Origin of the sequence: Delftia sp. DT-2 (assembly GCF_028401915.1) — a bacterium.
GTDB classification, from domain to species: domain Bacteria; phylum Pseudomonadota; class Gammaproteobacteria; order Burkholderiales; family Burkholderiaceae_C; genus Comamonas; species Comamonas tsuruhatensis.
In genome coordinates, this window is sequence record NZ_JAQOTI010000019.1 from 1 (window position 1) to 55,144 (window position 55,144).

The 55,144-nt window shown below is 68.0% G+C and carries 58 protein-coding genes and 2 tRNA genes (1 of these 60 cut by a window edge); 40 read left to right on the forward strand and 20 right to left on the reverse strand.

The window, feature by feature from the left end:
• Position 1: 1 nt before the first annotated feature.
• From PO605_RS26495 to tig, 5 genes are all read right to left on the reverse strand, one after another.
• A tRNA-Gly gene (locus PO605_RS26495) sits at positions 2-77 on the reverse strand.
• A gap of 103 nt (positions 78-180) precedes the next feature.
• Positions 181-2,595, reverse strand: a complete 2,415-nt coding sequence (gene lon, locus PO605_RS26500; RefSeq protein ID WP_016445089.1) for an endopeptidase La — start codon at positions 2,593-2,595, stop codon at positions 181-183.
• Positions 2,596-2,715: 120 nt separating this feature from the next.
• Positions 2,716-3,978 (reverse strand): ATP-dependent Clp protease ATP-binding subunit ClpX, encoded by a 1,263-nt coding sequence (clpX, locus tag PO605_RS26505; RefSeq protein ID WP_012204530.1) that lies wholly within the window; start codon positions 3,976-3,978, stop codon positions 2,716-2,718.
• 107 nt (positions 3,979-4,085) lie between these two features.
• Positions 4,086-4,694 (reverse strand): ATP-dependent Clp endopeptidase proteolytic subunit ClpP, encoded by a 609-nt coding sequence (clpP, locus tag PO605_RS26510; protein ID WP_016445088.1) that lies wholly within the window; start codon positions 4,692-4,694, stop codon positions 4,086-4,088.
• 135 nt (positions 4,695-4,829) lie between these two features.
• On the reverse strand, positions 4,830-6,140 hold the full coding sequence (tig, locus tag PO605_RS26515) for a trigger factor (protein WP_016445087.1): 1,311 nt from the start codon (positions 6,138-6,140) through the stop codon (positions 4,830-4,832).
• A 571-nt stretch (positions 6,141-6,711) separates the two neighbouring features.
• On the opposite strand from tig, the gene PO605_RS26520 reads away from it, so the two are divergent.
• From PO605_RS26520 to PO605_RS26630, 23 genes are all read left to right on the forward strand, one after another.
• Positions 6,712-6,930 (forward strand): hypothetical protein, encoded by a 219-nt coding sequence (locus PO605_RS26520; protein WP_016445086.1) that lies wholly within the window; start codon positions 6,712-6,714, stop codon positions 6,928-6,930.
• Between the two features lie 381 nt (positions 6,931-7,311).
• Positions 7,312-7,515: a tail protein X gene (locus PO605_RS26525; RefSeq protein ID WP_209672686.1), complete on the forward strand. Its 204-nt coding sequence runs from the start codon at positions 7,312-7,314 to the stop codon at positions 7,513-7,515.
• A 1-nt stretch (position 7,516) separates the two neighbouring features.
• Positions 7,517-7,783 (forward strand): hypothetical protein, encoded by a 267-nt coding sequence (locus PO605_RS26530; protein WP_074923280.1) that lies wholly within the window; start codon positions 7,517-7,519, stop codon positions 7,781-7,783.
• Positions 7,780-8,361, forward strand: a complete 582-nt coding sequence (locus PO605_RS26535) for a glycoside hydrolase family protein (protein ID WP_272207135.1) — start codon at positions 7,780-7,782, stop codon at positions 8,359-8,361. Before PO605_RS26530 ends, PO605_RS26535 begins: the two co-directional genes overlap by 4 nt.
• The gene (locus PO605_RS26540; protein ID WP_334313826.1) at positions 8,361-8,927 is read left to right on the forward strand and encodes a DUF2514 family protein; all 567 of its coding nucleotides are present in this window, start codon (positions 8,361-8,363) and stop codon (positions 8,925-8,927) included. Before PO605_RS26535 ends, PO605_RS26540 begins: the two co-directional genes overlap by 1 nt.
• Positions 8,911-9,420 carry a phage tail protein gene (locus PO605_RS26545; protein WP_272207137.1) on the forward strand — a complete coding sequence of 170 codons (510 nt, stop codon included), beginning with the start codon at positions 8,911-8,913 and terminating at the stop codon, positions 9,418-9,420. The genes PO605_RS26540 and PO605_RS26545 overlap by 17 nt, the downstream gene beginning before the upstream one ends.
• A gap of 38 nt (positions 9,421-9,458) precedes the next feature.
• On the forward strand, positions 9,459-10,112 hold the full coding sequence (locus tag PO605_RS26550) for a phage baseplate assembly protein V (RefSeq protein WP_272207138.1): 654 nt from the start codon (positions 9,459-9,461) through the stop codon (positions 10,110-10,112).
• Positions 10,109-10,459, forward strand: coding sequence for a GPW/gp25 family protein (locus tag PO605_RS26555; RefSeq protein WP_272207139.1), 351 nt, complete (start codon positions 10,109-10,111; stop codon positions 10,457-10,459). Before PO605_RS26550 ends, PO605_RS26555 begins: the two co-directional genes overlap by 4 nt.
• A gap of 8 nt (positions 10,460-10,467) precedes the next feature.
• Entirely contained in the window at positions 10,468-11,313 is an 846-nt protein-coding gene (locus PO605_RS26560) for a baseplate assembly protein (RefSeq protein WP_227468420.1), read from the forward strand.
• Positions 11,310-12,290 (forward strand): phage tail protein, encoded by a 981-nt coding sequence (locus PO605_RS26565; RefSeq protein WP_141833969.1) that lies wholly within the window; start codon positions 11,310-11,312, stop codon positions 12,288-12,290. The genes PO605_RS26560 and PO605_RS26565 overlap by 4 nt, the downstream gene beginning before the upstream one ends.
• A 2-nt stretch (positions 12,291-12,292) precedes the next feature.
• Complete coding sequence (locus PO605_RS26570; protein ID WP_012204516.1) at positions 12,293-12,778, forward strand: hypothetical protein; 486 nt, start codon at positions 12,293-12,295, stop codon at positions 12,776-12,778.
• Positions 12,779-12,788: 10 nt separating this feature from the next.
• Entirely contained in the window at positions 12,789-15,905 is a 3,117-nt protein-coding gene (locus tag PO605_RS26575) for a DUF4815 domain-containing protein (RefSeq protein WP_272207140.1), read from the forward strand.
• Entirely contained in the window at positions 15,902-16,570 is a 669-nt protein-coding gene (locus PO605_RS26580) for a hypothetical protein (RefSeq protein WP_272207141.1), read from the forward strand. Before PO605_RS26575 ends, PO605_RS26580 begins: the two co-directional genes overlap by 4 nt.
• Before the next feature lie 4 nt (positions 16,571-16,574).
• Entirely contained in the window at positions 16,575-17,345 is a 771-nt protein-coding gene (locus PO605_RS26585) for a hypothetical protein (RefSeq protein WP_272207142.1), read from the forward strand.
• A gap of 9 nt (positions 17,346-17,354) precedes the next feature.
• Positions 17,355-17,780 carry a hypothetical protein gene (locus tag PO605_RS26590; RefSeq protein ID WP_272207143.1) on the forward strand — a complete coding sequence of 142 codons (426 nt, stop codon included), beginning with the start codon at positions 17,355-17,357 and terminating at the stop codon, positions 17,778-17,780.
• 160 nt (positions 17,781-17,940) lie between these two features.
• Positions 17,941-18,426 carry a hypothetical protein gene (locus PO605_RS26595; RefSeq protein WP_272207144.1) on the forward strand — a complete coding sequence of 162 codons (486 nt, stop codon included), beginning with the start codon at positions 17,941-17,943 and terminating at the stop codon, positions 18,424-18,426.
• Between the two features lie 57 nt (positions 18,427-18,483).
• Positions 18,484-19,677 carry a phage tail sheath subtilisin-like domain-containing protein gene (locus tag PO605_RS26600; protein ID WP_074923270.1) on the forward strand — a complete coding sequence of 398 codons (1,194 nt, stop codon included), beginning with the start codon at positions 18,484-18,486 and terminating at the stop codon, positions 19,675-19,677.
• 63 nt (positions 19,678-19,740) lie between these two features.
• Positions 19,741-20,250, forward strand: a complete 510-nt coding sequence (locus tag PO605_RS26605; RefSeq protein ID WP_012204508.1) for a phage major tail tube protein — start codon at positions 19,741-19,743, stop codon at positions 20,248-20,250.
• Positions 20,251-20,318: 68 nt separating this feature from the next.
• On the forward strand, positions 20,319-20,678 hold the full coding sequence (locus PO605_RS26610) for a phage tail assembly protein (protein WP_012204507.1): 360 nt from the start codon (positions 20,319-20,321) through the stop codon (positions 20,676-20,678).
• Between the two features lie 8 nt (positions 20,679-20,686).
• On the forward strand, positions 20,687-20,803 hold the full coding sequence (locus tag PO605_RS26615; protein WP_012204506.1) for a GpE family phage tail protein: 117 nt from the start codon (positions 20,687-20,689) through the stop codon (positions 20,801-20,803).
• A 113-nt stretch (positions 20,804-20,916) separates the two neighbouring features.
• Complete coding sequence (locus PO605_RS26620; RefSeq protein ID WP_272207145.1) at positions 20,917-23,673, forward strand: phage tail tape measure protein; 2,757 nt, start codon at positions 20,917-20,919, stop codon at positions 23,671-23,673.
• Positions 23,674-23,684: 11 nt separating this feature from the next.
• Positions 23,685-24,125, forward strand: a complete 441-nt coding sequence (locus PO605_RS26625; RefSeq protein WP_012204504.1) for a phage tail protein — start codon at positions 23,685-23,687, stop codon at positions 24,123-24,125.
• Positions 24,125-25,126 carry a contractile injection system protein, VgrG/Pvc8 family gene (locus PO605_RS26630; protein WP_272207146.1) on the forward strand — a complete coding sequence of 334 codons (1,002 nt, stop codon included), beginning with the start codon at positions 24,125-24,127 and terminating at the stop codon, positions 25,124-25,126. The genes PO605_RS26625 and PO605_RS26630 overlap by 1 nt, the downstream gene beginning before the upstream one ends.
• A 48-nt stretch (positions 25,127-25,174) precedes the next feature.
• On the opposite strand, the gene PO605_RS26635 is transcribed toward PO605_RS26630, so the two are convergent.
• Positions 25,175-25,507 (reverse strand): helix-turn-helix domain-containing protein, encoded by a 333-nt coding sequence (locus PO605_RS26635; protein WP_012204502.1) that lies wholly within the window; start codon positions 25,505-25,507, stop codon positions 25,175-25,177.
• A gap of 86 nt (positions 25,508-25,593) precedes the next feature.
• Between PO605_RS26635 and PO605_RS26640 the strand changes: the two genes are divergently transcribed.
• From PO605_RS26640 to PO605_RS26665, 6 genes are all read left to right on the forward strand, one after another.
• Entirely contained in the window at positions 25,594-25,815 is a 222-nt protein-coding gene (locus PO605_RS26640; RefSeq protein ID WP_224986487.1) for a hypothetical protein, read from the forward strand.
• A gap of 61 nt (positions 25,816-25,876) precedes the next feature.
• Positions 25,877-26,200, forward strand: coding sequence for an ogr/Delta-like zinc finger family protein (locus PO605_RS26645; RefSeq protein ID WP_043825225.1), 324 nt, complete (start codon positions 25,877-25,879; stop codon positions 26,198-26,200).
• A 150-nt stretch (positions 26,201-26,350) separates the two neighbouring features.
• On the forward strand, positions 26,351-26,767 hold the full coding sequence (locus PO605_RS26650) for a hypothetical protein (protein WP_272207147.1): 417 nt from the start codon (positions 26,351-26,353) through the stop codon (positions 26,765-26,767).
• A gap of 4 nt (positions 26,768-26,771) precedes the next feature.
• A complete protein-coding gene (locus PO605_RS26655) occupies positions 26,772-28,766 on the forward strand; it encodes a replication endonuclease (protein WP_272207148.1) in 1,995 nt (664 codons plus the stop codon).
• A gap of 21 nt (positions 28,767-28,787) precedes the next feature.
• On the forward strand, positions 28,788-29,036 hold the full coding sequence (locus PO605_RS26660; RefSeq protein WP_043825231.1) for a hypothetical protein: 249 nt from the start codon (positions 28,788-28,790) through the stop codon (positions 29,034-29,036).
• A 42-nt stretch (positions 29,037-29,078) separates the two neighbouring features.
• Positions 29,079-29,285 carry a helix-turn-helix transcriptional regulator gene (locus PO605_RS26665; protein WP_012204496.1) on the forward strand — a complete coding sequence of 69 codons (207 nt, stop codon included), beginning with the start codon at positions 29,079-29,081 and terminating at the stop codon, positions 29,283-29,285.
• A gap of 26 nt (positions 29,286-29,311) precedes the next feature.
• Here the strand turns inward: PO605_RS26665 and PO605_RS26670 are convergent, their stop codons facing one another.
• The 6 genes from PO605_RS26670 to PO605_RS26695 all read right to left on the reverse strand — a co-directional run bounded on the left by PO605_RS26670 (position 29,312) and on the right by PO605_RS26695 (position 37,007).
• Positions 29,312-30,619 carry a type II toxin-antitoxin system HipA family toxin gene (locus PO605_RS26670; protein WP_272207149.1) on the reverse strand — a complete coding sequence of 436 codons (1,308 nt, stop codon included), beginning with the start codon at positions 30,617-30,619 and terminating at the stop codon, positions 29,312-29,314.
• Positions 30,619-31,032 (reverse strand): helix-turn-helix domain-containing protein, encoded by a 414-nt coding sequence (locus PO605_RS26675; protein WP_272207150.1) that lies wholly within the window; start codon positions 31,030-31,032, stop codon positions 30,619-30,621. The genes PO605_RS26670 and PO605_RS26675 overlap by 1 nt, the downstream gene beginning before the upstream one ends.
• 119 nt (positions 31,033-31,151) lie before the next feature.
• Positions 31,152-32,168, reverse strand: coding sequence for a tyrosine-type recombinase/integrase (locus PO605_RS26680; protein WP_272207151.1), 1,017 nt, complete (start codon positions 32,166-32,168; stop codon positions 31,152-31,154).
• 185 nt (positions 32,169-32,353) lie between these two features.
• Positions 32,354-32,440 (reverse strand) — tRNA-Leu (locus PO605_RS26685).
• 119 nt (positions 32,441-32,559) lie between these two features.
• A complete protein-coding gene (locus PO605_RS26690; protein ID WP_047474064.1) occupies positions 32,560-35,775 on the reverse strand; it encodes an efflux RND transporter permease subunit in 3,216 nt (1,071 codons plus the stop codon).
• Positions 35,772-37,007: an efflux RND transporter periplasmic adaptor subunit gene (locus PO605_RS26695; RefSeq protein ID WP_047474065.1), complete on the reverse strand. Its 1,236-nt coding sequence runs from the start codon at positions 37,005-37,007 to the stop codon at positions 35,772-35,774. The genes PO605_RS26690 and PO605_RS26695 overlap by 4 nt, the downstream gene beginning before the upstream one ends.
• Positions 37,008-37,180: 173 nt before the next feature.
• On the opposite strand from PO605_RS26695, the gene hpnC reads away from it, so the two are divergent.
• From hpnC to PO605_RS26715, 4 genes are all read left to right on the forward strand, one after another.
• Entirely contained in the window at positions 37,181-38,065 is an 885-nt protein-coding gene (gene hpnC / locus PO605_RS26700) for a squalene synthase HpnC (RefSeq protein WP_272207152.1), read from the forward strand.
• Between the two features lie 67 nt (positions 38,066-38,132).
• Entirely contained in the window at positions 38,133-38,978 is an 846-nt protein-coding gene (hpnD, locus tag PO605_RS26705) for a presqualene diphosphate synthase HpnD (RefSeq protein ID WP_016449592.1), read from the forward strand.
• Complete coding sequence (gene hpnE / locus PO605_RS26710; protein WP_272207153.1) at positions 38,975-40,363, forward strand: hydroxysqualene dehydroxylase HpnE; 1,389 nt, start codon at positions 38,975-38,977, stop codon at positions 40,361-40,363. Before hpnD ends, hpnE begins: the two co-directional genes overlap by 4 nt.
• Before the next feature lie 123 nt (positions 40,364-40,486).
• Entirely contained in the window at positions 40,487-41,506 is a 1,020-nt protein-coding gene (locus PO605_RS26715) for a Bug family tripartite tricarboxylate transporter substrate binding protein (protein WP_047472479.1), read from the forward strand.
• Positions 41,507-41,551: 45 nt separating this feature from the next.
• Here the strand turns inward: PO605_RS26715 and PO605_RS26720 are convergent, their stop codons facing one another.
• On the reverse strand, positions 41,552-42,235 hold the full coding sequence (locus tag PO605_RS26720) for a GntR family transcriptional regulator (RefSeq protein ID WP_016454064.1): 684 nt from the start codon (positions 42,233-42,235) through the stop codon (positions 41,552-41,554).
• Positions 42,236-42,402: 167 nt separating this feature from the next.
• Here PO605_RS26720 and PO605_RS26725 point away from each other — a divergent pair, with 167 nt between their 5' ends.
• The 3 genes from PO605_RS26725 (at position 42,403) to PO605_RS26735 (ending at position 44,791) form a co-directional block, all read left to right on the forward strand.
• Positions 42,403-42,801 carry a carboxymuconolactone decarboxylase family protein gene (locus tag PO605_RS26725; RefSeq protein WP_012204485.1) on the forward strand — a complete coding sequence of 133 codons (399 nt, stop codon included), beginning with the start codon at positions 42,403-42,405 and terminating at the stop codon, positions 42,799-42,801.
• A 10-nt stretch (positions 42,802-42,811) separates the two neighbouring features.
• Positions 42,812-43,675 carry an NAD(P)-dependent oxidoreductase gene (locus PO605_RS26730; protein ID WP_026062100.1) on the forward strand — a complete coding sequence of 288 codons (864 nt, stop codon included), beginning with the start codon at positions 42,812-42,814 and terminating at the stop codon, positions 43,673-43,675.
• 132 nt (positions 43,676-43,807) lie between these two features.
• Positions 43,808-44,791: a tripartite tricarboxylate transporter substrate binding protein BugD gene (locus PO605_RS26735; RefSeq protein WP_016449598.1), complete on the forward strand. Its 984-nt coding sequence runs from the start codon at positions 43,808-43,810 to the stop codon at positions 44,789-44,791.
• A gap of 7 nt (positions 44,792-44,798) precedes the next feature.
• On the opposite strand, the gene PO605_RS26740 is transcribed toward PO605_RS26735, so the two are convergent.
• From PO605_RS26740 to PO605_RS26755, 4 genes are read right to left on the reverse strand one after another with little or no spacing between them, the layout of a single operon-like run.
• The gene (locus PO605_RS26740; protein WP_272207154.1) at positions 44,799-45,389 is read right to left on the reverse strand and encodes a class I SAM-dependent methyltransferase; all 591 of its coding nucleotides are present in this window, start codon (positions 45,387-45,389) and stop codon (positions 44,799-44,801) included.
• A 19-nt stretch (positions 45,390-45,408) separates the two neighbouring features.
• Positions 45,409-45,621 carry a DUF2788 domain-containing protein gene (locus PO605_RS26745; RefSeq protein ID WP_016449600.1) on the reverse strand — a complete coding sequence of 71 codons (213 nt, stop codon included), beginning with the start codon at positions 45,619-45,621 and terminating at the stop codon, positions 45,409-45,411.
• Between the two features lie 56 nt (positions 45,622-45,677).
• On the reverse strand, positions 45,678-46,511 hold the full coding sequence (locus PO605_RS26750) for a DUF2189 domain-containing protein (protein WP_272207155.1): 834 nt from the start codon (positions 46,509-46,511) through the stop codon (positions 45,678-45,680).
• A gap of 30 nt (positions 46,512-46,541) precedes the next feature.
• Positions 46,542-47,312, reverse strand: a complete 771-nt coding sequence (locus PO605_RS26755) for an HAD family hydrolase (RefSeq protein ID WP_272207156.1) — start codon at positions 47,310-47,312, stop codon at positions 46,542-46,544.
• Between the two features lie 91 nt (positions 47,313-47,403).
• Between PO605_RS26755 and hemH the strand changes: the two genes are divergently transcribed.
• From hemH to PO605_RS26775, 4 genes are all read left to right on the forward strand, one after another.
• Positions 47,404-48,501, forward strand: a complete 1,098-nt coding sequence (hemH, locus tag PO605_RS26760; RefSeq protein WP_272207157.1) for a ferrochelatase — start codon at positions 47,404-47,406, stop codon at positions 48,499-48,501.
• Positions 48,502-48,669: 168 nt separating this feature from the next.
• Positions 48,670-49,644, forward strand: a complete 975-nt coding sequence (locus tag PO605_RS26765; protein ID WP_017404609.1) for a sulfurtransferase — start codon at positions 48,670-48,672, stop codon at positions 49,642-49,644.
• Between the two features lie 93 nt (positions 49,645-49,737).
• Positions 49,738-50,835, forward strand: coding sequence for a YeeE/YedE thiosulfate transporter family protein (locus tag PO605_RS26770; protein ID WP_016454056.1), 1,098 nt, complete (start codon positions 49,738-49,740; stop codon positions 50,833-50,835).
• A gap of 11 nt (positions 50,836-50,846) precedes the next feature.
• Positions 50,847-51,020, forward strand: a complete 174-nt coding sequence (locus PO605_RS26775) for a hypothetical protein (protein ID WP_016449605.1) — start codon at positions 50,847-50,849, stop codon at positions 51,018-51,020.
• A gap of 25 nt (positions 51,021-51,045) precedes the next feature.
• Here PO605_RS26775 and PO605_RS26780 read toward each other — a convergent pair whose 3' ends face one another.
• From PO605_RS26780 to PO605_RS26790, 3 genes are all read right to left on the reverse strand, one after another.
• On the reverse strand, positions 51,046-52,041 hold the full coding sequence (locus PO605_RS26780) for a rhodanese-like domain-containing protein (RefSeq protein WP_272207158.1): 996 nt from the start codon (positions 52,039-52,041) through the stop codon (positions 51,046-51,048).
• A 110-nt stretch (positions 52,042-52,151) separates the two neighbouring features.
• Complete coding sequence (locus PO605_RS26785) at positions 52,152-53,060, reverse strand: alpha/beta fold hydrolase (protein ID WP_272207159.1); 909 nt, start codon at positions 53,058-53,060, stop codon at positions 52,152-52,154.
• Positions 53,061-53,125: 65 nt separating this feature from the next.
• Positions 53,126-55,144, reverse strand: partial view of a 3-hydroxybutyrate oligomer hydrolase family protein gene (locus PO605_RS26790; RefSeq protein ID WP_272207160.1) — the 3' portion only. 186 nt of this gene lie beyond the right edge of the window; 2,019 of the gene's 2,205 nt are visible here — the last part of the coding sequence; its start codon lies beyond the right edge, outside the window — the gene reads right to left on this strand; it ends in the stop codon at positions 53,126-53,128.

The window sequence follows — 55,144 nt, forward strand, 5'->3', positions numbered from 1 at the left end:
CTGGAGCGGGAAAACGGGTTCGAACCGTCGACCTCAACCTTGGCAAGGTTGCGCTCTACCAACTGAGCTATTCCCGCGTTTCTATCGAAGCCTGACATTCTACAACGTCGTTTGCTGCGATGGGATGAATTGTAGCGTAGTTCTTGGAGGGTTCAGGAAAAACGCTACATTTTTTCATCTTCAGTGCTTGACTGCAGGCTCCACAGCCTTGGTTTCCGCCGGGGCCACGGCGGCGGCCTCCTCGTCGGACAGAGGCTCTGGCACACGTTCCAGCGCCACCTTGAGGACCTGGTCGATCCACTTGACGGGAATGATTTCCAGGCCGCTCTTGACGTTGTCGGGGATCTCCTGGAGGTCCTTGACGTTCTCTTCGGGAATCAGCACCGTCTTGATGCCGCCACGCAGGGCCGCCAGCAGCTTTTCCTTGAGGCCGCCGATGGCGGTGACCTCACCGCGCAGCGTGATTTCACCAGTCATGGCGACATCGGCACGCACCGGGATACCCGTCAGCGCAGAGACGAAGGCCGTCGTCATGGCCGCACCCGCGCTGGGGCCGTCCTTGGGGGTGGCGCCATCGGGCACGTGCACGTGGATGTCCTTCTTCTCGAAGGCCTCGTCCTTGATGCCCAGCATGCGCGAGCGGCTGCGCACCACGGTGCGCGCGGCTTCGACCGATTCCTTCATCACGTCGCCCAGCGAGCCGGTGCGCGAGATCACGCCCTTGCCGGGCATGATGGCGGCCTCGATGGTCAGCAGATCGCCGCCGACCTCGGTCCAGGCAAGACCCACGACCTGGCCGATCTGGTTGTTCAGTTCGGCACGGCCATAGGTGTACTTGCGAACACCCAGGTAGTCAGGCAGGTTGTCGGCAGTGACGACGACGGTGGGCTCCAGCTTCTTGAGCTGCAGGCCCTTGACGACCTTGCGGCAGATCTTGGACAGCTCGCGTTCCAGCGAACGCACGCCGGCCTCTCGCGTGTAGTAGCGCACGATGTCGCGGATGGCGGATTCCTCCACCCGCATCTCGCCTTCCTTCACACCGTTGTTGGTGATCTGCTTGGGCAGCAGGTAGCGGATGGCGATGTTGACCTTTTCGTCCTCGGTGTAACCCGACAGGCGGATCACTTCCATGCGGTCCAGCAGCGCGGGCGGGATGTTCATGGAGTTGGAGGTCGCCACGAACATCACGTCGCTGAGGTCGAAGTCCACTTCGACGTAGTGATCGCCGAAGGTGTGGTTCTGCTCGGGGTCCAGCACTTCCAGCAGGGCGCTCGACGGATCGCCACGGAAGTCCATGCCGAGCTTGTCGATTTCGTCCAGGAGGAACAGCGGGTTGCGCGTGCCGACCTTGTCCAGGCTTTGCAGCACCTTGCCCGGCATGGCGCCGATGTAGGTGCGGCGGTGGCCGCGGATTTCCGCCTCGTCACGCATGCCGCCCAGCGCCATGCGGACGTACTTGCGGCCCGTGGCCTTGGCGATGGACTGGCCCAGCGAGGTCTTGCCCACGCCCGGAGGTCCGACCAGGCACAGGATGGGCGCCTTGACCTTGTCCACGCGTTGCTGCACGGCAAGATATTCAAGGATGCGGTCCTTGACCTTTTCAAGGCCGAAGTGGTCGGCATTGAGCACCTCCTCGGCATTGGCCAGGTCGTGCTTGATCTTGGTCTTCTTGCTCCAGGGCAGGCCCGTGAGCACATCGATGTAGTTGCGCACCACGGTGGCTTCGGCCGACATGGGCGACATGAGCTTGAGCTTCTTGAGCTCGGCCTCGGCCTTCTTGCGCGCCTCGGCAGGCATGCGAGCGAGCTTGATCTTCTTTTCGATCTCTTCGATGTCGGCGCCGTCCTCGCCCTCGCCCAGCTCCTTCTGGATGGCCTTGACCTGCTCGTTCAAATAGAAGTCGCGCTGGTTCTTTTCCATCTGGCGCTTGACGCGACCACGGATGCGCTTGTCGACATTGAGGATGTCGACCTCCCGGTCCAGCTGCTCGAACAGGTTTTCCAGGCGCTCCTTGATGTCCACCAGGTCGAGCACGGCCTGCTTGTTCTCGAGCTTGAGCGGCAGGTGCGCGGCGATGGTGTCGGCCAGGCGGCCGGCATCGTCGATGCTGGCGATGGAGGTGAGGATCTCGGGCGGGATCTTCTTGTTGAGCTTGACGTACTGGTCGAACTGCTGCGTCACGGCGCGGCGCAGGGCTTCGATCTCGCTGGGCTTGTGGGTTTCGGCCTCGGGCGCCACGGGCACGACGGAGCCCACGAAGTGGGTCTCTTCATCCATGACCTGCTTGACCAGCGCGCGCTGCTGGCCTTCGACCAGCACCTTGACCGTGCCGTCGGGCAGCTTGAGCATCTGCAAGATGGTGGAGACGCAGCCGACGTCGAACATGTCGGCCGCCGTGGGCTCGTCCTTGGAGGCGGTCTTCTGGGCCACCAGCATGATGCGGCGGTCGCCCTCCATGGCCAGCTCCAGCGCCTTGATGCTCTTGGCGCGGCCCACGAACAGCGGGATCACCATGTGGGGGAACACGACCACATCGCGCAGCGGCAGCAGCGCCAGGTCTAGGGGGGTGGAAGGCAAAGGGGTATGTCCTGACATGGGAATCCTCGGTTTGTCAGCGGAAGATGGTCCGCCCACCGGTGTATTTCAACCCCGCAGCCCGAAAGGATTTCGGGCCACAGGGACTTGCGCTGCCGGACCTTTGCAGGCAGCGGCGCATCAGGCTTTCTTGGCCGCCTCGCGGTAAACCAGCAGCGGTGCTTTTCCGTCTTCGATGGTGGACTCGTCCACCACCACCTTCTCGACATTGTCGGCATTGGGCAGTTCGTACATGGTGCCGATCAGCGATTGCTCCAGGATGGAGCGCAGGCCACGCGCACCCGTCTTGCGCGCCAGCGCCTTGCGGGCGATGGCCTTGAGCGCGGCGGGCCGGATCTCCAGCTCCACGCCTTCCATGGCCAGCAGCTTGCTGTACTGCTTGACCAGGGCGTTCTTGGGCTCGGTCAGGATCTGCACCAGGGCGTCTTCACCCAGTTCGGCCAGGGCCGTGACCACGGGCATGCGGCCGACCAGCTCGGGGATGATGCCGAACTTGATCAGGTCTTCAGGCTCGATCTCCTGGAACACTTCCGAGATGGAGCGCTGCTTCTTGCTCTTGACCGTGGCGCCAAAGCCGATGCCCGACGCCTCGGTACGGTTCTCGATGACCTTCTCCAGGCCCGCGAACGCGCCACCGCAGATGAACAGGATGTTGGTCGTGTCGATCTGCAGGAAGTCCTGGTTCGGATGCTTGCGGCCACCTTGCGGGGGCACGCTGGCCATGGTGCCTTCGATGAGCTTGAGCAGGGCCTGCTGCACGCCCTCGCCCGACACGTCACGCGTGATGCTGGGGTTGTCGGACTTGCGCGAGATCTTGTCGATCTCGTCGATGTAGACGATGCCGCGCTGCGCACGCTCGACGTCGTATTCGCAGCTTTGCAGCAGCTTCTGGATGATGTTCTCGACGTCCTCGCCCACGTAGCCGGCCTCGGTCAGCGTGGTGGCATCGGCCATGACGAAGGGAACGTTGAGCATGCGCGCCAGCGTCTGCGCCAGCAGCGTCTTGCCGGAGCCCGTGGGACCGATGAGCAGGATGTTGCTCTTGGCCAGCTCAATCTCGTCCTTGCCGGCCTTGTCCTTGTGACGCAGGCGCTTGTAGTGGTTGTATACGGCGACAGCCAGCGTGCGCTTGGGCAGGTCCTGGCCGATCACGTAGTTGTCCAGGTTGGCCTTGATTTCGGCGGGCGTGGGCAGGTCGCCTCGGCCGTCCTTGGCCTCGGTGCTGGGCTGCTCGTCGCGGATGATCTCGTTGCAGAGATCGATGCACTCGTCGCAGATAAAGACTGACGGACCCGCGATCAGCTTCTTGACCTCATGCTGGCTCTTGCCGCAGAAGGTGCAATAAAGGTTTTTTTCGCTGGAGGAGCCTTTTTTCTCGGCCATGGGGTCGGTGCCTTGTTACAGAAATATGGAAAAGGATGATAACCAAATGGAAAGCGGCGTTTTCCGTAGGGGGAAAACGCCGCCCATTCTCATACAGCCTCCGGGCTTCAGGAGCGCTTGTTGATCACCTGATCGACCAGGCCGTAGTCCTTGGCTTCGTCGGCGGACAGGAAGTAGTCGCGCTCGGTGTCGTGCTGGATCTTTTCCAGCGGTTGGCCCGTGCGCTCGGCCAGGATCTTGTTCAGGCGCTCGCGGGTCTTGAGGATCTCGCGGGCGTGGATCTCGATCTCGGTGGCCTGGCCCTGCATGCCGCCCAGCGGCTGGTGGATCATGACCTGGGAATTGGGCAGCGCAAAGCGCTTGCCCTTGGTGCCAGCGGCCAGCAGGAAGGCACCCATGCTGGCTGCAATGCCGGTGCACAGCGTGGACACATCGGGCTTGATGAAGTTCATCGTGTCGAAGATGGCCAGGCCGGCGCTTACGGAGCCGCCGGGGCTGTTGATGTAGAACGAAATGTCCTTGTCGGGGTTTTCGCTTTCAAGGAACAGCAGCTGGGCCACGACGAGGTTGGCCGTCTGGTCATTGACAGGGCCCACCAGGAAGATCACCCGGTCCTTGAGCAGGCGCGAGTAGATGTCGTACGACCGCTCTCCGCGGCCGGACTGTTCGATGACCATTGGGATCATGCCCAAACCCTGAGTTTCCAATGCGCTCATGTTTTCTCCAGTACTAGGGGGCTACTTTAGCCGTATCCGGAAAGAAAATGGGGCTTGTGCGCCAAAGCACAAGCCCCGCAGATGCCAACCCGCCCGCCGATCTCACGAAGCGGCAGGCAGGCGGTGCTCAAACCCTCAGGCCTGGCCCATCAGTTCGTCGAAGGACACGGCCTTGTCGGAGACCTTGGCCTTGCCCAGCACGAACTCGGTCACGTTGTTTTCGATGACAACGGCTTCGACTTCAGCCAGGCGTTGGCGGTCGCCGAAGTACCAGCGTGCCACGTCTTCGGGCTTTTCGTAGCTGGCGGCCAGCTCTTCCACGTGGGCCTTGATCTGCTCGGGGGTGGCGTGCAGCTCGTTGGCGCGCACCAGCTCGGCCACCACCAGGCCCAGGCGCACGCGGCGCTCGGCTTGGGGCAGGAACACGTCTTCAGGGATCTCGGCCTTGTCGGCGTCCTTGATGCCGCGCTGCTGCAGCTCGGCGCGAGCGCCTTCCAGCAGACGGGCGACTTCAGCCTGCACCGAGGCCTTGGGCAGTTCCAGCTCGGCCTTGGACACCAGCGCGTCCATCACGGCCTGCTTGTTGCGGCCCTGGACGCGGAACTTGACTTCACGCTCCAGGTTCTTCTTGATGTCGGCGCGCAGGCCTTCGACCGTGCCTTCAGCCACGCCCAGGGCCTTGGCAAAAGCCTCGTCCACTTCGGGCAGGTTGGCGGCCTCGATCTTCTTGACCGTCACCAGGAAGTCGGCGGTCTTGCCGGCCACGTCCTTGCCGTGGTAGTCAGCGGGGAAAGCCAGGGGGAAGGTCTTGGACTCGCCGGCCTTCATGCCGCGCACTGCGTCTTCGAATTCCTTGAGCATCTGGCCTTCGCCGACCAGGAACTGGAAGTCTTCAGCCTTGCCACCGGAGAAGGTCTCGCCGTCGATCTTGCCTTCGAAGTCCACGGTCACGCGGTCGCCGTCCACGGCCACATCGGCCTGGGCGCGCTGCGCGAAGGTGCGGCGCTGCTTGCGCAGAATGTCCACGGTCTTGTCGATGGCGGCGTCGTCCACTTCGGCCGTCAGCTTCTCGACTTCGGCCGAGGTCAGGTCACCGATCTTGACTTCAGGCATCACTTCGAAGATGGCTTCGAACTGGGCCTCGCCCTCGGGAGCGCCTTCCTTTTCGGAGATGCGGGGCTGGCCAGCCACGCGCAGCTTGGCTTCGTTGACGGCCTGTGCAAAAGCCTCGCCAACCTTGTCGTTGAGCACTTCGTACTGCACCGAGTAGCCATAACGCTGGGCCACCACGCTCATCGGCACCTTGCCGGGACGGAAGCCGTCCATCTTCACGGTGCGCGCCACTTGCTTGAGGCGGTTCTCGACTTCGCTCTGGATGGAGTTCAGGGGCAGGCTCAGCGTGATCTTGCGCTCGAGCTTTTCAAGGGTTTCAACAGTAACGGCCATGTTTGTTCCTATGAGGGATTGGACCGTGCCGGCTGCTGTACAGCCCGCACCGTATTGCGCAAAAGTCACGGTGCAACGCGAGCCAAAGCCAGTCGGCCGCGCGGCACCTCAGATTTCAAGGGCTTACATCACATGCGCCTGGCCGCTGGGGACCGCACATGGTTCGCTCAACCCGTGATGTAAGCGAAGCCGGACATTATAAACGAGGCGGTTTTAACCTCCGGACGCGCGCTCTTGCAGGGGAATCCCGCAATCCGCCTGGCCAATGCGCCTCCTCTGCAGGAAGCGGGCTTGAGCAGTGTTCGCCGCAGTTGAGCGGCGTTGGTGCGTGGTGCGCGGGGGGCGGGTCGTAAACCATTCAAAAACAATCACTTGCCTTCACAGCGCGGGATTCGCGCGGGCCGTTCAAAAGCCTCGAGGTGCACTCTGCACACCCCAGGTCGACATGTACACGACCTGATCAAAACCCCGCTTGCCGTCCTCAATCAGCAGATGAAACAGGGTCACTTCAAATTGAAACATCTGCCCATTCGACCTATACTGTATGTGCATACAGTAGAAAGAAGACGTGATGCAGCACCAGATTGAGACGGTCAGGGACGATGTGGAAAGCGCCAGCGAGCAAGTGGCCGCCATCTGCGAGCTGCTGGCTGCAGCCCGGGGCACGGCCGTGCACGCCTCGGCCATTACCGCATTGCTGCTGCCGGTGTCACGCAAGCTCAGCGCGGCGGCGGGCGACCTGTCCGACCATCTGCATCGTAGCCAGGCAATTGGCAGCAAGCGCAGCTAGCCCAGCCCACCTTCGCCTCGACAAGGCCCCGCCCTGCGGGGCCTTGTCGTTCCTGCACCGGATACGCCGATGGTGTGCCCGGTTTGCGCACAGGCTTCGGCGATTGCCCGGCTGGCGCCCCTGGGCAAACATGGCATTCAACCCCGGCCCGCGCGCCGGACCCGGCATACCGCCTGCCCGGTGCCTCCGTGATCCGGTGGACTGAGGCGTTCCCGGCATCCGCAGCCACATGCATGGCGGGTGCACCAGGAACAGGTCCATGCGGGCCGGCCCACGAGGAGCTTCAGTGAGTCTTGCCATTCCCATTCCCATTCCTGCGCCGGATCAGGCGATATCGCCCCCTGCCCATACCGCCACCCATGGGCACAGGGAGTGCGACTAATGCAGGCCATTGCCCGTGAATACGAAACGCTGGACGAACTGTGCATGCGCCAGCTGGGCGCCACGCGCGGCGTGGTGGAAGCCACGCTGGAGCGCAACCCGGGCCTGTCGGCCCACGGGCCCCACCTGCCCGCCGGCCTGGCTGTCGAGCTGACCGAACCCACCCAGGCACCCAGCCTGCCCTTGATCAGTTTCTGGGATTGACATGGACCGAGAAACCATCGTCAAGACCGCCGCCCTGGAAGGCGCCAAGGCCGCGCCTCCCGTCACCGTCGTGGCCGCGAACGTGGCCAATGGCTGGACCATGACCCATACCGCCACCGCGCTGACCATCGTCTACGTGCTGCTGCAGGCCGCGTATCTGCTGTGGCGCTGGCGCAATGAACGCGAGGACCGGCGCGCGCGCCAGGCCGAGGACGCTGCGCGCAGGAAGGCGTCTTCGACCGCCACAGACACCGGAGCGGCCCCATGAGCACAGCGCGCATGCCAGCGGCAGGCCTGGGCATTGGCGCGGCCACTCTCGCGGCCTGGATTGCCGCAGAAGGCTTCAGCGCAGATCCGATCATCCCGGTTCGCGGCGATGTACCCACCATCGGCCATGGCGCCACGCGCTACGAGGACGGCACGCGCGTGATCCTGGCCGACCCGCCCATCACCCGCGAACGGGCGCGCGAGCTGGCCATCAACCTGCTGGAGCAGCAGTACGGCGCCTGCGTGCGTGATTCGCTGGGCGACACGCGGGTGCACCCGGCCGAGTTCGCCCAGGCGGTGGACTTCGCAGGCCAATACGGCTGCGGGGCCTGGCGCGGCTCCTCGATGCTGGCCAGGACACGGGCTGGCGACTACGCCGGCGCCTGCCAGTCCTACCTGTCCTGGCGATTCATGACCAGCAGCCAGCCTTTGCAGGGCTTCAGCGCCTATCGATGGGATGGCGCAGGCCGGCCCACGCGCTGGCGCTTTGACTGCTCTGCACCCGGCAACAAGGTATGCCGCGGCGTGTGGACACGCCAGCAGGCACGCCACGCGGCCTGCATGGAGGCCCAGCCTTGATGGACCGCCTGCAAACCCATGCCTGGCAGCTGCTGGCCCTGCTGCTGGCGGCGCTGCTGGTCTGGCAGTCACTGGCACGCCTGGGCGCCGAACGCGATGCGGCGCAGGCACGCACGGATCTGGCGACCGACCGCGAGGCCGCTGCCACCGCCGCGCTGCACGCATCCGAACGCTATCGACAACGGGAAGGAGCCTACCGTGAACGCCTCGACTTTCTTGCACGCGACACGGACCTGGCCCTGGCGCGCGCTGCGGCGGATGCCGATGCTGCCCGCGCTGCTGCTGGCCGGCTGCGCGGCGACCTCGCCAGCTACCTCACCGCCCACCGTGCCGCCGCCCAGACTCGCGCCGCTGCCGGACAGTGCGCGCCAGACACCGCAGCCCTCGATCTGCTCGCCGAGCTGCAGCGCCGCGCTGACGAGCGAGCGGGAGCGCTGGCGCGCATTGCTGACGACGCCCGCCACCGAGGCAGCGCCTGCGAGCGCGCCTACGACGCCGGACTCGCGCTGACCAGCGCCCTGACAAGCACCATGACCCCGGACCCACGCCATGCTCAAGCCCGCTAGCCTGCGCGACGCGCTCGTAGCTGCCCTGCCCCAACTGCAACAGTCGCCGGGGAACATCCGTTTCACCATCCAGAGGGGCCGTGTGGTCAACACGGGCACGTCGTCCCTTTCCTGGGAATACCGCTACACGCTGAGCCTGGTGATTGCGGACTTCACCGGCAGCATCGATGCCGTGACCGTGCCGCTGCTGGTCTGGGCGCGGCGCCACCAGCCCGACCTGTTCGACCATGCCGAAAGGCGCGAGCAGGCGATCCGCTTCGACATTGCGCCTCCTTCCACGGACCCTGCAGCCGCCTCGCAGCCGCAGCAGCTCGCCATCGAGATCGACCTGGTGGAGGCCGTGCTGGCGCGCCCGCGCGAGGGCAGCCCCGGTGCCTTCGACCTGATCTACAAGCCCGAGCCGCCGGGCCAGCTCGACATTGCGCAGCGCCAGTTGTGGGAGCTGTTCCTGTTCGGCGAGAAGGTGGCCGAGTGGAACTACGACCCGCGCTGAGGCGTGGCCCTGCTCCATGCCGGGCTGCATGTGGCGGCGTGCGATACGCCTGGCACACGGCGACACGCAAGGGCCCGGCCGGCACCATGAACGCCATGGATTCGCCCGTCGCACAAACCGAGAGCCCGTACGAGATCATCCGCCGCCTGGAGGGGCTGATCCGTACGGGCACCATCGCCGCAGTCCGCCATGCGCGCCCTGCGCGCTGCCGCGTCAAGACCGGCAACCTGACCACCAACTGGATTCCCTGGCTGGCCCTGCGCGCCGCGGGCGAGAACGCCAGCGTCTGGTGGCCGCCTGCGGTGGGCGAGCAGTGCGTGTTGCTGTCGCCCGGCGGCGACCTGCTGGGCGCCGTGGCGCTGACCGGCATCTACAGCAGCGCCGCAGCACAGCCCAGCGACCGCGAAGGGGTATGCCACACGCAGTGGAGCCCCACCGATTTCATGGAGCACGACAGCACCACGGGCCGTCTCAACATCAACGTGGCCCATGGCATCACGCTGCGCGTGGGCAACTCGGTGATCAGCATCGACGAGCAAGGCATCAGCCTGCAGGCCGGCGGCGGTTCGGCCACCGTCAATGCGCAAGGCCTGGCCGGCGCGCCCGATGTGACCACCGGCCCCATCAGCCTGCTGCGCCACCGCCACAGTGGCGTCAGGGCGGGCGACGCCATCACGCAGGGGCCGCTATGAACCGCCATACAGGCCGCCATATCGAGGGCATGGAGCATCTGCGCCAGAGCGTGGCCGACATCCTGTCCACGCCCATCGGCTCCCGCGTGATGCGCCGCGACTATGGATCGCTGGTCCCAGCGCTGCTGGACCAGCCCGACAACAACGCCACCCAGGCGCGCCTGCGCGCCGCCGTGGCCAGCGCGCTGATGCGCTGGGAGCCGCGCATCCGGCTGACGCGCATCGTGATCGAGCGCGATCCGGCCGCACCCGGGCGCGCCGACCTGACGCTGATCGGCACCTTCAACAACACGCGCCGCCCGGCCCCGCTGAGCCTGCAGATGCCCATCGCCCGCACCCTTTCATGAAGCAAGACATGACCCCTGCACTGGACGCCCTGCCGCCGCCCGGCGTCGTCGAGACGCTGGATTTCGAGCGCATCCTCGACGCCCACCGCGCCGATCTGCTGGCGCGCCACCCCGAGTCCGCCGAGGTCCTGGCGCTGGAGAGCGAGCCGCTCAACAAGCTGCTGGAGGCGCACGCCTATCGCGAGCTGCTGTACCGGGCGCGCGTCAACGATGCCGCGCGTGCGCACCTGATTGCGTTCGCCCGGGGCTCGGACCTGGACCACAAGGGCGCCTTCTACGATGTGGCCCGACTGCCCGGGGAAAGCGACGAACGCTACCGCCAGCGCATCCTGCTGCGCGTGCGCGCGCTGGCCGGCAGCGGCACGGCAGAGCACTACGAGCACCTGGCCATGACGGCCAGCGCCAATGTGCACAGCGCCATCGCCACGCAGCCCCAGCCCGGCCGCGTGAGCGTGCAGCTGTGGCTGGTCGAGCCCGCACAGGCCGAAGAGACCCTGGCCATCGTGCTGTCGGCCCTCAATGCGCCAGGCGCACGGCCGCTGGGCGTGCCCGTGTCGGTATCGCTGGCGCGCCCGCACCCCATCGACATCACGGCGCACCTGCTGCGCGAGCCCGGTGCGCCCGTGGACATCGTGGCGCGCCTGCAAGCCGGCCTGGCCGCCCAGATCGCCGCCTACGCGCTGCTGGGCCGCGATGTGCCGCGCTCGTGGATCACCACGCGCCTGCATGTGGACGGCATTGCCCGCGTCACCTACCCCGACGCCCAGGCCCCGGCCGAGCTCACGCCGCTGGCCGCCGACGAATACCCGGTGCTGGGCCGAGTGCAGCTGGTGGACGAGGGCCTGCAGGCATGAGCACCGCCGCCATCGTCCCGACGGCGCCCCGCCGCCACGTGCTGCCGCCCAACGCCACGGCGCTGGAGAAGGCCGTGGACCAGGTCGTCCCGAATTGGGATGGCCTGGCCGGCGCCTTTCCCGCGCCGGCCCATGGCGAGCCTGCGGCCTTTCTGCCCTGGCTGGCGGCCGAATGGGGCATCGCCCAGTTCGATCGCTACTTTGACGACGTACCCGCCCTCATCGCCAACGGTCTGCCCTGGCTGCGCGAGCGCGGCACGGCCGCGTCCATGCAACGTGCGCTGGGCTGGCTGGGCTATGACGGCGCGCAGCTCGACGAGGATGGTGCCTGGCTGCACCTGGACCTGGGCCGCATCATCGGCGACGCAGAGCTGGCCAGCGTGGCCCATGTGGTGCGCGCCAGCCTGCCGGCGCATGTGCGCTTTTACCGCGTCTTCCACGGCCACGACCTGCGCCCGCTGCGGCTGGACCACGGCCCGGGCCTGGACGCCGGCATGCTGGACAACGACAGCGGCACCTGGATCGATGTGTCGCCGTATGGCGAACCCGTCAAGCTCAGCCAGGGCCTGCCCCGCCGCACCGGCACCGAGGCACCGCCCTCGGACGGCGTGCTCACGGCCCAACTGTTCCGCGTCACCACCATCGCCACCTATGCCGACCGCATGCTGCTGGATGCCTGGACGCTGGACAGCGAGATCCTGATCGACGCCAGCCTGGGCATCACCGAAGTCAACGCCACCACCACGGGCGAGCCCGCCTACTACGCGCCGCTGCGGCCCATTCCCGCCCAGGCCATGGCCACCCACAGCGCCTGGACGGCGCCCGCTCCGCTGGCCCTGGCCAGCCTGCACCCCTGGGCCAGCACCGAGCGCCCGCACGACAACACCCGTACCTGGACCGGACGCTGGGACAGCACGCCCTGGCGCCGATCCTTCGAAACCCGCACCACCACCACCGAAGAACCCGAGGAACCCTGAACATGGCAGTTCTGCAGCAAGCGGGCCGCATCGCCCTCGCCAAGGCCGTCGCCGCCCAGACCATCCACATCGCCTGGGGCCGCGGCCTGCCCGCCTGGGACGCCGCGCCCGAGCCCGAACCCATCACCGCCAACGCCCTGGTCGACGAAATCGGCCGCCGCCTGGTCACCGAGGTGCGCTTTGCGCGGCCCGACGACAACGGCGAGATCGAGCTGCCCAGCGGCGCGCGCTACAGCGTCAGCGACACCCCCACCACCTTCGTCTACCTGCGCGCGGCCTTCGGCTTCGACGACGCCAAGGGCGAGGACGTGCGCGAGATGGGCGTGTTCTTCGGCACCCAGGTCGCCACGGACGTGCCGCCCGGCCAGCGCTGGGTGCTGGCCAGCCAGCTGACCGGCAAGGGCGAGCTGTACACGCTGGAGCGCCGCCCCCGGATCCTGCGCAGCGGCAGCGTGCGCCAGGTCGAAGAAATCATCCTCCCCTTCTGAACGGCACCCCATGAGCCAGACCAAGATCTACGACCGCTTCGACGCCGGCAAGCGCTACGACAGGCTGCAGTTCGCGGCCGACCGCGTGCTGCAATCGGCCGAACTCAACGAGCTGCAGAGCATGCAGCAGCACCGCCTGCGCGGCATCACCGATGTGCTGTTCAAGGAGGGCGACATCGTCCGCGGCTGCCAGTGCATCACCTCTGCGGACACGGGCGCCACCACCATCGAGGCCGGCGCGCTCTACGTGGCCGGCGCCGTGCGCGGCATCACGCCGGGCACGCTCACCGTGGCCACCGTGGGCACGGTCTACGTGGGCGCCTACCTGCAGACCGACACCGTCACCGAGCTGCAGGACCCCGAGCTGCTCAACCCCGCCGCCGGCACGCGCGGCTATGGCGAGCCCGGGGCGCTGCGCGAGCGCGTCACCCTGGTCTGGGGTGCGCAGGGCGACGGCACGGCCGGCACCTTCTATCCCGTGTGGACCATCATCGACGGCTCCGTCATGCCCAAGGAGCCGCCGCCCAACATCGACGCCGTCACCCAGGCCCTGGCCCGCTATGACCGCGACAGCGCGGGCGGCACCTACGTCGTGCGCGGCCTGGACGTGATCATGGGCGAGGACCTGGCCACCGGCCAGCAGGTCTACACCGTGCGCGAAGGCGCCGCCCGCGTCAACGGCCATCCGCTGGAGCTGGGTGCCAGCCGCCGCCTGGTCTACGAGGCCAAGCCCGACCTGTTCTTCGTGGACAGCGAGCCCCACACCTCGGCCGGCACGGCCGCCCAGCGCATCCGCTTCGACCGCCAGCCCGCTGTCGGCACACCCCAGGTGCGCGTGCAGGCGCGCAAGACCGTCACGCTCACGCACGGCGGCTTCACGGGCGCGGCCGACCCGCTGCCCGACAACGCCGTACTGGCCGTGGACAGCGTGGTCCAGGCCGGCACCACCTACGTGCAGGGCACGGACTGGAAGCTGGTCGGCGGCCAGATCGACTGGAGCCCCTCGGGCGCCGAGCCCGTTCCCGGCAGCACCTACCAGGTCACCTACCAGTACATGCTCAACGCCACGCCCACGGCCGTGGACTCCACGGGCTTCACCGTGGAAGGCGCGCTCAAGGACACCCTGGTGCTGGTCAGCTACCACTACGCGCTGCGCCGCTACGACCGCCTGGTGCTCAACAGCGAAGGCCAGCTGCAATGGGTGCCCGGCGTGCCCGCCGCCTGGTCGCCCAAGGTCCCGGCCGCACCCAGCGGCACCCTGGCCCTGGCCTCGGTCTACCAAAGCTGGGACAGCAACCGCCGCGTGGACCAGGACGCCGTGCGCGTCGTGCCCATGCAGACCCTCAAGGCCTACCAGGACCACATCCAGACCATCTACGCCGACCTGGCCGAGCTGCGGCTGTCGGTGGACGTTTCGGGGCGGCACAGCGGGGTCAAGAAGGGGTTGTTTGCGGATCCGATGCTGAACAACGGCCTGCGCGATGCGGGGCGTGCGCAGACCGGCCATATCCTGGGCGGGCATCTGCGCCTGCCCCTGAATGTGCAACTGCACCAGATCGGCACCGACATCACCACCCCCCAGACCACGCCCTACCAGGCCGTGCCCGTGCTCAGCCAGTTGGGCCGCACAACCACCATGCTGGTCAATCCCTACGGGGCCTTTGACCCACTGCCCAGCTCCATCAAACTCACCCCTGCCGTGGACTACTGGACCGAGGTGCAGACCACCTGGGCCAATCCCATCATCGAGAGCTTCTGGAGCGGCGAGTCCGAGCGCGTGCTCTCGGACACATCCAAGAACATCGAGTTCCTGCGCCAGATCGATGTGCAGTTCTGGATCGACTTCCCCGTGGGCGAAACGCTGACGGAAGTGGGCTTCGATGGCATCCCCGTCACGCCCGAGCCTTTGGCTGGCGGCACGCTGGTGGCCACGGCACAAGGTCTGAAAGGCAAGTTCAAAATCCCGGCTCGAGTGCCTGCAGGCACCAAGGCCGTGCGCTTCACAGGCCGAGGCGGCAGCCATGCAGAAACCATCTTCACCGGTCAAGGCACGCTGCGCAGCCGTACGCTGGCCTCCGTTGTGGTCGTCGTCATATGGCCCACCGGCTGGGATCCGCTGGCCCAGACCTTCACGCTGAGCACCACGCGCGAAGTCTGCGGAACACGCCTGTGGTTCACGACTCCGGGCAAAGAGGACGTGCAGGTGCAACTGCGCGAAGTCACGGGCGGCGTTCCCTCGCGCGGCGTCATCTCCGAATGCGTGCTCAAGCCGGAGCAGATCCGCGCCGACATCGCCGCAGGCAAGCCCACTCTTGCTCAGTGGGCGCCCCAGCTGCTGGAAGCCGGCGTCGAATACGCCATCGTCATCCTCACCAACGACATGACCACCGCCGTGGCCGTGGCCGAACTCGGTGGCTGGGACCAGGCCCGCGCGCAATGGGTCACCAGCCAGCCCTACAGCGTGGGCGTGCTGCTGTCCAGCAGCAACGCCAGCACCTGGACGCCACACCAGACGCGCGATCTCGCCTTCGAACTGCTGGCGGCTGAACACACGGCCAACACCCGCACCATCGAACTGGGCAGCTTTGCCGTTCAGGACGCCACTGACCTCATGGTGCAGGCCGGGGCCATGCTGCCTGCCGCAGACTCTCAAGTGGTCTTTGCCATGCAGTTGGAGGATGGAACAACGTTGGAAGCTGCAGCCGGCCAGCCTGTGCAACTGGCCAGCCGCTACAACGGCGAAGTGGCCGTGCGCGCCAAGCTCTCGGGCAACACCCAGTTGGCAGCCCATCTGCTGCCCGGCATGCAACTGGCCGCAGCCAGCCTGCAAAACACCGGCGACTACATCAGCCCCACCATCAACGCTGGCAGCAACACCACGCTCAGCGTCGTGGCCGAGGCCCTGCTGCCTGCCGGCAGCTCCCTGGCCGTGCAGATGCAGGCCGAGGGCAGCAGCACCTGGGTAAACGTCCCCTACCTGAGTACCAGCCCGCAGACCGCCGGCGTGCTGGAGATCACCTATCGCCTGGCCGGCATCAACGCCGAGCGCCTGCGAGTTCGCCTGGTGCTCACGGGCAGCCATAGCGCCCGTCCCCAGGTCACCAACCTGCGAGCCATCGTGATATGACATTGCACGACGACAAGACAGCGCAGGGCTGGCCCCTGCCCCACCCCGACAACCGGCTCGAGGACGACGTGCTGCGGCTGCGCCAGGCGGTGCAACTCATCGACGCAGCCAGCGTTTCCATGGGCCTGCTCCTGGACACCAAGGCCAGCAAGGCCGCGCTGCAGGTCCTCGACCAGTTCACAACCCAGAGCGTTGATAGTGCGAAGCAAAAGGCTTCCCAGGAATTGGCAACTGCTGTGCAGCAGCTACAGCAACAGCTAGCGACGCTGGACGGCAAGATTGACAAAAAAAAGATGGACTTGGTGTCAGTGGTCAACGCGAGCACCTCGCAGGAAGTCTTCAACGGAATGACCCGGGTCCAGCAACTGATGCAAGCTCACTCGAGCTATGCGAACAACGGCGTGCCTCTGGTTGCTGGCATCGAATATTCGCTTTACACCGCCGAGGTCTACAGCAGGCCACTGCCGACATATCCAACGGTGGGCGACACCATCGTGCTGGTGGACCCTTGGGGCTTTTGGGAGCGAGGTAATTTCACGCTACGGAGAGGCAATGCCGCGCATGTCATCAACAACGTCTATGAGGACGTGGTGTTCAACGCCAACGTTTGGCGTGTGACGCTTCACTACTCGTGGGCCAACTATTGGACACTGTCCATCGGATAACGATATGGAACTCAGCAAATTGATGGGCGGAAACCTGCTCCTGACTCGTTCGGAAATGATCTTCAGCACGCAGACCATCACCGTTCCCGATGACGGATGGGCCGTCATTGCGGGCATGGGTGGCGGTGCGGGCGGCGGCAAGAACCTGATGGCCGGCAATTCCGCGCCCTGGGGGGTCAAAACCTTTGCGGTGTCCGCCGGGCAAACCATTGCATTCACCATCGCAGCAGGCGGCGCCCCTGTTGACAGGGACACACGCACGAACGCTGGCGGCGACACCATCATCAGCTACGCAGGAGTCACGATCATGACTTGCAAGGGCGGAGATGCTGGCCCCGCCAGTGCAACCGCGAAGGCCCCGGTTGTAGCTACGGTAATAGGTGCTGATTTCTGGCGCGCTGGAAGACAGCCGGCAAGTGACAGACCAGGCGGAGGTGCTGCCGTGGACGTAGGAAATTTCACCTATAGCACCAGCCCCGCCATCGGGGATCATGCTGTAGACCTAAATGGCGGTGGATGGGGCGTTCCTGTGGGCTACTACTTCTGGCCCTTTGACGTCACGTTTCCTGGCATTTCTCCCGGCATGCCGGGAGTCGGATCCGCCAACGGGCAAGGCTTGTATTCGGGCCTTTTCGCGGGCGGTGGCGGCTGGTCAGACTCCTCCATTCCGTCGCTACCAGGACGTGGTGCCTCTGCGGGCATTTCGGCCGTCAATGCGCCGCGTTACGGTGGTTCGGGATTGGCACATGTGCGACTTTTCAAGCGCGCCAAGTGAGGAGCAACAATGAAGATCATTGAAGTCCTGAATGCACAGGAACAAGCAGAGAACACGATCGTGGCCGACGAACCCACCGCCGAGGCCCTGTATCCTGGCCGCTGGCGCCTGGCCGAGCAGCAGGGACTGCCAGTCCCCCAGGAGAAGCACCGCCACCTCACCCCATTGGCCTTCCGCCGCCGATTCACCGCAGCCGAGCGCGCCGCCATCGAATGGGCCGCCGTGGACCGCTCCGACGCCACCAGCAACGAGCGCATGCAGGCCGCGCAGCTACGCAGCAACCTCAAGGATCAGGAACTGGCCAGCTTCATCGACCTGGACGACCCCGATGTGGCGGCCTGCGTGCAGTTGCTGGAAGATGTGGGCCTGATCGCTAACGGCCGCGCGCTACAGATCACCGACACGCCGCCGCGCCCCGAGGAGCTGCCGGCCTGACCTGGTCGCGCCACCACCACAAGCCCGCCACCCTGGCGGGCTTTTTCTTTCACGACCATTCCTGCGCCCCGTCTGAAACGGGCAGACGTGCCAGCCAGGCCTACAGCCGGGATCGCTGGTGCCGCAGGCGCTCGCCGACGAACATCAAGACACCGGGGGCATGCGCCAGCGTCGCGACACCTGGCCACCCGGCCAATTTGCCCAGGGCCATCCTGCCGATATGAACAGCAACATCATCGCCAACCTGCAAGACCGCATCCCGGCAGTGCCCGGCTCTGGCCATCGCACGCGCAGGACCGGCACGCCGCTGCGGCTTGGGCTGGCGGGGACACGCCTGCCAGCGGCCGCATCGCACAGGCCACCCCGCCACATCACCCCCCACGCCCTTCGCCGCCGCTTCACCGTGGTCGAGCGCACGGCGCTGGAGTGGGCCGTGGTGGACCGTGCCGAGGCGGGCGAGGCCGACCGGCTCAACGCGGCCACGCTGCGCTCGCTGCTCAAGGACATCGAGCAGGCACGCTTCATCGATCTTGACGATCCCGAACTGGCCGACAGCCTGCGCCGGTTCGAGGCCTTCGGACTCATCGCCGCGGGGCGTGCCCAGGAAATCCTGGACGGCCCCGTACAAGCCCACGAACAGCCGTGACCACCCCTTTTTGACGACAGCCCCACGGCCCCACCACCCCCCAACCCGGAGAACACCATGGCGACAGCCCCGTTCCATCATGGCATTCGCGTCACGGAAGTGAGCGAAGGCATCAATTCCATCCGCATCGTGTCCACGGCCGTCATCGGCCTCGTGGCCACGGCCAGCGACGCCGATGCGGCGACTTTCCCGCTGAACCGTCCGGTGCTGGTCACCAAGGTCGATGCGGCCATCGGCAAGGCCGGCACCAAGGGCACGCTGGCCCAGGCGCTGAACGCCATCAAGGAGCAGTGCCGCCCGGTGCTGGTCGTCGTGCGCGTGGCCGATGGCGAAGGCGCCACCGAGGCCGAGCGCCGCACCGACCAGGACGCCAAGGTCATCGGCACCACCACCGGCAACCAGTACACGGGCCTGCAGGCGCTGCTGGCGGCCCAGGCACAGCTCGGCGTCAAGCCGCGCATTCTGGGCGCGCCGGGCCTGGACAGCCAGGCCGTGACCGACGCGCTGGCGTCCGTGGCCATCAAGCTGCGCGGCTTTGCGTATGCAGCGGCCATCGGCAACGATGTGGCCGAGGCCCAGGCCTACCGCGAGCACTTCGGCCAGCGCGAGCTGATGCTGCTGTGGCCCGGCTTCAAGGCGCTGGACCTGTCCACCGCCGCCGTGCAGGACGCCTCGCCCGTGGCTTACGCCCTGGGCCTGCGCGCACGCATCGACCAGGAGCAGGGCTGGCACAAGACGCTGTCCAACGTGCCGCTGTCCGGCGTGCTGGGCATCTCGCGCGATGTGCACTGGGACCTGCAAAGCCCCGATACCGAGGCCGGCATCCTCAACCAGGCCGGCATCACCACGCTGATCCAGAGCCAGGGCCACCGCTTCTGGGGCTCGCGCACCTGCACGGACAGCGAGCTGTTCCGCTTCGAGTCCAGCGTGCGCACCGCGCAGGTGCTGGCCGACACCATGGCCGAGGCGCATTTCTGGGCCGTGGACAAGCCCATGCACCCCAGCCTGGTCAAGGACATCCTGGAAGGCATCAACACCAAGTTCCGCGAGTTGAAGGCCCTGGGCTACATCCTGGATGGCAAGGCCTGGTACGACGAAACGGTCAACGAGACCGCCACGCTCAAGGCCGGCAAGCTGGTGCTGGACTACGACTACACGCCCGTGCCTCCGCTGGAGGACCTGGGCTTTCGCCAGCGCATCACCGATCGCTACTTCGCCGACTTCGCCCTGCGCGTGGGCACCGGCCAGTAAACGGCGGCCGCACCCGACACACCCAATACACCGAACACACCGGATACACAGGAGAAAAGCACCATGGGACTGCCCCGCTCTCTCAAGAATTTCGCCACCTTCGTGGATGGCAACTCGTACATCGGCGACATGCCCGAAGTGGGCTTGCCCAAGCTCACCCGCAAGATGGAGAAGTACCGCGCCGGCGGCATGAACGGCGAGGTCAGCCTGGACTTCGGCATGGAGGCCATCGAGGCCGACCTGACCGCTGCCGGCTACATGAAGGAATTGATCTCCACCTGGGGCACGCTGCGCCACGACGGCGTGCTGCTGCGCTTCGCCGGCGCCCTGCAGGGCGATGACAGCGAAGGCGTGGACTCGCTGGAAGTGGTCATGCGTGGCCGCTTCTCGGAGTTCGACCCCGGCAAGGCCAAGGCCGGCGACAAGACCGAGATCAAGTACAAGCTGGCCGTCAGCTACTACCGCCTGTCCATCAACGGCCAGGTGCTGATCGAGATCGATCCGGTCAACTTCGTCGAAGTCGTCAACGGCATCGACCGCCTGGCCCAGGTCCGCGCCGCGCTGGGCATCTGAGCCTGGCTCAACTGACCGGGCCGGCCGGCCCGGTCCTCCTCTTTTCTTCACCCGAACGCTGACACATCATGGACACCACCAAGCCCCAGGAAGACCTCCAGAACCAGGCTGCCGCCAACGCGGCCGCCCTCGCATCGGGCGATGCGCGCGAGATCACGCTCGACGTGCCGCTCAAGCGCCCCGGCGGCGACCTGGCCCGGGTGCTGGTGCGCCGCCCCAATGCCGGCGCGCTGCGCGGCCTGTCGCTGGTCGAGCTGCTGCACATGAACGTGACCGCGCTGCAGACCCTGCTGCCGCGCGTGACCGAGCCCATGCTGCACAAGGCCGAGGTGCTGCAGCTGGACCCCGCCGACCTGGTGACCCTCGGTACGGAGGTGGCCTCTTTTTTGGTGCCGAAGGCGCAGAGGGAGCAATTCCCGAGCGCGTAGAGGACGCCATGGCCGACCTGGCCATGGTCTTCCACTGGCGGCCGGCGGACATGGAGGACATGTCGCTGGCCGAACTCGGCCAATGGCATGAACGGGCGCGCGAGCGCTACGAAAGCCAGGACTGAGCCAGGACTGAGCACCACCTCCACTCCATCGCCCGCCTCTCGCCCCTCTCTTGCACGCCCCTTGCCCATGACCTCCACCCAACGCCAAAACCGCACCGGCCAGGGAGCCCTCCATGGCCGTTGACACCCTGCGCCTGGACGAGGTGCTCAAGCAGGCCGAGCGCGTGCACCAGCCCCTAGCGCTGCTGGGCAGAACCAGCAGCAACACGGCCCGGGAACTCAAGGAAACGGTCGACCAGTTGAAGAAGCTGCAGCAGCAGCAAGCCCAGCTGGGCGACTACCGCGCGCTGCGCAGCGGCCTGGCCGACACCACGGCACGGCTGCGCGGCGCGCGCCAGCAGATGGCCCAGCTGCGGCTGGAATCGGGCGCGGGCGAGCAGCCCTCGCGCGCCATGCTGCGCGCGCTGCGTTCGGCCCAGGTCGAGGAAGAGCGCCTGGCGCTGCTGCGCGCCACGCAGCGATCGCGCCTGATGGACATGCGCGAAGGCCTGCGCGGCGCGGGCGTGGACACGGGCAACCTGTCCGCGCACGAGCGCAAGCTGCACAGCGACATCCGCGCCACCACGGCCCAGATGGAAAAGCAGCGCAAGGTGGTGGCACCGGCCGCCCAGCGGCTGGAGAGGATCGACGCCCTGCGCGAGCAGAGCAAGAACCTGGCCGATCGCGGCCAGGCGCTGCGCGAGACGGGCGGCAAGATGCTGGCGCCCGTGCGCGCCGTGAGCCAGGCCTTCATGACCGACGACCAGGCCGCCGCACAGCTGCGCGCCACCATGGCGGGCAGCAACGGCAAGCCAGGCGCCGATTACCAGCAGGTGCTGGACATGGCCAAGAGCCTGGGCACCGACATGCCCGGCAGCACGGCCGACTACATCGCGATGATGAACCAGCTGCAGCGCCAGGGCGTGTCCTCGCAGGATGTGCTGGGCGGCGTGGCCCGGCAGGCGGCCAACCTGGGCGCGGTGCTGAACATGCCCGCCAAGGAGGCCGGCGAGTTCGCGGCGCAGCTGCAGCAGGCCACCCGCGCAAGCGCGGGCGACATGGCCGCACTGGCCGACACGGTGCAGCGCACCTCCCACCTGGGACTGGACCCCACAGGCATGGTCAAGGGCCTGGACGCCATCGGCAAGGCCCTGCCGCAGCTGGGGCAGCAGGGCGCAAGGTCGGGACAGATGTTCGCGCCGCTGCTGCTCATGCTCAACGACGCCAGCATCAGCGGCGAGGCCGCCGGCAAGGCCGTGGGCAACCTGGTCAAGAACTCCATGGACCCGGCCAAACTGGGCCAGGTCAACAAGATGCTCGCGAGCCAGGGCGTGTCGCTGGACTTCAAGGACGCCAGCGGCAAGTTCGGCGGCACCGAGCAGATGATGGCCCAGCTGCAAAAGCTGCAGAGCCTGGGCAGCGACAAGCTGCGCGCCGCTGCGCTGGACAAGCTGGCGGGCGGCGATGCGCAGACGCGCAAGGCCTTGGAGGCGCTGCTCCAGCAGGGCCCGGGCGGCTACCAGCAGATCGCCTCCCAGCTCAAGTCACAGGCGGATCTGGATGGGCGCGTGGCCATCCTGAAGGACTCGGTCTCGGCCCAATACGAGTCCGTCAAGGACAGCTACAACGGCCTGTTGAGCGACATGGGCTCGACCATCGAGTCCGACCTCAAGGCCGTGCTGGGCACGCTGCGCGAGATGACCGAAGGCATGCGTGCCTGGGTCAAGGAGCATCCCCAGATCGTGCAGTGGACGCTGCGCATCGTGGCCGTGCTGGGCCTGCTGACCGCAGGCGTCGGCGTGGTGAGCAGCGTGCTGTTCGGCCTGCTGGCGCCGCTGCTGCTCACGCGCACCGTGTTCGGCCTGCTGGGCGCGGCCATGGGCGGCGGCGGCAGTGCCATGGGCCTGTTGGCCGGCGGCTTGCGCATGGCCAGCAACGCTGCGGGCGTGCTCAGGCGCGGCGTGGGCGCCGTGGTCCTGTCCCTGTCCATGATGAGCGGCGGTGGCGGAGCCATGGGTCTGCTGTCGGGAGGCTTGCGCATGGCCAGCAACGCTGCGGGCGTGCTCAGGCGCGGCCTGGGAGCCGTGGTCCTGTCGCTGGCCATGATGGGCCGCGGCGCTGCCATGGGCAGCATAGGCACCGCCCTGGCCGGCGCGGGCCGCGCTGCAGGCCGCATCTTCGGCGGCGGTGCAGGCAAGGGCCGTGCGGGCGCCGTCATGGGCCTGCTGGGTGCCGGCCTGGGTGCCGCAGGCGCCGTCGGCGGTGGCCTGGGCGGTAGTCTGGGTGGTGCAGCCGCATCGCTGATGGGCCTGGTGCGCATGACACCCATGGGCCGGCTCGCAGGCGGCCTGATGGGCGCGGGCGGCTCGATCATGCAGAACTGGGATGGCCTTTCCACCGCCTTCAAGGCCGGCGACTGGAAGGGCGTCGGCGGCACGCTGCTGGAGGCCGGCAAGGCCGGCCTCGATGGCGCCACGGGCGGCCTGTTCGGCGTGGTCTCTGACCTGGCCGGCAAGGGCATCAGCGGCCTGGCCTCGTCGGTGGGCTCATGGTTCAAGTCCGGCGATGCGTCAGCACCCGACCAGGGCCGCGCCGGCGCACTGCGCCAGGGTGTCGCGGCCGCAGCCACGGCGGCCACGCTGGCCACGGGCGCCATGCCGGCCATGGCCGACACGGGCGCCGTGCGCATCGACAGCCGCCCGCCGCTGGCCAGCGCCGCTGCACCCGCGCCGGCACCGGCCCCGGTGGCCGGCGCCACCATCCATATCACCGTCAACGCTGCGCCCGGCCAGGATGCGCAGGCCATTGCCCGCGCCGTGGCCGCCGAGCTGGACCGCCGCGACATGGCCAAGCGCTCCAGCGTGCTGTCGCAGCTGTCCGATATCGATTGAGGAGCATGAGCATGCTGATCACACTGGGCCAGTTTGCCTTCGGCATCGACACACTGGCATTCGACAAGCTGGTGCGCAGCAGCACCTGGCGCCACCCAAGCAACAGCCGTGTGGGCGCGCGCCCCGCCCGCCAGTCTCTGGGCCCGGGCGATGAAACGCTGGGGCTGACCGGCGTGCTCGCACCCGAGTTCCGGGGCACGGCCAAGTCGCTGGACGACCTGCGCGAAATGGCTGACCAGGGCAAGGCATGGGCCCTGGTGGGCGGCGAAAGCATCCTGGGCGCCTGGGTCATCGAGAGCCTGCAGCAGACCGGCACGCACTACACACCGGGCGGCAAGCCGCGCCGCATCGAGTTCGATCTCAAGCTGGCCCGCGTGGACGACCACCTGGCCGAAGGCGGCGGCGGCGTCGATCCCTGGCCCGATGACGACTTCTGGGAATGGTGGATCTGATGGCCACACAGGAATACCTGCACGCCAAGCCCCAGTACGAGATCGTCCTGGACGGGCGCAACATCACCAGCCAGGTGGACACGCGGCTGATGAACCTGACGCTGTCCGAATCGCGCGGCGAAGAGGCTGACAAGCTGGACATCACGCTGGACGACAGCGATGGGCGCCTGGCCCTGCCGGGCAAGGGATCCAAGATCGCGCTGAAGCTGGGCTGGGCCGGCCACGGCCTGGTCGACAAGGGCACCTACGAGGTGGACGAGGTGGAGCACCAGGGTGCGCCCGACAGAATCGTGGTGCATGCGCGCTCGGCCGAGCTCAAGCGCCAGCTGCGCACGCGCTCCGAGCACAGCTACCACAACAGCACACTGGGCCAGATCGTGCGCAGCATCGCCCAGCGCAACGGCCTGCAGGTGCGCGTGGACGCGCAGTTCGAGAACCTGCGCGTGGACCACATCGACCAGACCCACGAAAGCGACCTGAACTTCTGCAGCCGCCTGGCGCGGCAGTACGACGCCGTGTGCACGGTCAAGAAGGGCAAGCTGGCCTTCATCGCCATCGACAGCAAGATCACCGCCGGCGGTCAGACCGTGGAGGCCGCCACGCTCACGCGCACCGAGGGCGACAGCCACGCCTACCACACGGCCGCGCGCAACGACTACAGCGGCGTGCGCGCGTACTGGAACGACGCGGATCGTGCCGAGAAACGCAGCGCCACGCAGGGCGCCGAGGACAACGAAAAGCGCCTGAAGGACACCTACGGCAGCGAGGCCGAGGCGCAGGCCGCCGCCAAGGCCGAGATGGGCCGCATCAACCGCGCCAAGGCCACCATGGGCCTGAAGCTGGCGCTGGCGCGGCCCGACCTGATGCCGCAGACGCCGCTGAAGCTGCAGGGGTTCAAGGCAGAGATCGATGACACGCCGTGGCTGGTCGTCAAGATCCAGCACGAGCTGGGCGACGGCGGCTTCACCTCCAAGCTGACGCTGGAGACGCGTGCCAAGTGAGCGAGAGGGGCAGGTAGAGCGCGTCCTGGAGCGGCCGGCGCAGGCCGTTCAGCGCGCGGCCAGTGTCGCCACGGCCATGATGGCGGCGCGGCCCGAATCGTCGGCCCGGCCGTAGCAATCGAGCAGCTCGCGCTCGTCGGGCGCCAGGGTCTGGACCGATGCGTTCGCATGCTGGCCCGTGACCACATACAGGACATCCACGCCCAGGCCCGCCATCACGGCCAGGGCGGCCGCATTGGGCGATTGCTCGCCCTTCTCCCAGGTGGCCAGGGTGCCGCGCGAGACGTCGCAGGCGTCGGCCATGGCGAGCTGCGCCACGTCCAGACGCAGACGCTCTTGCCTCAGCCTTTCACCGATGTGATCGAAATTTCTTCTATTCATCAATTGACATGCTCGAAATTTCAAGCAATGATGCAGTCAGCGTGTAACCAAACCATCCAAACCATCCCAAATACTACATGACAGCCATGCACTCCCCCAGAGCCGTGCCCGGTATCCCTGCGGATCCGGTGCTTCATGACAGGCCCGTGCCACTGCGCATGACGGCATCCGAACGCGAACGCCACGCCCGCTATGCCAGCCGTGAGAGCCGCAGCGCCTCCAACTTCGCGCTGAAGCTGTACCGCATGGGCATGCAGCAGTACGAGCAGCAGATGCCGCCGCTGCCCCAGGCCGATCAAGCGCGATAGCCACCCGCGCCGACCTGTTCACCGCCTTGTCTTCGATCCCAACTGCCCCCAGGAGCCTGCCATGCGCATGATGTGCCCCCACTGCAACGAACACGCCTACACCCGCACCAGCCTGCAGCTGACCAGCACCAGCCGCGAGACCATCTTCCAGTGCCGCAACTTCGAGTGCGGCCATGTGTTCTCGGCGGTGACCGAGATCAACCGCACCATCAGCCCCAGCGCCATCCCCAACCCCATGGTGATCCTGCCGATGAGCACTCACATCAAGCGCAAGCTGCTGCAGACCCAGCTGGACGCCATGCCGTCCTCGCAATACGAAGGCGCAGCGCACCGCGCAGCCCAGGCGGCCGAATCCGCCCAATCCACCGAAGGCGCGCGCAGCTAGCGCGGCCGGGGCGCCTTCTCCTGACGGCGCCCCACCCGGCGCGCGGGCAGCCCGCCTGCACCGCCGCCCCCCCCCCTTTTTCCCGCAACCTGCGGAGCCTGCATGAAGGCCCTGCGGGATGCGCTCACCCTGAAACGACCTGGACAGACCATGAAGCTCGGCGACCTGCGCCTTTCCGATCTGATGCGACTGCTGCGGGCAGACGATGCGCCCGCGCCCGAATACCGGCCCGAATACCGGCCCGAGGACCCGCCCGCGCTGCCCGAGGCCTATCAGCGCCTGAGCGTCCAGGACTGCCGCATCCGCCTGCGCGAACTGCAGCGCGAGGCCGCGCAGCGCTGCGCCAACGGCCGCTGCGGCAGCGCCGAAAGCCGCGAATGGGCGGGCCTGGCCAGCCACTACCGCATGGCCCTGGTGCTGCTGGCGGGCATAGACGGCGAGATCGAGGAGCTGGCCCTGCGCGACTGGCGCGAAATGCCGCCGCCCGAGCGCGACGCCATCCGCCGCCAGATCCGCGCGCTGCGCAGCTGCCTGCTGCCGCTGCGCGCGCTGGCCCTGAGGACCTGAGCCCATGTCCGTCCTGCTCGCCGCCAAATCCACCGGCCGCAGGCTGCGCACCGCCAGCCTGCAGCAATGGGATCAGCACAAGCCCCGCCCCCACATGGTCCAGCGCGCCATGCAGGCGCTGGAAAAAGCCTTGCCGCCGCAGTGGCTGCAGCCCATGAAGCTGCTGGGCCTGGGCGACTGGCAAAAGGGCGCGCAACACGCCAACGGCCATCCCGAATGGGCTGCCTGCCACGACGCGCTGGCCGCCATTGACGACTTTGCCAGCCGCCACGGCCGTGCGGCCGAGTGGAATCTGGACGACTACGAGATCTGCCAGATGGCCAGGCGCCTGAGCGACGAAGTCGGTGAGCTCGACGCCGGCGCCCAGGCCCAGAACATGGACCTGGCCGCACGCGTGGACCTGGTGCGGCTGATGCTGCGCATGCTGGGCCTGCAGGAAAGCACGCCGCTGGCCGGCGAGCCCGCCATCCGCCGCGCGCTGGATGCCGCCTGGTGGCGCCGCATGCTGCGCCGCCACGTCACGCGCACCGTGGAGGCCGGCGCCGTCAAGCTGGGCATCGTCAACCGCAGCGCCGGCGGCTATGCCAGCAATGCCACCGTGCGCCGGCGCACCGCGCAGATCGAACGCAACGCCCGCGCGCTGGAGCGCAGCCTCTACCGAAACGAGGCCGGCCAGGTCTTCACCCTGGCCGAGCTGGCCGCGCTGTCGCCGGCCAACCCCGTGATCCGCGGCGGCGAGCTGATGACGCGCATCCGCGGCGCAGAGGAATATGCCGACGCGCGCAGCCATGTCGGCCTCTTTCTCACGCTGACGGCGCCCAGCCGCTTTCACGCCGTCACGCTGGGCAGCGGCGGCCGGCCGCGTCCCAATCCCCATTACGACGGCCACAGCACGCCGCGCGATGCCCAGCTGTGGCTGCGCACCATGTGGGCGCGCGTGCGCTCGCACCTGGGCCGCCAGCGCATCGCCATGTACGGCATCCGCGTGGCCGAGCCGCACCATGACGCCACGCCGCACTGGCACGCCCTGGTCTGGGCCGAGTGCGAGGAGCACGCCCGGCACATCGAGGCCGCCATCCGCAAATGGTGGCTCAGCGAAGATGGCGACGAGCGCGGCGCCCAGCGCAACCGCGTCAACGTCAAGCGCATGACCGGCGGCGGCGCTGCCGGCTACGTGGCCAAGTACATCGCCAAGAGCGTGGGCCATGCGGCCCTGGCCGACCACCTCGACGTGGTGCAGGGCCGCCTGTGGGATGTGGAGCAGGGCGGCATGCCCGGCCACCGCCGCGTGGACGCCTGGGCCGCCTGCTGGGGCATTCGCCAGTTCCAGGCCGTGGGCATGCCCAGCGTCTGCGTCTGGCGCGAGCTGCGCCGTGTCAGCAAGGACCAGGTCGAACAGATCCGCATCGAAGGCGACAAGGCCAGCTGGAAGGCCTGGGGCGCCAGCCACCGCCACGGGCCCGACATCCCCGCCGACTGGCGCCGCTACATGGAAGCCATGGGCGGCCACTGCCTGGCCCGCGACCGCTGGCACCTGCGCATGGCACGCCGCCCCGTGCCCGCCGGCGCCGTCAACCAATACGGTGAGGCCATCGCGCCCGGCTGCGGCCGCGTGGTAGGCCTGGAAACCCGGCGCGGCCAGTGGCTGGTCTCGCGCCGCATCGCCTGGCGCAGCGTGGCCCGCGCCACGCTGGAGTTCCAGGAAACCCAAGGTGCAGAAAACGCCGATATCGCCGAGGGTGCCGAGGTCGCCGACGTGGCCCCGCCGACCCTGCCCGCCCGCGCGCCGCTGGCGCGCGCTTGGACTGGTTTCAATAACTGTACGGCCCGGCTCACGGGCCACACGCTGCGCGCCCTCATCGGCCGCGGCGGGCACCAACGCGAGGACCGGGCCAACCCGGCCGGGCCCGATTCGGGTGCCGATTCAGTGCCCCATTCCGTGCTGCACCGCCCCGCATCCGGCGCCACGCCATCCAACCACCCGTTCTTTACCAGCTGATCCACCCCAGGAGGACCCACCATGCACCACAACATCACCGCCCTGCGCAGCTACCGCGCCACCCTCATCCCCCACGGCGTGGACGCCGCGCAGCTGGATCAACTGGCCGACGCCCGCCTGCTGCCCGTGCTGCGCCTGAAGGCGGCCAGCGCCAGCCACGCCCAGGCCTGCGCCCTGCTGGCCAGCGGCCGGCCCGTTCTGCGAGTCGAGCGAGTTGAACGCGTGGAGCGCAAGAAGGCAGGCAAGTCCATCACGCCGCGCCAGGCCTGATCAAGCACCCAAGCACCGGACACGACATCGGAGAACACCGCAATGACGCAACAGAACATGGAACTCTTTCACAGCGCCCCGCGCCTGGACACCCAGGGCATCGCCAACTACCTGGGCCTGAGCCGCGAGCACGTCACCGCGCGCCTGACCAAGCGCCCGGACTTTCCCAAGCCCTTCATCAACGCCAGCCGCCGCATCCGCTACTGGCGCATGGCCGACGTCAAGGCCTGGGCCGAGGGGCGCCGGTGAGCCGGCACCAGGCCATCGCCGTGCGCTCAGTGATCGCTGCCCGCAAGAAAACGGCGTGCCTGGTCGCGCGCCCCGTCGAAGATCTGCCGGGCCATAGGCTGCGGCACGCTGGCCGGCAGGCGCGGCTGCAGCCGGGCTATGGCGCCGTCCAGCGCCTCGACCATCTCCACCATGCTCTCCCACAGGCCTGCGATGCGTGTGGTCTCGGCCAAGGCCTTCCAGTGGCGGCGCTGGATCTCGCCCAGGCGGTAGTGGCGGCTGCGCCCCGGCAGGGCCATGGCCATCCTGGCGCGCTGGCGGGCGATCTTGCCGTGGCCATGGCCGATGATGGGCCAGGCCGACAGCACGTCGTACAGCGGCGTCATCTCATAGCCTCCGCCCGGCTGCAGGAACACCGAGAAATTCTTGGCATGCCCGTCCGTGGCCCCCAGCAGCCAGAATGCCAGCTGGGCCATCACGAAGCGGGCGCAATCCTGGGCAGGCTCGCTGCCATGCTGCAGCACCTGCAGGCACTGCAGCATGCCAGGCCCGCCGTGGGTCTCGTACTTGTTGGCGCTGGCAACGCCGCGCACCTGGCAGAAATCTTCCTGGGGCAGACGCGCAATCCAGCCCTGGGCCGTCCAGGCGCGGTCAAAGCGCTCCACGCACAACACCTGCTGCCCGCCAAAGCTCTCGATGCTGCTGTCGGCCACGGCAAAGCCCAGCTCGGCCAGCAGGCGGGCGCACAGCCACTCATTGGCCACTGACTCGCTCAGGTCGTAGTGCCAGTGCGGCACCACGCCGATGGCCGGCTTCAGGATATGCGTGGTCGGCGTCGCGCCCAGCGGGCGGCACCACTGGCCGCCATGGCGCAGCACCGCCGTCTTCTCCTGCGCACCGGCGATGGACAGCCGGAACTCCTGGTCCACCTCCAGCGCGCCAAACCCGCCACCCAGGCTGGCCAGGTGCTCTGCAATCTGCGCCTCGCTCAGCGGCTCGAAGCGCACCTGGTCGAACCCTTCGGGCACGGCCCCCTCGGGCAGCAGTTGCACGGCACCCACGCAATCGCGGCCAATGGCTTCCAGCAGCGAAAACGCATCGATCCCGCGCAGCCCGAAGCGCTGGTGAACGCGCCGGCGAATGCCCTCGCCGTCCGGCAGCAGGTTGTCGAAATAGTGGGCCACCACCTCGCCCGCCACCGTCAGGTCGCGCGTGAAGGGCATGGACAGCGACAGCGGCCGCGCATGCGCGCTCTGCGGCCAGGCCGGGTCATAGGCGAACACATGGCGGCCCGTGCGCGTGACCTCCCAGGTGCCCACCCGCTCCCCATTCATCCAGACGCCCAGCGCCGCCATCACCAGGACCCTTTCGGCTTGCGGTCCTGCCAGTGCGGCGGCAGCGCCTGCGGCTTGAAAGCCACGGGGCGGTCGGCGGGCTTGCGGGGCACGTTGTCACCCGCGTATGGTTGTGGAACTGGCTCGGCCACCCTCAACGCAGCAGGCACAGGCACAAGCACGGGTGCAGGTGCAGACGCAGGAGAAGCCACCGCATCCGCCCTGGGCCGCATGAGCAGATCGGCATCCAGCAGCTGCAGGATCTCCATCAGCTGGCGCACGCTGATGGCGGCCGGGTCGCGCTCTATCGCCGCCACACGCGACTGGGTGACGCCCAGCCGCTGTGCCAGCTGGGCCTGGCTCACGCCAGCGGCCTTGCGCAGCGACTTCAGGTGCAGCGCAAGCTGATCGGGCAGTTGCAACAGGTGGTCCATGGTGTTCTCCTGGCCAGGGCATTCAAAATATCATCTCAAGATGATGAATTGAAATTATCACTCCAGAATAATATTGTCAACATATCATATTGGAGTGATATTTCTGGCAGCCATCCTGCCTACAACCGTGCCGCGATGTCCTCGGCCGTCTCCCGGTAATAGGTATTGAACAGCTCGTTGATATCCACGTGGCCGCTGATGCGGGCCAGCGTCATCACATCCACGCGCTTGCTCAGCCAGGTCAGCGCCGTGGCGCGCAGGTCATGGAAGCGCAGGCCCTGCACCATCACCCGGTCGCGCAGCTTGCGGTAGAGCGTGTCGCGGCTGGCGTCGCTGATGGTCCAGTAGGCGTCGCGCCCCGCAGCCTCGGCGGCGGCGTCCAGCACGCGCAGCAGGCGCACGGCACGGCGCGTCAGCGGCACATGGCGCTCGCCCACCTTGGCCTCGGTCTTGTGGTGCGGCAGGTGGTAGACCCGGCGCTTGAGATCCACATTGCTGCGGCCCATGCGCAGGATCTCGCCGCTGCGCATGGCCGTGTGCAGGGCCACCAGCATGGTCCAGGCCGTCTGCTCCATGGCGGTGACAGGCGCCAGGCGCGGCGAGACATTGGCCGAGCGCAGCATGCGCCGCACCTCGCTCCACTGCCCCGTGCGCCGGCGCGCATGGGACTTGGCCGGCAGCTTGATCTCGGGCCAGGGGCTCTTGCCCACCCATTTCCACTGCTTGACCGCCAGCGTCCAGATCGGACGGAACTGCTGCGCCTCGCGCAGCACGCTGGCGCCAGAGACCTGCTGCAGCCGCGCATCGCGCCAGCGCGCCAGGTCGTCGCCCGTGATCTCGTGGAACACCTTGGAGGCCAGCTCGGGGAACTCGCGCAGCCAGGCATCAAAGCGCAAATGGTCGGCCCGCGCCGTGCTGGCCGCCTTTTTGTCGGTGACCTCGCGCCGATAGCGCTCCACCGCCTCGGCCAGCGTGCGCCGCGGAAACTCCCCGCGCGCCCCGGCCAGAATGGCCGCCTCCTCGGCCACGGCCCAGCCCTGCGCCTCGGCCTTGGTCGCCCGCGTGGCGGTGCGCCGAATACCCGCACGCTCCACCTCGGCCCGCCAGCCGTTCTTCACCTTCCGGAAATACGCCATCCCATCTCCTGCTGCACGCGCGGGATCACAAGCGGGATCTGCGCGGGATTGTGATGTGATTTTGCGCTGTTTTGTGCCGGTTTCAACCTGCTCCGCTTTGCAGCGAAGACCCAGAAAAAAAGCCCGCCTCCTCTACAGGAAGCGGGCTTGGGCAGTGTTCGCCGCAGTTGAGCGGCGTTGGTGCGTGGTGCGCGGGGGGGGACTCGAACCCCCACACCATTGCTGGCGTCAGGACCTAAACCTGGTGCGTCTACCAATTTCGCCACCCGCGCTGGTTCTTGGGGAGCCGCCTGCGCGGCGGCTCCTAGGTCAGGGCGCAGATTCTAGCCGCAATTGCGGGGTGCATTGCCATACCCCGGATTTGAGCGGCGGCCTCTGCGTTTTCGCCGCATCAATGCGTGGGCTCGCGGCGCACGCGGAACACGGCGGCGTACATGGCCGGCAGCGCCAGCAGTGTCAGCACTGTGGCCACGATCAGCCCGCCCATGATGGCCACGGCCATGGGGCCCCAGAACACGCTGCGCGACAGCGGGATCATGGCCAGCACAGCGGCGGCGGCCGTCAGCACGATGGGGCGCAGGCGGCGCACGGCGGCTTCGATGATGGCGTCCCAGGCCGGCACGCCGCGCGCGCGGTCGGTCTCGATCTGGTCGATCAGGATCACCGAGTTGCGCTGGATCATGCCCATCAGCGCCACCACGCCCAGCAGCGCCACGAAGCCGAAGGGCCGGCCCAACAGCAGCAGCGCCGCCGCCACGCCGGGAATGCCCAGCGGCCCGGTGATGAACACCAGCAGTGAACGGCTGACACTGCGCAACTGCAGCATGAGCAGCGTGAAGGTGAGGAACAGCATCACGGGCACACCAGCGACGATGGCGTCCGAGCCCTTGGAGCTTTCCTCCACAGCGCCGGCCACATCGATGCGGTAGGCCGTGTCGCCCGCGGCGTGCCAGCGCGCCTCGATCTCGCGCAGGCCCGGCAGCAGCGCATGGGTCAGCGTCGCGCCCTGCAGGCCCTCGCGCACATCGCCCTGCACGGTGATGGCGAACATGCGTTTTTCTCGCCACATCACGCCGGGCTCCCAGACCATCACGGGCTTGGCGATCTGCGTGAGCGGGATCGACTTGCCCGATGCCGTGGGCAGGTAGGCATTGGCGATATCGGTGATGGCGTCGCGCTCCGAATACGGCGTGCGCAGCACGATGTCGATGAGCTTGTCACCCTCGCGGAACTGGCCCACGGTGGAGCCGCTGAGCATGACGCGGGCCGCCTGGGCGATGGCCTGGCTGCTCACGCCCAGGGCGCGCGCCTTGTCCTGGTCCACCTCCAGGCGCACGGCCTTGACGGACTCGTTCCAGTTGTCGTTGACGCCGCGCATGTCGGCGTTGGCGATCATGACCTGCTTGACCTCGTCGGCATAGGCACGCAGCTTTTGCGGATCGGTGCCGGACACGCGGAACTGCACCGGATAGGGCACGGGAGGCCCGTTGGGCAGCAGCTTGACGCGGCCGCGCACCTCGGGGAACTCCTGGGCCAGCAGCGCCGGCAGCGCCTTGCGCAGCCGCTCGCGCGTGGGCAGGTCCTGGGCCACCAGGATGAACTGCGAGACGTTGTTCTGCGGGAACACCTGGTCCAGCGGCAGGTAGAAACGCGGCACGCCCGAGCCTACCCACTCGCTGACCGTGCGCACGCCGTCGAGCTTCATGAAGCGCTCTTCCACGCGGCGCGTGACGGCCTCGTTGGCGGCCAGCGACGTGCCTTCGGGGAACCAGATGTCCACCAGCACCTCGGGTCGGCTGGAATCCGGGAAGAACTGCTGCTGCACGCGCGACATGCCCACCAGGCCCAGCGCAAAGACCAGCACCGTGATGGCGATGGTCAGCCAGCGGTGCGTCACGCACCAGTTCACGGCGCGCCGGAAGCGGTTGTAGAACGGGCTGTCGAAGACCTCATGCTCGGCTGAGGACGCATTGAGGTTGGTCTCCTCGATGGGCACCTCGCCCGAGGCCACCTCGGGCGGCAGCGTGGCCGCGTGCGGCGGGCGCTTGAGCAGCAGCATGCCCAGGTAGGGCACGAAGTACACCGAGGCGAACCAGCTGAGCACCAGCGCAATCACCGTCACCGCGAAGATGGCGAAGGTGTACTCGCCCGTCATGGACTTGGCCATGCCGATGGGCAGGAAGCCCGCCGCCGTGATCAGCGTGCCGGTCAGCATGGGCTTGGCCGTGATCTCGTAGGCAAAGGTGGCAGCGCGGTACTTCTCGTAGCCCTCCTCCATCTTGCGCACCATCATCTCCACGGCAATGATGGCATCGTCCACCAGCAGGCCCAGCGCGATGATCAGCGAGCCCAGCGACACCTTGTGCAGGCCGATGTTCCAGTACCACATGGCCAGGAAGGTCGCGGCCAGCACCAGCGGAATCGTGATGGCCACCACCAGTCCCGGGCGCGGATCGATGTACCAGCGCTTCCACAGCGGCTGGTGGCCCTCGCGCTTGTGCAGGCCCAGGCTGATGAAGCTCACGGCCAGCACCACCACCACGGCCTCGATCAGCACCTGCAGGAATTCGTTGACCGAGTCGGCCACGGCCTTGGGCTGGTCCTGCATGTTGGCCAGCTCCACGCCGGCCGGCAGCGTGCGCGCGATGTCGCCCACGGCGCCGCGCAGGGACTTGCCCAGGCGGATGATGTCGCCGCCCTTGGTCATGGACACGCCCAGCGCAATCGTCTCGCGCCCCTGGTGGCGTACCTTCACATTGGCCGGATCGGCATAGCCGCGGCGGATCTCGGCGATATCGCCCAGGCGCAGCTGCGCGCCCGATGCGCCGCGGATGGGCATGGCGCGCAGCTCGTCCACCGCCAGGAACTGGCCGGCCACGCGCACCTGCACATCCTCGCGCGGTGTCTGCAGCACGCCTGCGCCCTCGATGGCGTTTTGCTGGCCCAGCTGGCCCAGCACCTGGTTCATGTCCAGGCCCAGTTGCGACAGGCGGCGCTGCGACAGCTCGATGTAGACCTTCTCGTCCTGCACGCCGAACAGCTCGACCTTGGCCACATCGGGCACGCGCAGCAGGCGCTGGCGCACGTCGTCGGCCATGGTCTTGAGCTCGGCGTAGCTGAAGCCGTCGGCCTGCAGGGCGTAGATCACGCCATAGACATCGCCGAACTCGTCATTGAAGAACGGCCCCTGCACGCCCTGCGGCAGGGTGTAGCGCATGTCGCCGATCTTCTTGCGCACCGTGTACCACAGCTGCTGGACATCGCCGGGGCGCGAGTTGTCCTTGAGCTGGAAGATGATCATCGACTCGCCGGGCTTGGAGTAGCTGCTGATCTTGTCGGCGTAGGGCACCTCCTGCAGCGTGCGCTCGATCTTGTCGGTGACCTGCTCGGCCATCTGCTGCGCCGTGGCGCCGGGCCAGTTGGTGCGCACCACCATGGCGCGGAAGGTGAAGGGCGGGTCCTCGTCCTGCCCCAGCTGGAAGTACGAGGCAAAGCCCAGCAGGAGCAGCACGACGATGAAATAGCGCGTCAGCGCCACATGGTCCAGCGCCCAGCGCGAAAGATTGAAGTGCCCGCCCTGCGGCGCCTTGTGCTTGGGCCCGCTCATTGGGCCGCTCCGCTGGGCGCAGCGCCTGCGGCGGCAGGCGCCTGTGCAGGCTGTGTCTGTTGCGGCCGCTGCTGTGCCGGCTGCGGGGCCTTGTCATAACGGTCCTGATAGACCGTGACCTTCTGGCCGGGCGTGAGCACATGCACACCGGCGGCCACCACCTGCATGCCGGGCGTCAGGCCGGCGGCAATCACGGCCTCGTTGCCATCGGCCGTGGCCAGTTGCACGGGCTGCAGCTTCACCGTGCTGCTGGCGGCATCGAACACCCACACGGCCGTGCCCTGGCCGCCGCCGCCTTCCTGGCGCAGCGCCGTGGTCGGCAGCTTGATCACGGGCTGGCCCGTGGGGCCCATGCCCTCGGGCAGCGCATGGACCGTCGCGCCCAGCGGCGGCACGGCGGCCGCATCCGACGCGGGCAGAGCCACCTTCACCTGGTAGGTGCGCGTGACCGGATCGGCACTGGCCGCCACCTCGCGCACCTGGCCCTGCAGCGGCTGCATGCCGGCCGACCATGGGCGCACATTCACCTTCTGGCCCACGCGGATGGCACCGCGCTTGTCTTCGGGCACCACGAACACCACGTCGCGCGGACCGTCCTGGGCAATGCGCACCACGGGCGAGCCGGCCGACACCACCTGGCCGGGTTCGGCGTCTATGCCGGTCACCACGCCGGGCACATCGGCCAGCAACTGCGCGTAGGACTCCTGATTGCTCTGCGATGCCAGCTGCGCCTTGGCCTGGTCCAGCGTGGCCTGGGCGGACTTGAGCGTGGCCTCGCGCCGCTCCAGCTCCGCACCGCTGATGAAGTTCTGCGCCTTCAGCTGCGAGTAACGCCTCACATCGGCGGCGGCAAGATCGCGCTGCGTGGTCGCGGCCGCCACCTGGGCGCGCGCGGCGTCAGCTCCCAGCCGGTAGTCGCTGGCATCGAGCCGCGCCAGCAACTGACCTGCCTGCACGTGCTGGCCCAGCTCCACCTCGCGGCGAACGAGCTTGCCGGCCACGCGAAAGCCCAGGCGCGACTCTATGCGCGCGCGCACCTCGCCCGCGTATTCCAGTTGCGTGTCCAGCGCGCCCACGCCTACGGTGAGCAGCTTGACGGCGCGCACCGGCTCGGGCGGCGGCTCGGCCTTGGAGCAGGCGCCCAGCGCCAGCGCGGCGGCCAGGCACAGAGGGGCAAGAAGAAGATGGCGCGGCAAAGCGCGCGCGGCAGGGTTCGATGGCAAGTCGGGCATGTGGATCCGGAGGGCTGGTGCGAAAAGCGGCTGCGGGCTGCAAGATCCGGGCAACATGCCGCGGCAGCTGGCTGGCGCCGTTTACTGACTGACGGGTTAGTAATTTAGGAGAAGCCCTTGAGCCCGTCAAGTGAAATGCATGGCCTTGCGCGCAGCATCGACAATCGGCCACCGTGAAGTCCACCGCTCCCCCCCTGCCCGCCTCCCCCGCCCCGGTCACGCACTACGAGAACTTTCCCGTGGCGTCCTGGCTGTGCCCGCCCCGCTTGCGCCCGCCGATTGCCGCGCTCTACCACTTCGCACGCACTGCAGACGATCTGGCCGACGAAGGCGACGCCACGCCGCCCGAGCGCCTGGCCGCGCTGGCCGCCTACCGTGCCGACCTGATGGCGCTGGGCACCAAAGGCGAGGCCTCCATGCTCACCCGCACGGCCTGGCCTCTTGTCTTTGCAGGGCTGGCGCCGCAAGTACGCGCCCACCAGCTGCCGCTGGCGCTGATGGACGACCTGCTCAGCGCCTTCGCGCAGGACGTGCACAAGACCGAATCCGGCACCACCTACGCCGACCGCGCCGAGCTGCTTGACTACTGCCGCCGCTCGGCCAACCCCGTGGGCCGGCTGCTGCTGCATCTGTACGGGGTGGATGATGCCGAATCGCTGGCCCGCAGCGACGCCATCTGCACCGCCCTGCAACTGATCAATTTCTGGCAGGACTTCAGCGTGGACCTGCCACGCCAGCGCCACTACCTGACCGATGCCGACTGCACCGCCCACGGCGTGCGGCGTGAAGACCTGCGCGCCGAGCCCGCTGCACTGACCCCTGCCGTGCGTGCACTGCTGGCCGAGCAGTCGGCATGGGCGCGCGCACTGATGCAGTCCGGCGAACCACTGGTGCACCGCCTGCCGGGCCGCATCGGCTGGGAGCTGCGCCTGGTCGTGCAGGGCGGGCTGCGCATCCTGGACAAGGTCGATGCACTGCAGGGCGCCAGCCTCTACCGCCGCCCCACCGTCGGCAAGGCCGATGCGCCGCTGCTGCTGTGGCGCGCCCTGCGCATGTGATGGCAGGCCGGCCGTTGCGACACCCAGGCTTTGGCTCCCAGCCGTCCATGGGACAATCCGGCCCCATATGAATCCGGATCAGTACGTCCAAGACAAGGCTGCCGCCTCGGGCAGCAGCTTTTATTACGCCTTCCTCTTCCTGCCGCGCGAGCGCCGTGCCGCCATCACCGCCTTTTATGCGTTCTGCCGCGAAGTGGACGACGTGGTGGACGAAGTCTCCGACCCCGGCGTGGCCGCCACCAAGCTCGGCTGGTGGCAAAACGAAGTGCACCAGGCCTTTGCAGGCAAGCCCTCGCATCCCGTGATGCGGGCACTCATGCCGCACGCCCCGGTCTACGCCATCGAGGAGCGCCACCTGCAGGCCGTGATTGACGGCTGCCGCATGGACCTGGAGCAGACCCGCTACCTGGACTTCCCGGGCCTGGCGCGCTACTGCCACCTGGTCGCAGGCGTGGTCGGCGAAGTGGCCGCGCGCATCTTTGGCCAGACACAGGAAGAAACCACCGCCTACGCCCACAAGATGGGCCTGGCCTTCCAGCTGACCAACATCATCCGCGATGTGGGCGAGGACGCCATGCGCGGACGCATCTACCTGCCCATCAGCGAGCTGCAGCAGTTCGACGTCAAGGCGCATGAAATCACCAAGCGCGAGTACTCCGACCGCTTCACCGCGCTGATGCGCTTTCAGGCCGAGCGCGCCCACCGCCTCTACGACGAGGCCCTGGCCTTGCTGCCCGCGGCCGACCGCCGCACGCAAAAGCCCGGCCTGATGATGGCCAGCATCTACCGCACCCTGCTGCGCGAGATCGAGGCCGACGACTTCCGCGTGCTGCACCAGCGCATCAGCCTGCCGCCGCTGCGCAAGCTGTGGCTGGCCTGGAAGATGCAGGCGCTGGGGCGCATGGCGCGGTGAGCAGAGACAGCGCCAAGCACACGCCGCGCGCCGCTCAGCCGCGCGCCGCCATCCTCGGCGGAGGCTGGGCCGGCTTTGCCGCCGCCCTTGCGCTGGCCCGCAGCGGCTGGCACATCACATTGCACGAGGCCGCACGCGAGCCCGGTGGCCGTGCGCGCGGCATGGACCTGGACACGCCACAGGGCCCGCTGCGCGTGGACAACGGCCAGCACATCCTCATCGGTGCGTACACCGAAAGCCTGCGCCTCATGCGCGAAGTGGGCGTGGACCCTGAACAGGCCCTGCACCGCCAGCCCATGGCCCTGCCCTATATCGATGGCAGCGGCCTGCGCTTTCCCGACTGGCCTGCGCCGCTGGATGCGCTGGCCGGCATTGCCACCGCACGCGGCTGGAGCCTGGGCGAGCGTGCAGCCCTGCTGGCGCGCGCCGTGCGCTGGCGGCTGGCGGGCTTTCGCTGCGCGCCGCAGGCCACCGTGGCCGACCTGTGCGCCGGCCTGCCGCAGCGCCTGGTCAGCGAGTTCATCGACCCGCTGTGCATCTCGGCACTCAACACACCCATTCACCTGGCCAGCGGCACGGTGTTCCTTCGCGTGCTGCGCGATGCGCTGTTCAGCGGCCGCGGCGGCTCGCATTTCCTGGTGCCGCGCCGTGACCTGGGCAGCCTGTTCCCGGCGCCGGCCGCGCAGTGGCTGCAGGAGCGCGGCCACGCCGTGCGCCTGGGCAGCCGCGTGGCCGAACTGCAGCCCCAGGGCCCGCACTGGACGCTGGGCGCAGCCCAGGCCGAAGACGCGCCCTTTGACGCCGTGCTGCTGGCCTGCCCCGCGCCCGAGGCGGCGCGCCTGGCACTCACCGCTGCCGAGCACGACAGCCTGCCTGCGCGCGACGGCATAGCCCTGCAGCGCTGGGCGCAGCTGGCCCAGGACCTGCAGCACCGCCCCATTGCCACCGTCTATGCGCAGACCGGCGATCCCTCCCACACATTGCCCCCGGGCGCGCCCTGGCTGGCGCTGCGCTCCACGCCCGATGCACCTGCGCAATTCGTCTTCGACCGTGGGCAACTCGGCGGCCCTCAGGGCCTGATGGCCTTCGTCATCAGCGACAGCGCATCGGACCGCGAAACCCTGCAGGCCCAGGTGCAGGCCCAGGCCCAGGCGCAGTTGGGCTGGCATGGACTGGTTGCGCTGCGCACCGTGATCGACAAGCGTGCCACCTTCGCCTGCCTGCCGCAGCTGCAGCGTCCCGGCATGGAGTTGGGCCACGGCCTGTGGGCCTGCGGCGACCATGTGGATGGACCGTATCCGGCCACCATCGAAGGCGCCGTGCGCAGCGGCCTGCAGGCGGCCGAGGCCATCGGACAGGCCCTGGGAGCCGAGGGAAAAGCCTGATCCCCCGGGTATCTCCGTAGCCTGCAGACCCTGGTTTGACAGCAGATTGACAGCCGCCGGCGCCACCATCGCTGGCGCCGCATCCGCTGCCCATTCACTACAACGATAGCCAGGAGACCAGACATGCCTTCGCGCGACTTTCTTCAACACGCAGACCTGCCCCCGCTCGGCCGCCGCCAACTGCTGGCCGGCACGGGCGCCATGGCCCTGTCTGGCCTGCTGCCTGCGGCCGCGCTGGCGCAGGACGCCTGGCCCACGCGCCCCATCCGCTTTGTCGTGCCCTTTGCGCCGGGCGGCAGCTCGGAAATCGTGGCGCGCTCCACGGCGGCCGAGCTGTCCAAGACCCTGGGCCAGAACGTCTTCGTGGACAACAAGCCCGGCGCGGCCGGCAACATCGCCATGCAGGAAGTGGCGCGCGCCGATGACCAGAGCACCGTCATCCTGGGCCACATCGGCACCCTGGCCGTCAATCCCTACATCTTCGACAAGCTGCCCTACGACGCCAACAAGGACTTCCAGCCCGTCAGCCTGCTGGCCAAGGTGCCCAGCCTTTACGTGGTCCACCCCGATGTGCCGGTCAAGAACCTGCGTGAACTCATCGCCTACGCCAGGAAAAAGCCCGGCCAGCTCAGCTACGGCTCGGCCGGCAATGGCAGCGCCGGGCACCTGGCCTTCGAGTACCTGAAGATGACGGCCGAGATCTTCATGCTGCACGTGCCCTATCGCGGCACGGGGCCCATGATGACGGACCTGATGTCGGGCCGGCTGGACGCTGCCTCGGTCGGCGCTGCCGCCCTGCTGCCCTTCATCAAGGCAGGCAAGGTGCGCTGCATCGCCACGGGATCGACCCAGCGCCTGCCCCAGTTGCCCGACGTGCCCACCGTGGCCGAGCAGGGCTTCCCGGGCTTCGAGATGACGCAGTGGTACGGCATGCTCGCCCCCTCCAGCATGACCAAAGCCCACGTGGACAAGCTGGCCGCCGAGTGCGCCAAGGCCGTCAAGGCGCCGGACGCGCTCAAGCGCCTGCAGGGCGATGCGGCCGAGCCCATCGGCAGCACGCCCCAGCAGTTCGCGCAGTTCATTGCCTCCGAGCAGACACGCTGGCAGAAAGTGCTCAAGCGCGCCCAGGTCAAGCCGGACTGAGCGCACACGGACTGACACTCCCAGGTACAGGCGCAGGCCCCGGCATCAGCTGGCCGGGCCAGCCTTCTCGGCCATGGCGCGCAACACGCCCTGGCTGGCCTTTTGCACATGCTCGGCGCTCAGGCGCGCAGCCTGGTCCGCGTCGCCCTGCTCTATTGCCGTCACGATGGCATCCAGCTCGGCCAGCGTCTGCGGCAGGCGCCCGGGCTGGGACATGGAGATGCGCCGCAGCACCGTCACGCGGTTGTTCAGCTGCCGCAGCATCTGGCCGGCCACCAGATTGCCGCAGCCCTCGATCAGGATGTCGTAGAACTGGTTCTTGATCGCCAGCAGGGCCACCTTGTCGCTGGCCACGGCGGGCACGGCCAGCTCGCCCAGCTTGGCGCGCAGCGCGGCGCGCTGGCCTGCCGAGGCATGCAGCGCAAAGCCCCGGCTGGCCAGGCCCTCCAGGCTGGCCCGCACCTCGTAGATATCGCGCACTTCCTGCACCGAGATGTCCGTGACCTCGGGACCCCGGTGCGGAACGATGGTGATCAGCCCCTCGGCCTGCAGGTGCTGCAGGGACTCGCGCAGGCACGAACGGCTCACATCAAGGCTCTCGCACAGTTCGCGCTCGGACAGCTTCTGGCCCGGCGCAAACACGCCATCGAGGATGGCCGTGCGCAGGGTCTGCGTCGTGCGCAGGCGCAGCGACGTTTCTTCGCGGGGGACACGCAGCATCTGGTTCATGGGATGAATCCTACCTGCCAATCCAGGGGCTGGACGGACTGACGGATTGTCATACACACACCTGGCCCGGCAGGCAATCCTGATTTTCATCAAGTAGGATTGTCTGACAATCTGATTAAATCCATTCCACCGAAAGACACCTTCACCGCCTTCCATCAGGAGTTTTCATGACCCGAGCCTACGCCCCCAAGAACCCCGCCCTCTTCGACCAGGGCCTGTCCACCCGCCGCGAGGTGCTGGGCGCCGAGTATGTCGATGCGTCCATCCAGAACGCCACGGACTTCAATATCGACATGCAGGAGCTGGTCACCCAGTACTGCTGGGGCGATGTCTGGAACCGCCCGGGCCTGGACCGCAGGACGCGCTCCTTCCTGAACCTGGCCATGATCACGGCGCTGAACCGCCCGCATGAACTCAAGCTGCATGTGCGCGGCGCCATCAACAACGGCCTGACCAAGGAAGAGGTCAAGGAGGTCTTCCTGCAGACCGCCATCTACTGCGGCGTGCCGGCCGCCATCGACTCCTTCCGCGTGGCTTCGGAAGTCTTCAAAGAGATGGACATCTGAGGCACGCAGCATGACCACCATAGGATTCATCGGCCTCGGAATGATGGGCCAGCCCATGGCCCACCTGCTGCACGCCGCAGGGCACGCCCTGGTCATCCGGGACGCCGTGCCCGCCGCCACCGCACGATTCGCGCAGGAGCATGCGGGCGTGGCCGTGGCATCCGGCGCGGCCGACTTTGCCGGCTGCAGCGTGGTCTTCACCATGCTGCCCGACTCCCGCATCGTCGATGCCGTGGTGGGCGAACTGGCCCCGCACCTGCCGCCCGGCGCCTGCATCATCGACATGAGCTCGGCCGACCCCAACCGCACGCGGGCGCTGGCCGGCCTGCTGGGCGAGCGCGGCATCGGGCTGCTGGATGCGCCGGTCTCCGGCGGCGTCAAGCGCGCGATTGCGGGCACGCTGTCCATCATGGTCGGTGGCGATGCGGACCTGCTCGCCCAGCACCTGCCGCTGCTGCAGCGCATGGGCCAGGCCATCACCCATGTCGGCCCCGTGGGCGCGGGCCATGCGCTCAAGGCGCTGAACAACTATGTCTCGGCAGCGGCCCTCATCGCCACGGCCGAGGCCATCCATGCAGGCGCGGCCTTCGGCATTGCGCCGGCCACCATCGTGGACGTGATCAACGCCTCCACCGGCAAGAACAACACCACCGAAAACAAGGCCCACCAGTTCATGCTGAACGGCGCCTTCAACTCGGGCTTCTCGCTGGCGCTGCAGGCCAAGGACGTGGGCATCGCCCTGTCGCTGGGCCAGGCCATGCACACGCCCATGGCACTGGCCGAACAGGTCAGCGCCATGGCGGCCGAGGCCTCCAGGTCCCTGGGACCCGCCGCCGACCACACCGAGCTGTACAGGTACGTGGCCCCGGCCTGAGCCTGCGCCGTGTCGCCGTCGTCAAGGGCCGCATGCGGCCCTTGCCTTCCTGCCCCACGCCACCAAACACGCCACCGACAACCGGCCGCACAGAGCCGGCGGCCCCTGCACGCGCCTCCAGGAGACAAACCCATGCGCCCCCTCATCCGCAATCCCCTCGCCCAGACCCTTCTCGCCGCCGCGCTGGCAGCAGCCAGCCTTGCCGCCCAGGCCTTCCCCAACAAGCCCGTCACCATCGTCGTTCCCTACGCGGCCGGAGGCTCCACCGACGTGCTGGCCCGCGTGCTTGCCGAGGCCATGACGCGCGACCTGGGCCAGCAGGTCATCGTCGAGAACCTGGGCGGCGCCGGTGGCACCATCGGCACCAGCCGCGTCACACGCGCCCAGGCCGACGGCCACACCCTGCTGCTGCACAACATGGGCATCGCCACGGCGCCCGCGCTCTACAGCAAGCTCTCTTTCGATGTGAGGCGCGACCTGGAACCCATCGCGCTGGCCGGCGACGTGCCCATGATCCTGGTGCGCAGCAAAGGCTTTGCGCCCGCCACGCTGGCGGACTTCATCGCCCACATGAAGGCCAAGCCGGGCGAAGTGCGCTTCTCGCATGCCGGCGTAGGCGCCACCTCCCACCTGTGCGCCATGCTGCTGCTGCAGACCACCTCCACCGAGGCCACCCTGGTGCCCTACCGTGGCACGGGTCCGGCCCTGCAGGACCTGGTGGCAGGCAATGTCGATGTCATCTGCGACCAGCCCGTGGCCACCGGCCCGCACATACAGGCGGGCATGCTCAAGGGCTACGCCGTCGCCACGCGCGAACGCCTGCCCTCCCTGCCCGATGTGCCCACCTTCGCGCAGGCCGGCCAGCCCGGCTTCGAGCTTGCCGTATGGCACGGCCTGTACGCTCCGCGAGGCACGCCCCAGGCCGTCATCGAGCGCCTCAACAAATCCCTGCGCACCGCCCTGGCCGAACCCGCCCTGGTCAAGCGCTTCACGGACATGAGCGTCATCATCCCGCCCGCAGACCGCCTCACCCCCGACGCCCTGCGCCAGCACACCGCCGCAGAAATCAAGCGCTGGGACCCGGTGATCAAGGCTGCGGGGGCCAAGGCCGAGTAACGCCGCACTACGACGACACCGGCCTGCGGGCCACGACATCAAAGCGATGCCAGTGCTTGGGGCCTCGCATGCTGGGGGCCATGCCATCGAACTCATTGAAGGCCACCAGCTCCATGCCATCCAAAAGGCGCAAGACCTGATCACGCGAATGAAAGCTCATGGACTGCGAATCGGCCCAGGCATCGCGCGGCCCAAAAAAATGACCGGCGAACACACCGTCCGGACGCAGCGCAGAACGCACCAGCGACCAAAACGCATCGAAGCACTCAGGATGGCAAAAGGGCAGGCTCAGTCCAGCGTGGATCAGATGCGCTGCAGGCAAAGAGGAAAGATCCTCGAAACGGCAAGCCTGCAGCGTCAAAGCGCCGGGCGCCTGCGATGCCAGGGGGAGCAAGCCCTCGATGGCCGCAGGTTCGCTGTCGATGGCGTGGACGCGCCAGCCGGTATGGAGCAGCACGCGGCACTCATGGCCCGCGCCACAGCCCAGATCGATGGCCGCTTTATCTGCCGTATCACCCGCCAACGCGTCAAGCGCCTGCACCAGCAGGGGAGATATCTTGCGGCCCTCGGTAAAGCGGTAGTAGTCCGTCCAGCTCATGGGTGTGACGCCTGCGGCGTCATCTCTCCATCCACCACTGGATGACGATCTTGGCGACGTAGCCGACAAAGCCCACGCCCAGGCCCAGGAAAATCACGAAGGTGCCGAACTTTCCTGCCTTGGACTGGCGTGCCAGCTGCAGGATGATGAACACCATGAAGAGGATGAAGGCCCCCACGCCATAGGTGAGGAAGAAATGGGCGATCTGTTCTTCTGTATACCCGAATATCACGACAACACCGTCCTACATCCTCCCCTGCAGGCCCGGCCGGTCCGGGCCCGCCCGGCTCAGCGCGCCGCAAAAGTCGACGCATCCACCAGGTCGCGGTACGCATGCCAGCTCGCGTGCCCCAGCAGGGGCATCACGGCCACCAGTCCCAGCAGCCAGCTGCCCAGGCCCAGCAGGGTCAACAACACAATGAGGGCGGCCCACAGTGCCAGAGGCACAGGGTTGGCCAGCACGGCCAACCAACTGGTCAGCACGGCCTGGCGCACCGTCACCCGCCTGTCCAGCATCAGCGGCATGGCCACCACGCTGGACGCAAAAATAGGCGCTGCCAGAAAACTGCCCAGCGCCAGCCATATCGCAAACAACTGCCCGTCGCGGGCCAGCACCACGTGCTGCACGAAATCCGCCGGAATGGCAATGCGCACGGGCGAGAGCACGGTGATCAGCGACGCCGACACCAGCACCCAGCCCGTGGCCGCCAGCGACAGCAGCAGCCCGAACTGCACCAGGCACCAGTAGCCGCCCTGCCCCTCGGCCTTGGCCGCATGGCCGTTTTGCCAGCGCGTCCAGGTACGCCGCACCAGGGACAGATCGGCAGCCTCGCCACGCTCCAGCGCACGGCTGATGGCGTAGAGGCTGGTCGCCACGACAGGGCCGACGATCAGGAACCCCGACAGGGCCCCGGCCATCAGCCAAAAGCGATTGTGCCCCAGCGTCAAGATCAAAAACCCGATCAAGGTCAAGACCAGGCCATGTGCCAGACTCAGCCAGGGCGCCCTGGCCATGTCGCGCGCGCCACGCGCCAGCCAGCTCAGGGGGTGTTTCCAGCCGATGCTGCGCACGGCGGGGAGGACGGGGGGGTGGAGGAAAGCTGTGCTGTGGCTGATGGGCATGGCGTGGCGCGGCTTCGCGGGCAGGCAGGGTCAGCTGTCAGCCAGCCCCTGGCACAACTGCGCAAGGCTGGCCACCGTGACGTGGGGCGTGGACCCCTCGTGAGGCCATGCTACGCCCGTGCGGTTGAGCCAGACTGCGTGCATACCCGCATCCATGGCGCCCAGCGCATCGAGCCGCGCGTCGTCGCCAATGTGCAGCACCTCGTCAGGCGCCACGCCAGCCGCCGCCGCTGCCGCGTGGAAAAAGCGCACATCGGGCTTGGCCATGCCGGCCTTGCTGGCGCTCAGCGCGGCATGGAAATGCTCGCCGATGCCCACCACGTGCACGCTGGCGTTGCCATTGCTCAAGGCCACCACGGGCCAGCGCGCGGCCAGGAACTGCAGGGCGGGCAGCGCGTCCTCGTACAGGTCCACGCGCTGGCGCTCGGCAAAGAAAAGATCGAAGGCTGGCTCGGCCAGCGCGCCGTCGTCGCCATTGCGCTGCAGCGCCAGGCGGATGGACTCGCGGCGCAGGCCGCTCAGGTCATGGGCCAGGTCGGGACGATCGCGCTCGATCTGCACGCGGATGGCGCGCACGGCGGCCACGTCACGCAGCGCCGCGGCCGTGGCCGGCGCATGGGTGTGCAGCCAGTCCAGCAGCACCTGTTCGGCACGCGAGATGGCCGGCCACACAGGCCACAGCGTGTCATCCAGATCGATGGATATGGCGCGGATGCGGCCGCTGCGGCGCAACTGCTGCAAGGCGGCCAGTGCAGGGGCAAATGAGGATTCGGCGAGGGGAGCGGTGGTGGCTTGGGACATGGTCCGAGCATAGCGAAGGCAGCCGCTGCAGGCTGCCGCCGGGTCATCGGGCTCGCATGGCAGGCCGCCGCGTCCTGCCACAATCGGGGCCATGCCATCCCGCTTTGCGCCAGAACCCCCATTCCGCCACGACCAACCCCAGCGCACCGCCGTGCTGCTGTGCAACCTTGGAACGCCCGATGCGCCCACGGCCCCGGCCGTGCGCCGCTACCTGGCGCAATTCCTGGGCGACGACCGCGTGGTCGAGATCCCCAGGATTGCCTGGCTGCCCATCCTGCACGGCATCATCCTGCGCACGCGGCCGGCCAAGTCGGCGGCCAAGTACGCCACCGTCTGGCATGAGAAGGACGGCTCCCCCCTTCAGCACTGGAGCGCGCGCCAGGCCCTGCTGCTGCGCGGCTGGCTGGGCGAGGCCGGGCACAACGTGCTGGTGCGCCATGCCATGCGCTACGGCAACCCGTCCATCCCCAGCGTGCTCGATGCCCTCAAGGCCGAAGGCGCCACGCGCATCCTCATCCTGCCGCTGTACCCGCAGTACTCGGGCACGACCACGGCCAGCGTGTTCGACGCGGTCTACGACTGGGCCCGCACCCAGCGCCACATCCCCGAGCTGCGCTTCGTCAACCGCTACCACGACGACGCTTCCTACATCGACGCGCTGGCCCAGCGCATCGAGGCCCATTGGCGCGGCAACGGCCGTGGCGAGAAACTGGTCATGAGCTTTCACGGCGTGCCCGAGCGCACGCTGCACCTGGGCGACCCCTACCACTGCGAATCGCGCAAGACCGCCCGCCTGCTGGCCGAGCGCCTGGGCCTGTCGCCCTCGCAATACCTGGTGACCTTCCAGTCGCGCTTTGGCAAGGCCAAATGGCTGGAGCCCTATACCGAGCCCTCGCTGATCGAGCTGGCACGCAGCGGCACCAAGCGCGTGGACGTGGTCTGCCCCGGCTTCACCAGCGACTGCCTGGAAACGCTGGAGGAAATCAGCCAGGAAGCGCGCGAGGCCTTCATGCATGCCGGTGGCGAGCAGTTCGAGTACATCGCCTGCCTCAACGACAGCGCTTCCTGGATCACGGCGCTGAGCCGCATCGCCCAGCAGCATATGCAGGGCTGGCCCACGCAGAAGGCGCCGCAGGCCGAACTCGACGCCAGCCTGGAGCGCGCTAAAGCCGTGGGCGCACAGCGCTGAGGCCGTGGGCACACAGCGCTGAGGCCGTCCTGCATCCTGTGCACCGCGCCATATAACCCTGCCTCATGAGCAGAATGCATAAGCGTCTTTGTATATAGATGCTGCAAGCGGGACAATTGCACCTCTGTTGCTTGTCCCGCCGGTCTTCCATGGCCGGCCCCAGCCATCATGACCAAGACCTTTTCCCCTGCTCTGCGCCTGGCGGCCCCGCTGCTGGCGCTGGGCCTCGCCTGCACGGCCCTGGGCACGGCCCACGCCGCCGAACCCCTGCTCACGCCCGCAGGCGTGCAGGCCGCCGCCGGCCAGGACGCCGTGCGCATCATCGACATCCGCGATCCCAAGGCCTATGGCGAGCGCCACATTCCCGGTGCGCTCAACGCTCCCTACGGCAAATGGCGCGGCCCCGCCACCAATCCCGGCGAACTGCCGGAGCTGCCCAAGCTCACCGAACTCGTGCAGTCCCTGGGGCTGACGCCCGCCACCCACGCCATCGTGGTCTCCACGGGCGCGGACGCCACCGACTTCGGCGCCGCAGCGCGCGTGTACTGGACGCTCAAGCTGCTGGGCCTCAAGGAGCTGTCCGTGCTCAACGGCGGCATGAAGGCCTGGAACGAGCAAAAGCTCCCGCAGGACAACGAGGCCGTCAAAGTGGCCCGCAGCAGCTACCAGCCCCAGCTCGACACCAGCCTGATCGCCACGCGCGAGGATGTGGGCCAGCATGTCAGGCTCAGCAACGCGGCCCTGGTGGACTCGCGCCCCGACGCCTTCTACCAGGGCAAGACGCGCGCGCCGGCCGCCAAGCTCTCGGGCACCCTGCCCGGCGCGCAGCAGCTGGACTTCAACCAGTGGTTCGTGCCCGGCACCTCCACCTTTGTCGATACCGCCACGGCCAAGCAGATCGCGGCCAAGGTCAAGCGCGAGCAGGGCCAGGACATGGTGGCCTTCTGCAACACCGGCCACTGGGCGGCCACCGACTGGTTCGGCCTGTCCGAAGTCGCGGGCCTGCCGGGCGTCAAGCTGTATGCGGGCTCCATGGTGGACTGGACGCAGCAGGCCGATGCGCCGCCCATGGCCAACCAGCCCGGCCGCGCCGAATCCCTGGCCTACGACGCCAAGCAGTGGTGGGAAAAAAAGTTCAAGTAAACACCCCCTGAGGCGCTTGCGCGCCTTTCCCCCGTGGCACGGCGCCTCTCTACCCGCTTCGCGGGGGAGGGCGACTGCATGGAGAAAAATGATATGAAACGACTTCCTCTTGCGGCCATCCTGGCCGTTTTCTTTGGCTGGCTGCTGTGGAGCGTCTCGGTGCGCCAGGCTGCGCTGTTCGCCGTGGGCCTGGGCCTGGGCGCGGTGCTGGCCGGCAAGCGCTTCGGCTTCACCACTGGCTGGCGCATGCTGATCGAGGACAAGGACGCCAGCGGCGTCTTCGGCCAGTTGCTGCTGCTGGCGCTGGCCGCTGCGCTGGCCATGCCGCTGCTGGGCCACTATCCCGAACTCACGGCTGCCCTGGGCCCGCCCAGCATCAGCCTGCTGGTGGGTGCCTTCGTCTTCGGCCTGTGCATGCAGATCGCGGACGGCTGCGGCAGCGGCACGCTGTACAAGGCCGGCATGGGCATTCCCATGAATGCGGCCATCCTGCCCGTGTTTGCCATCGGCAGCTTCCTGGGCAGCCTGCACCTGGGCTGGTGGCTGGACCTGGGCAACACCCAGCCCGTGGGCCTGGTCACGGCCTGGGGCTGGGCCCCTGCCCTGCTGGCCACGCTGGCTGCGCTGGCCGTGGTCGCGCTGGGCGTGGCCTGGTATGTGCGTGGCGCCAACGTGGCACTCAAGCGCCCCGCCAAGCCGCTGTTCGTGCGCAAGTGGGTGGTGGGCGCCGTGCTGCTGGCCGTGCTGGCCACGCTCAACCTCATCATTGCGGGCCAGCCCTGGGGCGTGGTCTACGGCTTCGGCCTGTGGGCCGCCAAGATCGCCAACGCCACAGGCGCCGTGGACCTGGCCGGCAACTGGTTCTGGAGCCAGCCCGGCAACGCCGCGCGCCTGCACGAGACCGTGCTGCTGGATGTGACCAGCATCACCAACATCGGCATCCTGGGCGGCGCCCTGTGGGTGGCTGCCGCCAAGCCCGTCAATGCCAAGCCGCTCACGGGCACGCAATGGATGGTGGCCCTGGTGGCAGGCCTGGTGCTGGGCTACAGCTCGCGCCTGGCTTTCGGCTGCAATGTGGGCGCCATGCTCTCGGGCATCTCCACGGGCAGCATCCACGGCTGGATCTGGGTGCCGCTGGCCTTTGCCGGCACCATCTTCGGCCTGCGCATCCGCCGCCACTTCAATTTCTGAAAGGACCCGCCATGACACAACAGAACAGCCTGCGCGCGGTCTTCTGGGCCGTGCTGGTCCTCTTCCTCGCCTGGGACCACCTGCACTCGCCCCCCGTGGACCTGCGCTTCGAGGCACCGCTGATCGCGGCCGGCTCGGGCAAGGCCACGCAAGGCGGGCACTGCTCGATGCCGGCGGGCAAATAGACCAAGACCAAGGCCAAGGCCAAGGTCAGGGGACGCTGGGCGCCGGCCCCTCATCCGCGCCAGCCGTCACGGGCAGCGGCGCGGTTTCCACATCGAAGCCGGCCGCCTGCCAGGCCTTGAGGCCGCCCACCAGCGGGCGCACGTTGGCGAAGCCCGCGCGCTGCAGCTGGCGCGCCAGCCGCGCGGCCGAGATTTCATTGGGACAGTCGCAATAGACCACCACCCCGTGGGGATGGTCGTGCTGGGGCAGCAGGTGCGCATGCGACTCGCTACCATCGCGCGGGCGCAGTTCCCAGGACTGTGCACCCGGGATATGGCCCTGGCGGTACTGCGGCAGGGCGCGCACATCGATCACCGTGGGCTGCATGCCCTGGGCATGCAGGCCCGCCAGCTCGCGCACCGACATGCGCGGCATGCGCAATGAACGCACCATGCGATGGCGCTGCCACCACTTGCGCACGATGAACAGCCCCAGCGCCACGGCCAGCAGCAACAGGCCCCACTGGCCCAGCGCGGTGAGCACGCCCAGCAGGTCTTCCACCGTGGAGCTGAACAGCGAGCCCAGGTACACGGCCGACCCTACCCAGATCAGCGCACCCAGCCCGTCATACAGCACGAAGCTGCGCAGCGGCGTGCCCATCACGCCGGCCAGCGCGCTGGCGATGGAGGCGAAGCCCGGCACGAACTTGGCCACCAGCAGCGACCTTGCGCCCCAGCGGCCGTAGACGGTCTCGGTCTGGCGGATGCAGGCATCGGGCGACAGCGAGATGCGGCAGATGCGTCCCAGCACACGGTGGCCGTAGGCCTTGCCGGCCTGGTACCAGAACAGATCGGCAATCAGCGCCGCGCTCACGGCCACGGCCACCAGCCACAGCAGGCGCACCCAGTCGGCGCCTTCCAGCGCACCGGTCACGACCAGCACCGGGTAGGCCGGAATCGGCGCGCCCAATTGCTCGACGAACACATTGAGAAAGACGATGCCGAAGCCGTACTCGCGGATCAGCTCCACCAGAAAACCCATGTCAGGCCTCTCTTGCCCAGACGGTGCCCGCACCCGAAAAAGAAGGCGAGGCTGCACCCGTCGCAAATGCTAGCGCGGCAGCAACATCCGCGCCCGGCCCGGGTTGATGCTCAGCCGCGCTGCAGATGCTCCAGCACCCATTGCCAGTGCGCGGGCACGTTCAGCGCCGGCGCATGGCCGCAGCCGGGCACCTCCTGCCAGTGCAGCAGGCCGCGCGCGCCGGGGCCGCGCGTGGTCATTTCCCTGGCCACCTCGGGGAGCACCAGGTCCGAGTCCACACCCCGCAGCAGCAGCACGGGGATCTCCAGCGCGTCGTAGTGCGGCCAGATGCCGTAGTCGTCGTCATGGGCCGTGAACTGCTCGATCATGGCCGGGTCGTAGTGCGGCGTGACGCGCCCATCGGGCAGGCGGCGCACGCTGGTTTCGGTGAGCTTGCGCCACTCGGAATCGCTTAACCAGCCATAGGGCCGGTAGGCCTGGCGAAAGAAGGCCTCCAGCTCGCCCACCGTATCGAAGGCCGGGGGCTGGCCCGCATAGGACCTGATGCGCGCCAGCGCCGACTCGGCCAGTTGCGGCGCATTGTCGTTGAGCACCAGCGTCGCAATGCGTGCGCGCAGCGACGGCTCGAACAGGCCCGAGGCGCAGACCGTGCCAATCGCCCCGCCCATGGACGTGCCCACCCAATGCGCGCGCTCCAGCCCCAGCGCATCGAACAGCCCGCGCGCAATGCGGGCGTAGAAGCCCAGCCGGTATTCCTCGAGCGGCGCGCGGCTCCACTGGCTCAGTCCCCGGCCCAGCGTGTCGGGGCAGACCACGCGCCAGCCCTGCCCCGCCAGGAACTGCGCCAGCGCATCCATGTCGCGCCCCGTGCGTGCCAGCCCGTGCCAGGCGACGACGGTGCCCGCTGGCGCCATATCGGGCGCGGGCTGCCAGTCCATGTAGTGGATCTCGTAGCCCGCGCATTGCGTGTAGCAGGAAGCGGGTACGGGCGCGGATGAGGAAGATGCTTTGGAAGCCATGGGAGAAATCTCTGCGGTGCAGGAGCGGCCGGCCACCGTGGCCGCCGGCCGCTCCAGGGCCTGGCTCACTCAGGAATGCGGATCAGCCCGTCGCTGACCTCGATGGTGTTGGCCGTGCTGGGCCGCGTCACGAAGGGCGGCACCTGGGCCGCCGTGATGGCGGGCGCCGCGCCCGGCTGGCCGCCGCGCGGTGTGGTGCGCACCACCTGGCTGGCCGGCAGCGCGGTGCTGCTGCGCAGGTTGGCCCACACGGCATCCATGGCCTGGTTGAAGTACGGGTGCAGCGGCACGAAGCGCGTGTCGAAGCCCGAGAACGGCAGGAAGGCATCGAAATGCTGGGCATTCACCACCTCGATATAGCGCAGCCGCGTGCTGGAGCCATCCAGGCCACGGTTGAGCACCGTGTAGGCGCGCGCATTGTGGTTGACCGGCACCAGCGCATCGCTGCGGCCCGCCACGATGATGGTGGGCTTGCCGCGCAGCCTGCCGGTATGCAGCACCTCGTTGATGCCGGCGCGCACGGCGTCGCTCTGGGCACGCGTGGGCACGCTGCTCTCGGACAGGTTGAAGCCGGTCACCGGATCGAAGCCCGTCACCAGCGCGTGCTGGCACAGCGCGTTGTCCAGCCCGAAGTCGGCCACGCGCGTGGAGGGCGACACGGCAAACTGCCAGGCCTTGGCCCCGCCCACCGAGTCGTTGTAGACCACCGTGGCGGGCGTGCCGTTGGCCGTGCCATTGGCCGTGGCAAAGCTCTGGGCCAGCGCGGCCCCCGTGGCGGGCACCACGTCGCCCGTGGCATTGGCGGCCGCAAAGCTGGTGCGGCACAGGTTGGCATCCACGCCAAACCGGCCATAGGCCATGGTGTACATGGCCGACAGGATGGGGCCGTTGCCCAGCGCGTAGTGGGCGTTGTGCATGCGGTCGTGGTCACGCGTCCAGCCGTACAGGCGCAGCTTGCTCAGCGCATTGGCGGCGCGGTCGGCCGTGGTGGCGCCGATGACCAGGCCCTTGGCGGCCAGGCTGGTGCAGCGTGCCTCGGCACGCGCCGTCATGGCGGTGAGGCCTATGTAGTTGAAGATGGATGTCTCGGTCAGCGCCGCATCGGGCGCCAGCGCCGCGCAGGGCTGGTAGATGTTGCCGTAGGTGGTGTACTCGGCCAGCGGGCGGCCCGGGTTGGGCATGGTCGCATTGCCCACGGCAATGGTGTAGCCCTGGCGCGTGGGCATCTCGGTCACGGGTTCGGAGGCCACCACGCCGTCGATCAGGCCGTCCGTATCCAGCTCGGCCGCGCGCAGCACGGCCGCGCCGCCGTTGGAGGCCGAGCCCGCCAGCACCAGCGTGTTGTCCTTGCCGAAGGGCACGGGGTCCTGCGTGGTGCCGTAGCGCGCATTGAGCACGTACAGCGCATAGCGGGCCGCGGCCAGCGTGTCGTTGCCCCAGTCCTTTTCAGGGTTCTGCTGGGAATGCGCGTGCTTGATGGCGATGCGGTTGGGAAACGCCGCGTTGTAGGCGGCGCGCGCCGCATCGGTCAGCCGTGCGGCAAAGAAGGACAGGCTGCCGGCATCCGTGCGCGTGGCGCGCGTGCCGTCCAGCCTGTTGACGGTGTCGTCGCTCAGGTTGTGCAGGCCCACGCCCTTGCCCGCGTCGGTCAGCGCCACGGCGCAGCCCTTCTTCAGGCCCCACTCGCCCGCCGTGCCGATGGCGCCATACACGCCGCGCGAGCCCGAGGACGGGCCCAGCACGATGCAGGGCCGGTTGCGGTCAAAGCTGTCCGGCACCTGCACGGCCACCATGGTCTGCTTGCGGCCCGTGCCGTCGTCCAGCACGGCCAGGTACTCGCGCCCGGGGATCAACCCTTCGCCCGCAGTCACCTGCCCGTCTGCCGTGATGTTGGGGCCGTACAGCGTGCCGTAGCCGCCGCCCGCCGTGGGGTCCAGGATGCCCCGGTAGTTGGAGTACAGCGCATTGCGCCGAAGCTCCGCCGCCGTGGGATTGGCCGGGTCCGCGTACAGGGGCGCAGCTGCGGCGCCCAGGCCCGTCTTGCCCAGGCCGCCCGTCAGCAAGTCCTGCGTGGCTGCCGTGGC

Excerpts from the sequence above, each read along its gene's own strand:
- lon (WP_016445089.1), bottom strand. The coding sequence starts at position 2,595 with ATGTCAGGACATACCCCTTTGCCTTCCACCCCCCTAGACCTGGCGCTG.
- clpX (WP_012204530.1), bottom strand. The coding sequence starts at position 3,978 with ATGGCCGAGAAAAAAGGCTCCTCCAGCGAAAAAAACCTTTATTGCACC.
- clpP (WP_016445088.1), bottom strand. The coding sequence starts at position 4,694 with ATGAGCGCATTGGAAACTCAGGGTTTGGGCATGATCCCAATGGTCATC.
- tig (WP_016445087.1), bottom strand. The coding sequence starts at position 6,140 with ATGGCCGTTACTGTTGAAACCCTTGAAAAGCTCGAGCGCAAGATCACG.
- PO605_RS26520 (WP_016445086.1), top strand. The coding sequence starts at position 6,712 with ATGCAGCACCAGATTGAGACGGTCAGGGACGATGTGGAAAGCGCCAGC.
- PO605_RS26525 (WP_209672686.1), top strand. The coding sequence starts at position 7,312 with ATGCAGGCCATTGCCCGTGAATACGAAACGCTGGACGAACTGTGCATG.
- PO605_RS26530 (WP_074923280.1), top strand. The coding sequence starts at position 7,517 with ATGGACCGAGAAACCATCGTCAAGACCGCCGCCCTGGAAGGCGCCAAG.
- PO605_RS26535 (WP_272207135.1), top strand. The coding sequence starts at position 7,780 with ATGAGCACAGCGCGCATGCCAGCGGCAGGCCTGGGCATTGGCGCGGCC.
- PO605_RS26540 (WP_334313826.1), top strand. The coding sequence starts at position 8,361 with ATGGACCGCCTGCAAACCCATGCCTGGCAGCTGCTGGCCCTGCTGCTG.
- PO605_RS26545 (WP_272207137.1), top strand. The coding sequence starts at position 8,911 with ATGCTCAAGCCCGCTAGCCTGCGCGACGCGCTCGTAGCTGCCCTGCCC.
- PO605_RS26555 (WP_272207139.1), top strand. The coding sequence starts at position 10,109 with ATGAACCGCCATACAGGCCGCCATATCGAGGGCATGGAGCATCTGCGC.
- PO605_RS26560 (WP_227468420.1), top strand. The coding sequence starts at position 10,468 with ATGACCCCTGCACTGGACGCCCTGCCGCCGCCCGGCGTCGTCGAGACG.
- PO605_RS26565 (WP_141833969.1), top strand. The coding sequence starts at position 11,310 with ATGAGCACCGCCGCCATCGTCCCGACGGCGCCCCGCCGCCACGTGCTG.
- PO605_RS26570 (WP_012204516.1), top strand. The coding sequence starts at position 12,293 with ATGGCAGTTCTGCAGCAAGCGGGCCGCATCGCCCTCGCCAAGGCCGTC.
- PO605_RS26575 (WP_272207140.1), top strand. The coding sequence starts at position 12,789 with ATGAGCCAGACCAAGATCTACGACCGCTTCGACGCCGGCAAGCGCTAC.
- PO605_RS26580 (WP_272207141.1), top strand. The coding sequence starts at position 15,902 with ATGACATTGCACGACGACAAGACAGCGCAGGGCTGGCCCCTGCCCCAC.
- PO605_RS26585 (WP_272207142.1), top strand. The coding sequence starts at position 16,575 with ATGGAACTCAGCAAATTGATGGGCGGAAACCTGCTCCTGACTCGTTCG.
- PO605_RS26590 (WP_272207143.1), top strand. The coding sequence starts at position 17,355 with ATGAAGATCATTGAAGTCCTGAATGCACAGGAACAAGCAGAGAACACG.
- PO605_RS26595 (WP_272207144.1), top strand. The coding sequence starts at position 17,941 with ATGCGCCAGCGTCGCGACACCTGGCCACCCGGCCAATTTGCCCAGGGC.
- PO605_RS26600 (WP_074923270.1), top strand. The coding sequence starts at position 18,484 with ATGGCGACAGCCCCGTTCCATCATGGCATTCGCGTCACGGAAGTGAGC.
- PO605_RS26605 (WP_012204508.1), top strand. The coding sequence starts at position 19,741 with ATGGGACTGCCCCGCTCTCTCAAGAATTTCGCCACCTTCGTGGATGGC.
- PO605_RS26610 (WP_012204507.1), top strand. The coding sequence starts at position 20,319 with ATGGACACCACCAAGCCCCAGGAAGACCTCCAGAACCAGGCTGCCGCC.
- PO605_RS26615 (WP_012204506.1), top strand. The coding sequence starts at position 20,687 with ATGGCCGACCTGGCCATGGTCTTCCACTGGCGGCCGGCGGACATGGAG.
- PO605_RS26620 (WP_272207145.1), top strand. The coding sequence starts at position 20,917 with ATGGCCGTTGACACCCTGCGCCTGGACGAGGTGCTCAAGCAGGCCGAG.
- PO605_RS26625 (WP_012204504.1), top strand. The coding sequence starts at position 23,685 with ATGCTGATCACACTGGGCCAGTTTGCCTTCGGCATCGACACACTGGCA.
- PO605_RS26630 (WP_272207146.1), top strand. The coding sequence starts at position 24,125 with ATGGCCACACAGGAATACCTGCACGCCAAGCCCCAGTACGAGATCGTC.
- PO605_RS26635 (WP_012204502.1), bottom strand. The coding sequence starts at position 25,507 with ATGAATAGAAGAAATTTCGATCACATCGGTGAAAGGCTGAGGCAAGAG.
- PO605_RS26640 (WP_224986487.1), top strand. The coding sequence starts at position 25,594 with ATGCACTCCCCCAGAGCCGTGCCCGGTATCCCTGCGGATCCGGTGCTT.
- PO605_RS26645 (WP_043825225.1), top strand. The coding sequence starts at position 25,877 with ATGCGCATGATGTGCCCCCACTGCAACGAACACGCCTACACCCGCACC.
- PO605_RS26650 (WP_272207147.1), top strand. The coding sequence starts at position 26,351 with ATGAAGCTCGGCGACCTGCGCCTTTCCGATCTGATGCGACTGCTGCGG.
- PO605_RS26655 (WP_272207148.1), top strand. The coding sequence starts at position 26,772 with ATGTCCGTCCTGCTCGCCGCCAAATCCACCGGCCGCAGGCTGCGCACC.
- PO605_RS26660 (WP_043825231.1), top strand. The coding sequence starts at position 28,788 with ATGCACCACAACATCACCGCCCTGCGCAGCTACCGCGCCACCCTCATC.
- PO605_RS26665 (WP_012204496.1), top strand. The coding sequence starts at position 29,079 with ATGACGCAACAGAACATGGAACTCTTTCACAGCGCCCCGCGCCTGGAC.
- PO605_RS26670 (WP_272207149.1), bottom strand. The coding sequence starts at position 30,619 with ATGGCGGCGCTGGGCGTCTGGATGAATGGGGAGCGGGTGGGCACCTGG.
- PO605_RS26675 (WP_272207150.1), bottom strand. The coding sequence starts at position 31,032 with ATGGACCACCTGTTGCAACTGCCCGATCAGCTTGCGCTGCACCTGAAG.
- PO605_RS26680 (WP_272207151.1), bottom strand. The coding sequence starts at position 32,168 with ATGGCGTATTTCCGGAAGGTGAAGAACGGCTGGCGGGCCGAGGTGGAG.
- PO605_RS26690 (WP_047474064.1), bottom strand. The coding sequence starts at position 35,775 with ATGAGCGGGCCCAAGCACAAGGCGCCGCAGGGCGGGCACTTCAATCTT.
- PO605_RS26695 (WP_047474065.1), bottom strand. The coding sequence starts at position 37,007 with ATGCCCGACTTGCCATCGAACCCTGCCGCGCGCGCTTTGCCGCGCCAT.
- hpnD (WP_016449592.1), top strand. The coding sequence starts at position 38,133 with ATGAATCCGGATCAGTACGTCCAAGACAAGGCTGCCGCCTCGGGCAGC.
- PO605_RS26715 (WP_047472479.1), top strand. The coding sequence starts at position 40,487 with ATGCCTTCGCGCGACTTTCTTCAACACGCAGACCTGCCCCCGCTCGGC.
- PO605_RS26720 (WP_016454064.1), bottom strand. The coding sequence starts at position 42,235 with ATGAACCAGATGCTGCGTGTCCCCCGCGAAGAAACGTCGCTGCGCCTG.
- PO605_RS26725 (WP_012204485.1), top strand. The coding sequence starts at position 42,403 with ATGACCCGAGCCTACGCCCCCAAGAACCCCGCCCTCTTCGACCAGGGC.
- PO605_RS26730 (WP_026062100.1), top strand. The coding sequence starts at position 42,812 with ATGACCACCATAGGATTCATCGGCCTCGGAATGATGGGCCAGCCCATG.
- PO605_RS26735 (WP_016449598.1), top strand. The coding sequence starts at position 43,808 with ATGCGCCCCCTCATCCGCAATCCCCTCGCCCAGACCCTTCTCGCCGCC.
- PO605_RS26740 (WP_272207154.1), bottom strand. The coding sequence starts at position 45,389 with ATGAGCTGGACGGACTACTACCGCTTTACCGAGGGCCGCAAGATATCT.
- PO605_RS26750 (WP_272207155.1), bottom strand. The coding sequence starts at position 46,511 with ATGCCCATCAGCCACAGCACAGCTTTCCTCCACCCCCCCGTCCTCCCC.
- PO605_RS26755 (WP_272207156.1), bottom strand. The coding sequence starts at position 47,312 with ATGTCCCAAGCCACCACCGCTCCCCTCGCCGAATCCTCATTTGCCCCT.
- hemH (WP_272207157.1), top strand. The coding sequence starts at position 47,404 with ATGCCATCCCGCTTTGCGCCAGAACCCCCATTCCGCCACGACCAACCC.
- PO605_RS26765 (WP_017404609.1), top strand. The coding sequence starts at position 48,670 with ATGACCAAGACCTTTTCCCCTGCTCTGCGCCTGGCGGCCCCGCTGCTG.
- PO605_RS26770 (WP_016454056.1), top strand. The coding sequence starts at position 49,738 with ATGAAACGACTTCCTCTTGCGGCCATCCTGGCCGTTTTCTTTGGCTGG.
- PO605_RS26775 (WP_016449605.1), top strand. The coding sequence starts at position 50,847 with ATGACACAACAGAACAGCCTGCGCGCGGTCTTCTGGGCCGTGCTGGTC.
- PO605_RS26780 (WP_272207158.1), bottom strand. The coding sequence starts at position 52,041 with ATGGGTTTTCTGGTGGAGCTGATCCGCGAGTACGGCTTCGGCATCGTC.
- PO605_RS26785 (WP_272207159.1), bottom strand. The coding sequence starts at position 53,060 with ATGGCTTCCAAAGCATCTTCCTCATCCGCGCCCGTACCCGCTTCCTGC.